The organism is Maritimimonas sp. 2405UD52-3 (assembly GCF_056591715.1).
On the sequence record NZ_JBWQOL010000001.1, the window covers coordinates 576,715 to 634,385 of the forward strand.

A 57,671-nucleotide genomic window follows, 5' to 3' on the forward strand; every position below is an offset into this window, starting at 1 on the left:
CTGTAACCGGGTTACTTTTTCACGAATCTTTTTCGTGATAGTCAAATCAGGATGTTCAGTTTCAAATTTAGTAACCAGCGAGTCAAAATTTGCCAATTGATGCGCACCTTTCCAGCGAATTGAGGTAGCATATAAACCCAACGTTGAGTTTATATTTTTTTGAATATAAGCTACCAACTCATCTAAATGTTTGTCATAATTAGTAAGTTCTAATGTGCTTAATTCGGTAATCTTTTTGTGATCAGGATTTTCAACTTTCTTCAGTGCTTTGATTTCTCTGCGCACTGATTTTACCAACCGATCTAATGATTCAGCTCTAAAAGCTTCATACCCCAATAATTCTTCAGTGTCTTTTGAGCCTAATCCTGTTGCTTTAAAATCATCCGTGTCATAACCGGTAATATTTAACTGCACATGCTGATCTTTATTTAGGGCAATGTCAATTTTCTTTTTATTCGGGAAGTTTAGTGAATACAAATAAGGTTCATCGGTAAAAGAAAATTCAAAATTACCTTGTTGATCTATAGTCAAAGTATCGATGGTTTCTGCAATCTTACGTTCTATATCAGTTTCTTTTTTTAGAATAATGTACTCAATCGTAGAAGGACTTAATGTCCCAGAAATACTAAATGAAGGGTTTTCCTTTTTTGCACAAGCAATAATTAAGATAGAGACAAGAGATAGAAAAGCTATTTTTTTAAACATAGGTTATGGTGTATAGGCTGACTAGTCGCTAAAAGTAAAACTTAATTACATATAAGTTGTTAAAAGTCTTTTAAAGCTTAACTACATTTTTTAATAAACCATTGCAGTTCAAAAAGGCATTCTTCATAATTTTCTATATGACTCATATGTCCATCAGTAAATTCAACAAGGTCAACTTCTGTACCTTTTACCTGATCGAGTAGTGAATCATAGTCTAGTACAGGGTCTTTTTTGCCAAGAATCAATAACTTTTTGTAAGGAGAAAAATGTAATAGCATATCTCTATGATCTCTGATCTTCATACCTTCTAAGGCTGCAACTATACCTTGTGCAGGTGTCTTTAGAGCCTCTTTTTTTAGCTCCTTGATTTCATTAGAAAAAAGGGCGCGATTTTTAGGTCTAAATAGATTAGGAATGGACATTCGTACAAAAGCCTTATGATTTTGTTTTACCACTTTAATCGCGCGATCTCTATTCTTTTTCTTTTCTAAGCTGTCAGCTTTGGCTGTAGAATTTAACAAACAGAGACCTTTTAAAGCATCAGGATGTTGCTCCGCGTAAGCAAGTGTTACATAGCCACCCATAGAATGGCCAATCATTACAGAACGTCTGATTTTTAAATAATCTAGAACAGCTTCAACAGCTTCTGCCATTTGTTCCATGGTATGTATATAACCTAAACATCCTGTTTGACCATGACCTAACAGGTCAATACAGATCACACGGTTTTTCATACTTAGCTGGGTAGCTATCGCCCTCCACATAGATGAATTTTCTAAAAATCCATGTAATAAAACAACTGTTTGTCCTTTACCTTGATCAGTATAAAATATATTAATGCCTTTATGTACTATGGTCATTTTGTCTATATTGGTGCAAACAAAAATAATGAACAAAACTAAAGAAATTTGGATGACTGGATTTGCCTTATTCTCCTTGTTTTTTGGAGCGGGCAATCTTATTTTACCACCTTTTTTAGGCTTTAAAGCCAGTAGTGACTGGCTATGGGTAGCTTTGGGTTTTGCCATCACGGCGGTGGTAATTCCTATATTGGGTATTTTGGCGCATGCGCGGTTACAAGGCACTATGTATGATTTTGGTAAAAAGGTATCTCCTGTATTTAGCCTTGTTTATTGTTTGATAGTTTATGCTATTTCAGTAGCCTTACCTGCTCCCAGAACGGCTTCGGTAACACACGAAATGGCAATTGCTCCTTTTTTTGGTACTAGTGGGCTATTGACCAGCAGTATTTACTTTGTATTGGTATTTTTATTTGTGATGAATCGCTCTAAAGTGTTGAGCATTATCGGAAAGTACCTGACGCCACTCATTGGTATTATCCTGCTAAGTATTATTGCGATTGCCTTGGGTTCTACCACACCATTACAAAACCCTTCTGTGTTTGAAGCACCACTGGTAGATGGTTTGCTAGAAGGCTATCAGACATTTGATGCCATTGGTGCTGTGGTTGTGGGTGGAGTAATTATTATTTCATTACGCTTACGTGGTCATGACTCATTTGAAGTAAAAAAAGAGCTGATCACTAAATCTGGTTTTATTGCAGGAGCCGGATTGTTTATTATTTATAGTGGTATGATTTTAAGTGGTTCGTTGTTCAATCTATCTTTTGAGACGGAAACCACACGTACGGAAGTATTGGCAGGCTTAAGCACTATTACTTTAGGTAATTTTGGAACAGCTTTTTTAAGTGTGTTGGTTGCCTTGGCATGTTTTACTACTGCAGTGGGGATTATTACTGGAACGTCAGATTATTTTAAAGGTTTGTTTAAAGAATCTCAATTGGCTTATACCATTACGGCGGTGTTGGCCTGTATTATAGGTGTTGTGGTTGGACAATTTGATGTGCATTATATTATTGATATAGCCTTACCGGTATTAATGTTTATTTACCCAATTACCATAGTGCTGATCTTGCTGAATGTTGTACCCTCAACCTATACTTCACCATTAGTATTTAAGATAGTAGTTGCCGTAACGTTTTTGTTTAGCATACCTGACTTTTTAAAGTTTTTGATACCGCCTGAAAACTTAAACAGTGTGCAAAGTTTAATACCGTTTTCTCAATATAGTTTAGGGTGGGTGTTGCCAGCTTTAATAGCCTTTGTTTTGGTGAACGTATTAGAAAAAAATAACCATTAATTTTGTATTGCGCTTATCGGTCTCGCATAACCTTCAGTTACGGGTTAAATTAGTGATTATTTTCGGTTTTGCACTGACCTTAGCAATTCCGAGTGCATTCGTGAGCCTGTCCTGAGCGAAGTCGAAGGGTAGTCAAATCCGCCGTTATTGTGGTTATACATTGTTGGCAAACGTTTTTTATTTTAATGACCTGTAACTGTTATTAACCTACGTCGTTATTAGGTCAAAATATAATAATGTCATGCTAATTGTATTCACAAAACCATGAGTGAAAATATTTAGCCATAAGTTTCTTTTATTAACCACGAATATAATTCCTAACATTAGTCCGATAAGCCCTGTAAGTATTTGTCCAGTAGGCCCTTGATACGTATGCAAATATCCAAATATAACGGAAGAAATAACAATCCCAACTATTGCTCCTTTTTTAGCAGTTAGATGATCAATAAACTTAGAAATAATAAAGCCGCGGAATATGGTTTCCTCAATTAAGCCTCCAACAACCCAGCCTAATACTAAGCTTAAAATTAAAAGATTAATATTGTTCTTTAATTGTTTAAACATTCCTAAATCAAGTTCATGACCAGTGATTAATTGTATTTGTGGTAAAAGAACAAAATAGCTCAGTAGTACAATTCCAATTGCTAATAAAAAGGAAAAACCAATCGTTTTGATTAAATTTTTAGGTTTTGAAAATCCTAATTCAACATTAATGCCTTTTTTCTTGTGTGAGTATACTAATATTAGAAAAAATGGTAATAAAAAATTCAAATAAGGAATTTTTATAAACAATAGTATAGCTAAGATTAGTATAAGTGCTAGGAAATCGTAAATAGTTGTTCGTTTCATAAAATAATTTTTTCAAATTTATTTGTTATGAACAACTGTAAACTACTTAAAAATAACAAAATTACTGAATGGTATATTTTTTTTGCCTGAGTTGCAACTTAGTCAAACCATTTTCTAAAATAGGGTGCTCTATGTCGGCTTACAGTGACAGGGATTTCCGATTTCTGATTTTTGAGTTGTACCTCAATAGTATTATTTTTTACGCTTTTTACTACATCAATTGCTTCTTTATTGAGTATAAATTGACGATTAATTCTAAAAAAATCATTTGAAAGTATTTCTTCAAGTTCTTTCAAATTAAAATTTGTGATAATACCTTCCCCTGATTTAAGATGAGCCGTAACTATTTTATTTTTAGAGCTAAAATGAGATAAGTCATTTAGATTGACTTTATAAATTTTGGTGCCTGATTTAATATTAATAGAGTTCTGTTCAACTAACTTTGTCCATATGAGAAATAAGGATTTACCGTATATTAAGGTTACCCAAAGTGTTAAATTTACTAATGTTAGCAAAAAACCTATTACGATATAGTATAAACTGCCATTTTCTTTAGCTAAGACAACATATAATGCCACACAACTTATAAGAGTAGTTGTTAAAAATTTCTTAACTCTCTCTTTTGGGTTAGATTTGTTTTTCTTAAATAAGTATTGATAATACCATTCTACAAAAATTACAACTAGCGTACTAGGTAAGTAAGCTATTATAATCTTACTTAAAGGAAATTGATAATTAATTGAAAGAGGAAAATTATTATAATCGACCAGATGATAAATAACTATAGTATATAGTAGTAATAATAGTAAAAGTGTTAAATATCTTTTCAATTTGTACTAATATGTTTGCCAACAATTAAGCTAAGTGAAGTTTTAATTCCGTTTAGCGACCGATAAGCGAAGTTCTATGATTTTTTTTTAAGAAGCAAACTAAATTATGAAGTAAAAGCATTACGAATCCTTTTTTCTAGAATGTAGTCTCATAAAAACAAAAGAAGCAACCAACCCTACAAAAGAAAAAATGACCAGCGTAATAAATACATGTTGATGACCGGTTCTTCCTGGTGAATTATCTAGCATATATCCCATTAATGGCCCGGCAAAGATATCGGGAGCATACCCCACTACTGAGATGACACCCACAGCTGTACCTGTTAAGGCTAAGGGTATATTCCCCTCTTCTAACACAGCAAAATACAATACACGTGCTGCATATACACCTAAGGCTACTAAAAATACGGAGAGTAAGAAAAAGACATCCATAGAAGGGTCAATTAAATCTGTAGCAAATAATAAAGCTCCGACAATTGCCACTCCAAAACCTGCTACTAAATAAATAGATGCTTTTGAACGGTCAGCTAAAAAGCCTACCAAAACGCCAACTATTGGTCGTATAAACAATAAATAAGTACCTGTTTTGGCAGCATCTACTTCATTATAAAGCATTACTTCTTTTGCATATAATGAAAACACATCGGTAAATTTATAACCCACATAAGCACAAAGAATAATGACCATTAAGAGCCAGACGGCTGGCAATTTTAAAACAGCCTTTACATTAGCTATTGAGATAGTTTTTACCTGGTATTGCGTAGCGTCCTTTTGAGGAAGTTTTAAAAAGAAAAAGGTCAACACGCCCACAACAGCAACTAAAATTGAAGAAATAAAAATAACGCGAATAAAAGCTTCATTGCTTTGCGCTCCAGTTGCCACAGCATCAGCTGAAGGAATAAAAACGGAAAAGATAACAACACCTAAAGTGCCAAAAAGTGCTCCTACAAGTCCACGACCCCCATCTAAAAATCCAAAAGCTTTTCCTTGTGAACTGACGCCTCCCCAAATACGTGTGGCTTTGATCATAGCTGCCCAAAACAAAAAGATGGTGGTAAAACCCCAATAACCATAGAGTACTTTAAGCATAAAGAGATCAGGAATAGTAGTCATATAGAACCCTCCTAGAGCCGTTAACCAGAGCGCCACCGCCATCAAACTATTGGGTTTGAATTTATCAGCTATAATACCTCCAAAAAAATAGGAGATAAACGCCACAATTCCATATACTGAAAAGCAAAGGCCCAACTCGAAGTTGGTAACCTCAAAAGTTGTTAAAAAAGTAGGTCTAAAGATACGCGCCAAGACAAATGGCAACACAAAAACAGCCTCTCCTGCCAAGATGAGCAGAAGGATAAATGTATATCTTGAAAATGTAGTTTGCTTGATGATTTTTATGAATTGAAAATGCAATTTAAAAGATTACTTTTATACTTGCTGTTAAATCTTAAAACTTTTACGACTAAAGCTCCAAAATTAAACTCACATGGCGGTTCAAGATGTACAAACGTATTCTTATAAAGACATTTTCTCATTGAGCGTAGTTGATTTTGAAGAAGCTTGTGTGGTAAATCAACCGGAGCAAGTGAACTCGTATAGAATTTTTTGGATCAAAGAAGGAAGAGGTTCCTATAGTATTGATTTCAATTCATATGAGTTTGATGGTGAAGTATTGTTTTTTTTATCACCTGGTCAGGTATTTTCAGTAAGTTCAGAAAAAATAAAAGAAGCGTATCAGATTTCTTTTGTGAGGGATTTTTATTGCATACAAACCCATGACAAAGAAGTATCCTGTAATGGAGTACTATTTAATAATATTTACGAATCTCCTTTTGTAAAACCCAATAGAGGGGAAAGTAAAAAGTTAAATAGCATACTTACAAATCTAATTGAAGAATTTCAATTAGAGGATACTGCACAGTATGATATGTTACAAGCTTATCTAAAACAATTTATTGTGCATGCCGTACGTATTAAAAAAGAGCGAGATGTATTAAAAGATGCTACCGAAACAAAGCTTTTTAAAGATTTTAGTGTGTTGGTAGACCTTAACTTTAAAGCAGAGCATTCCGTAACATATTATGCAGAACGTTTAGGACTTTCTCCTAAATCATTGACGAAGCATTTTCAAAAAATAGGAGCACAGACACCAAGTGACTTTATTAAGAATAGGGTTATTCTTGAAACCAAACGTAAATTGCTCTATTCAGATGATTCTGTAAAGCAGATTGCCTATGATTTAGGGTTTAATGACCCGGCTTATTTCACACGATTCTTCACAAAAGCGGTTAATAAATCACCGCTACAGTTCAAAAAAGAGTTGAAAAACTAAGGATGTCCAACCCTTAGGAACTTTTGTCCATTTTCTTGCCTTAGTATCCATCGCATCTTTGTATCAGAATTAAAAAACAATAGTTCTTGATGTAAATCAAGATTTCATATTAACTGTCATTCCTGCGAAAGTAGGAATCTAAAACAAAGAATTATGGATATACAATTAGATCAAAAAGACTTTCAAACAACAATTGAAAATAATAAGAATGTCCTTATCGATTTTTATGCAGATTGGTGTGGACCATGTCAAACCTTACTACCAACAGTTCACAAGTTGGCAGAAGAGTTTGAAGGAGATGTAATCATTAAGAAGGTAAATGTGGATCAGAATCAGGAATTAGCGACGGCTTTAGGAGTTAGAAGCATTCCCACCTTAGTACAAATAACTGATAGTAAAGAAGTAGGTCGCATAGTAGGCTTAGTTTCAGAAAATGATCTAAGAAATAAGATTAATGAACAAAAATCGGCTTAAGTATGAAGAATTATAAACAATGCCCGAACTGCTGGGGATATCAAGAATATGAGAATAGCAGTTGTCAACAACAAGTAAATAATAAATAATAGTAATAATCATTTTAAAAATTTAGAAATAATGAGCACAAGAATTGAAACATTAAACCCAGAAACAACTACAGGTGAATCAAAAGAATTGTTTAACGCAGTTAATAAAAAATTAGGTTTTATACCTAATCTTATTAAAGTATTTGGTAATTCACCTGCAACGTTGAAAGCCTATTTATCATTAGGAGAAATAACTGGAAGTGGTAATTTTAATGCAAAATTTAGAGAGCAGTTAGCTTTAGCTATAGCAGAAGAGAATAGTTGTAATTATTGTTTATCTGCACATACTGCAATTGGTAAAATGAGTGGCTTAACAGATGAACAAACTGAGCAAAACCGGCAGGGCATCTCTGATGACGCTAAGACACAGGCGGGATTAAAATTTGCGCAGCTGGTTACTAAAAATAAAGGTGTAGTGAGTAATGAAGAATTACAAGCCGTTAAAAACGCAGGCTATACAGATGGTGATGTATTAGAAATTGTATTAAACGTAGTTTCGAATACACTAACGAACTATGTAAATCACATTGCAGAAACAGAAGTTGATTTTCCTAAAGTAGAAGCTGGAAGATTTGCTGTTACGCAATAAACTATAAATCATGAGTGCCATTAATTTGGCACTCAATTAAAAAATTTAGAAATCATGGAAAATCAAATCAAAGAAGGACTTAAAGATTTAAAACAACTATTAGGAAAAGGGCAGTTTTTGGAAGCTATGCATAAATACTTAGCTGATGATGTTGTATTACAAGAGGCAAATAATGAACCTAAAGTAGGTAAAGACGTTTGTATTAGAGCTGAAGAAGAGTTACTGGCTGATGTAACAGAGTTTATAAGATATGATGTTAAAAATGAATCTGTATCAGGAGATGTTTCTTATTACGAAGCAAGTATGGAGTTTAAAACAAAAGATGGCCAACATCATAAATTTGAACAAGTAAATAGAACGCAATGGAAAGATGGTAAGATTATTAATGAGCGTTACTATCATGCTTAAATAATTTGAGATTGTATATTGAGGTTAAAAGTGAGCTTTGGCTCACTTTTTTAGTTTACCATTTTCTTAACAAAGGCGGGTTGCAAAATTGTGTAACTTTGACTAAAATCAATAAAATGAAAACACTAACAATCCTTTTTACATTACTATTTACGCTTCAATTAATTGCTCAAGATAAAGAGCAAGAAATGAAAGATGTTACTCAAGCAGCTTATAACTATATAGATACTTTTTATAAAGCCGATACCACATTAGCGTATAAAAGCGTACACAAGGATGTGCGAAAAGTAGGTTGGTGGTTTGATAAGAAAAAGAATACATATAGCGATAATCTAGAAATGCCTTTTGATAAACTTGTTGCCTTGGCAAAAAAATGGAATGTAAAAGGCGATAGAGTGAAATCGGATAGCCCTAAAAAGGTTAAAGTACTAGAAATATCAGATAAAATTGCAGTTGTAAAAGTAACTGCTGAGTGGGGTATAGATTACTTGAACATGGTAAAAACAGATGATGGCTGGAAAAGTATTAATATCGTTTGGCAATCAAAACCAAAGTTTTCTTTGAATGATTAATTGACTCCTGCCAATTCTCTCGCCCAGTTTACAATAATCATACTAATATCATCTTCCCATTTGCCGGATTTTCCTTCAAAAGAATTTTTAGGTGATTCATGTATGGTATTCCAATGGTCCAATCCAGGATATTCATGTAAAATATGATCTGTATGTCCATTTTTTTTGAGAACATCTAGTATCATTTTATTGTCAAATGATGACATGATCCAATCATTTTCACCTCGCATAATTCGCACAGGAACTTTTATTTTTTCCCATTCTCCAACAAGGTTATAATCCTGTAATTGCTGGTAGTATTTCATAGGTCGCCCATACATGTGCTGTCCACTATGATAATTGAACTCTGATAAAGCGGGATATTCATTTACAATCTCTTGATACGATTTTTTTTGAATGAGCATGCCGTAATATAAAGGAATATAATATTTGTTCATTTTCTCAACAATTTCAGATTCAGTATTTCCACTCATTTCACGAATTCTACGTTCAATCTCCAGCATATGTTCAAACCAAGTCTTAAAAAAAGTACCATCTGAGATTATTCCGGCAAGATTAAATTCATTAGCAAGCATAGGTGCTAAAGCACTACCCATACTGGATCCATAAACAATAATTTTTGAAGTATCAACATAGGGTTTTGATTTCAGATACTTGATGGCAGCCTTAAATCCGGAAATATCAGTATGAAAATCACTTTTGGAACAATCGCCGTCACTGTCTCCTACACCAGGTTTTTCTATACGCATGACGACCATGTCTGTTTTTTGTACTAAATCCCTAATGACTCTTGCCCAGTTGCTTTTGGCGTTTGGGGTGAGCTCAATACTAGAACAACTTAAACCACCAATCAAAATAACGGCAGGCTGTTTACCTTTCTTTTTTGGTTTTGTTATAATAACCCGTTGTGTGATGCCATAAGAACTGGTTACTTCTTCATAATAAGTTTCTAAATCTTTATGATTTTCTTTAGGTATAGCTTTTAATTGTACATTTTTTTGAATTAAATCAGAACCTCTCAATGCTTCAATTTGAATTGGATTCGCAGCTCTGAGTCCATAAGTGATTTCAGTCCAGATTTCATCATCTTTTACTAGAATGCCGTCTACTTTTATGATAATGTCATTAACAGATAACCCTGATTTTTCCAAGGGACTCCCTTTTTCAATTGAAATAATTTTTGCACCAGGTGTATTATTTTTAGGACTGCTGATTCTGGCTTCCCATGAGGCTCTCCTTTCTAATTTTTGGGAAAATCCAACATTAAATAAAAAATAAAACAGAAGAAATAAAAAGATTGTTTTTAAAGAGATGTGTAGCATAATTCTTAGTTCTTTTTTAAGATTTCTTTAAAATTAGAATCATTATTTTTACCTAAATCATAAATTATACAAAGGGCCTTGATTATTATACAAAAGAGCGTATTCAAATGATTTGATTTAAATAAAATTGTGCATGTTTTCAGATCGGTTTTACATCTTCAATTCAAGAATAGCCATCCATATACTTTTTTGGGTAATTTATTATCTTTTTTTTAGTTTTATTTGGGCTACAAATCAAGGAGGTTTAAAAGCATCTTTTTTTCTTGAGTTCATTTTACTTCCTATTCGTATAACGGCGGTATATGTAACAATTTATTATTTGCTCCCTAAATTTTTAATTGAAAAGAAGTATTTAAAATTTCTCCTTGGTTATGCTATTTTGATTTTAATTGCTGCAGTTTTACAGCGTATTTTTATTCATTTCTTTTATGAAGATTTGTTGCAAAAAGTTACTACTCAAGAACTGTTTAGTTTCAAGATGTTATTGAGGGCTACGGTTCTAATAAATACAACCGTATTTTTAGTATTAAGCCTTAAAATATTTCAGTTGTTTCTTGTTGAAAAGGAGAAAAACGAAACGAAATTATCAAATTACTTAGAAATTAAGGCCGATAGAAGAATGCACCGTGTAAAAATGAATGAAATATTATATGTTGAAGGTCAAGGTAATTATACTACCTATCACTTAAAAGATAGTTCAAAGATAACAGCCTACGGATCTATTAAAAAGGCGTTACAGAGTTTACCAGAAAATTTTATAAGGATACATAAGTCATATATAGTTAATAAGAATCAAATCAGATCATTTGATGCAAATACTGTTGAGGTAATGAATCAATTAATACCTAGAGGTAAAAGTATTCAGGATGATATTTTACTAAAGAATTAAAACCTTCTATGACCGATTCATCAATTCTTCAATCTCTTCAGCTTCAATTGGAATATTTTGCATCAAGTTAAAAGGTTCACCTTTTGGCTGAATAATAACATCATCTTCTAAGCGAATACCAAAACCTTCATCTGGAATATAGATACCCGGTTCTACTGTAAAGACCATATTAGCTTTCATAGGCTCTGTAAGAATACCATAATCATGTGTGTCTAAACCAATATGATGTGAAGTACCATGCATAAAATATTTTTTATAAGCTGGCCAGTCTTTATTTTCGTTTTTCACGTCCGCTTTATCTAATAAACCTATTCCTAATAATTCAGAAGTCATAATCTTCCCAACTTCTACATGATAATCTGCCCAATCTGTGCCTGGTATAAGCATTTTTGTGGCCTCGTTCTTTACTCTTAGCACGGCATTATAAACTTCACGTTGGCGCTTGGTGAATTTGCCTGAAGCGGGAATGGTACGCGTCATATCACTACTGTAGTTGGCATATTCTGCTCCAACATCCATTAAGATGAGGTCACCGGGTTTGCATTCTTGATTGTTTTCAATATAGTGTAATACATTGGCATTATTTCCTGATGCTACGATTGGTGTATAGGCAAACCCTTTAGAGCGATTTCTCAAGAATTCATGCATATACTCAGCTTCAATTTCATATTCCATGACGCCTGGTTTGGTAAAATTGAGCACACGTCTGAATCCTTTTTCAGTAATATTACAGGCTTTTTGCATGAGATCAATTTCTATCTGATCTTTGACAGAACGCAAGCGTTGTAAAATAGGATTGCTCTTTGCAACCGAATGTGCGGGGTACTTTTCTTTTAACCATTTAGTATAACGATCTTCACGAGTCTCAGTTACTACAGAAGCTCTATAATGTTCATTGGTGTTAATATAAACCGTATTACACTGGGTCATTAATTCAAACATGATCTTTTCCATGTCTTGCAACCAATACACGGTTTTAATGCCACTAGTTTCAAATGCTTTTTCTTTGGTCAGCTTTTCACCCTCCCAAACAGCAATATGTTCATTGGTTTCTCGTAAGAATAAAACTTCGCGGTGTTTTTCTTTTGGACAATCAGGGAATAAAACCAGAATACTTTCCTCTTGATCAACACCGCTCAAATAAAAGATATCACGATGTTGCTGAAAAGGCATGGTACTGTCAGCACTTATAGGGTAGATATCATTAGAATTGAATACAGCTAAGCTATTGGGCTTCATTTGTGCCATAAAGTTCTTTCGATTTTTTATAAAGAGTTTGCTGTCTATTGGAAGGTATTTCATACTATATAAAATTTGAATCATTCAAAAATAATGAAAGAAAAACGGAATGATTCAGCCAAATGGCACTATTTTATTTCATGGCGAATTCTACTCATATGTCTATTTGATATCCCTAAAAAAGATGACAAATAATGAAGTGGAACTTCTTGTAATAGTTTAGGTTCGTTTACCAATATTTTTTTATACCGTTCTTCGGGACTCAAAGTCAATAAATCAATGCGGTAATCATCAATCAAAAAAATCTGATTTTCAATAAGGTTATAATAAAATGTATAGAATACCCCATTATGCTTTAAAAGATGGTTAAAAGTACTTAAATCTACTACTAGTAAGTGGCAATGACTTAATGCTTTAATATGTTTTCGTGAAGGAATTTGATGTAAAAAACTTTTTAAAGCAGAAGTACATGAATTTTTTAAAGCTAAGTAAGTAGTTTTTTCCTCACCTGAAATGGTAATAGCGTGCTGTAAAATACCTTGTTGTAAATAACAGAAATATTTGCAAATAGAGCCTTCCTGAACAAGTAAGTCATCCTTTTTAAGTTCTAAGACTTGAAAAGAATCAATGATTTGTGAAATTTCAGACTGTAATGATTTGTCCTTTATAATTTTGGAAAGATAGGTTTCAAAATTATCTTTCATAGTAGTTTTTCTTAAGTGAATAATCTAATATATGAAATAAAAAAAGCACTCGTTTACGAGTGCTTTGATAATTTTTGGAATTAGCTAGATTATTTGTTCATAGCATTTTTAATCATACCTACTATGGCCATGATAACACCACCACCAACACCACCACCAGCAATACTTCCAATGATTCCTCCTAAATCCATTTCGCCACCACCTACATCTAGACCTAACATTCCTAAGAGTTGCCCTCCAAGTCCACCTCCAAGAATTCCTAAAACAGAATTCCATAAAGTACCCATAGAGAATTTTTTCATGAGAGATCCAGCCAGGTTACCACCTGCGGCACCACTGACTAATTGTACGATTAATGGGAGTAAATTTTCCATAAAGAATAAAATTTTTCGGTTAACTTGTTATAAATTAACGAAATAAATATGGATATAACAATTATACTTCCTTTTAATTAATAAAAATTTATTCTAAAGAATGATTCAATAAAGTTCATTAATTTCGTTAAATGAGCCTTAAAGTAATCCTCCTTTTGATTGTCATAACTATAATGACAGGCTGTTCATCAGCGCTAAAGACTTCATATAAAAAACTATCAAGACCAGAAAAAAAATGGGTAATTTTTCATGTATTTAAGGCAAAACGGGCTTATCAAATTTCTAAGGAGGCCGAAAGCGTTAAAGATTCTATTGGTAAAATTGGAATTGTTGGAAATGACAATAACGCAGGACAACTAGATGCTTTTAAGCATAGTTACTGGATGGCAAGACTCACACAAGGTATTGGAAAACGAGCTGCATTGAGCCTCGGAAAAGCGCATGAAAAAGGAAACTATCAAAGCTTTAAAAAACGACAATTAGAAGATGGATTTTTACCAGATAAACCATCCACTGAAATGGATTTATATAACAATCGCATTGGAATTTCCATAGGCAAAAGATTCAATAACCTTTTAAAAAGTGAGCTAATAGAAATGGTTATTGACTCTGTAAAAGAAGGTAAAATGAGAATCTTATTAAAAGATGAAAATGATCATTTTTTAGATTGTACTCAAAAAAGGATACCACCTGACTCCTTAAAAATTAAGTGGAATACAAAGAAGTGTTTAGTGCCATCCAATCGAATGTCATTGTGAAGCAAGTTTTAATTTTCTGTAGCAATCTCTTTATTAAGAACAGATTACTTTGTCGTTTTTCCTCCTCGCAATGACCTTATTCTTCCTTCAACTCCTTATAATTTTTGAACAAGGTTAAGTTTAAATCTTCAATCTGTTTTCTATACTTTGACCAATCATTTTTATAAAATTCATTAATTGGTTTCATAGCTGCATCTACTTTTTCATTAGCATTTTTCATCGCATCTTTTTCTGTTTTTCCGGGCATTTTTAAAAGCGACCACACGTAGCGTCTTGCTGTTCGAATAAATAGCATAGGTGTGGGTTCCGGATTGCGAGTAATACCTTGTCGTTTATCTTCTTTACCAATCATACCGTCTATTAACTTACCAATAGATTTTGTGATGGAATCTGTTGCTTTGATTGCATCCTTGTATTGATCTCCTTTCTGTTTTTTTAATTGTATTTTATAGGAGCTTGCAATCTTTTTTGATTCTTTTAACTGTTCTACTGCTTTTCCTGCTAAGGCTGTTTTTTTCTCAAGGTCTTTTAACAAATCATATTTAGCTTTTAAAGTAATTATTGGCATATCAACTCTAGGGTCATAGGTAACAGAAATAGCCGTAGAATCTTTGGCTTTCCCAAAGTGAACCACTACTTTATAGGTGCCTGGTAATACGGTTACACCACGTGGTTCAGGAGCATTCTTTTTGACTACTTTTCGCGATGGACCTTGTACACCTTTCTCACTCAAACCCCAATACATACGGTGAATTCCATCCTCTTTTGGCGCTTTTTGTTTTAAAGTACGAATGAGTTCATTATTAACATCATAGATTTTTACAATTAGTGAATCACCTTTCTGTGCTGTTGATTTTTTTTCATCTTTTTCGTCCATATCCTTTTGTTCAGACTTAGTTTTTTTGATAGCATAACTAATCATCGCTCCGCGTTTACGGTTTTCACCATTGAACATAGCATTACCACCAAATCGTGTTCCTAGAGGTTGTTGAATCTGATTGATATAAGCTTTAGGTGCATCAAAAACTTTTAGGGTTTTGCTGAGCTCACTAGTGCCATTTTTGGCTAATGTTCTTAAAGGACGAATATCATCAAGCACATAAAATGAACGACCAAAAGTACCGATAACCAAATCGTGTTCACGAGGATGTATGCCTAAATCCATGGTAGGTACTGACGGATAACCTTCTGTCCATTTCGTCCAATTCTCACCTTCATCAATTGAGAAATATAATCCGTTTTCTGTTCCTAAAAACAATAGATTTTTTTCAACGGGATCTTGAATTAATGAAAGCGAATACCCAAATGTCTCGTCTTTTTTATCCAAGAGGCTTTCCCAAGATTTTCCATAATCTCTGGTTCTAAATAAGTAAGGTTTGAAATCAAAATTTCTATAGTTGTTTACTACGGCATAGGCTTCACCTGCATTAAAAGGTGATGCTTTAATTTGTGCTATCCAACTTCCTTTTGGAAATGTTTTATTTTTTGGTGTTACATTGACCCAAGTATTTCCACCGTCACGAGTCAGTTGAATCAAACCATCATCTGTGCCTACCCATAATAGTCCTTTTTCAAGCTCTGTTGGTGTAATGGCCAAAATAGTTGTATGGTTTTCGGCACCTGTTGCATCCATAGTCATACCACCACTTTCATGTTGTTTTTGTTTTGATTTGTCATTAGTTGTCAGATCAGGTGAAATGATTTCCCATTCATGTCCTTTATTTGATGATTTGTGCACAAACTGACTCCCAAAATAAATGGTTTCATTATCGTGAGGATCTAAGGCAATGGCTGAATTCCAGTTGAAACGCAATTTCACTTCTGGATCTGGATGCGTAGGGCGCACAATTTTTCCATTACCTGTTTCACGATCATAACGTACCACAAATCCTTGTTGTGACATGCTATAACCATAACGTGAATCTTTAGGGTCTGGTACTACATCAAAACCATCACCAAAGGAGATCTCTTGCCAATAAGCATTTCTAATTCCTTGTGCTTTTAGAACATACGCAGGGCCCGCCCAAGAACCATTGTCTTGCATGCCTCCGTAAAGATTGTATGGGTATTCCATATCATAGGCAATATGATAGAACTGCCCTACGGGTAAGTTTTCAATAAAACGCCATGTTTTTCCTCGGTCTTTGGTAATGTTTAGTCCACCATCATTACCATCAATCATGAAATTCGGATTCTGAGGGTGAATCCACCAAGCATGATGGTCAGGATGCACGCCCACATTTGTATTATATGCAGGCATTAATCTTTTGAATGATTTGCCACCATCTTCACTTACATTAACATAAGTAAATACACTGTATAGCCTGTTTTCATTTATTGGGTCTACAAAAATATCTGAGTAATAAAATGGCCTATTGCCAATGCCCGGTTTATCATTGACTTTTTTCCAAGTATTACCGCCATCCTCTGATTTATAAAGCGCATTTTTTTTAGCCTCAATTAAAGCATATATAATATTTGGGCTACTTGGTGCGATACCTATACCAATTCTCCCTAAATTCCCTTTTGGTAATCCGTCTTCATTAGTTTTTTTAGTCCAGTTTTCACCACCATCGTAGGTAATATATAATCCAGAACCTTCTCCACCAGAATTGAATGTCCATGGTTTACGTCTGTGCTCCCACATAGCAGCTATTAGTTTGTTGGGATTGCTTGGATCTACTACCAGGTCGGCAGCACCAGTTTTGTTATTTATGAATAGTATTTTATTCCATGTCTTTCCACCATCAGTAGTTTTAAACACTCCACGTTCAGGGTGTTCTCCCCATGGCGAACCTATAACTCCAACATATACCGTATTAGGATTATCACGATCTATAATAATCCTATGGATATTCCGTGTTTTTTTAAGCCCCATCGACTTCCAAGTCTGACCACCATCCAAGCTTTTATAAATTCCGTAACCACCATTTAATGAATTACGTGGATTTCCTTCACCGGTACCAACCCAAATAACATCAGGATTACTCTGCTGAATAGCAATGGATCCAATTCCCTGTAAAGGCTGTTCATCAAAAATAGGTTTCCAGTCAATACCACCACTTTCAGATTTCCACACACCACCAGACGCAGCACCAACATAGATAATATCAGGGTTGTCATGAACCACATCTACTGAGGTAATACGACCACTCATACCGGCCGGACCAATGGCACGTGGCTTCATACCTTTTAATTTTTTAATATCTATTTGTTGTGCAAATAAGGTGGAACCGATAAGCGCGAAAAGGAAAAATATTTTTTTCATTGTTGAAGGTTGGTTAAAAGAGCAACCAAGGTAATTTGATTTTTATTGAAAACCAATTTTTTAACAAGAGCGTAACATGAGTTACACTTCTTAGACTCATAGATCAGAGATACATTTTTAGTATATTGCAGTTTCTTTAATGAACCTTTTGGTTTACAAATTCATGTATAAAATCTTAGCCAAATATTTTCTTGCCCTTTTTTTTCTTTTTGTATCTTTTTTAAGTTTTAGCCAGGCTGAAATTCCACCAAAACCATCTAAAGCAACAAGTGTTTATGATGGTGCTAAACTATTGAATGGCTACGAGGCGCAAGCGCTGGAAAAAAAATTGATTAGTTATGCAGATTCTACCTCTACGCAAATAGTTGTTGTTACTATTTATTCTCTTAACGGTGAGAATATAGCATTATATGCTACGAAATGGGCGCATGATTGGGGTATTGGTCAGGCTGATAAAGACAATGGTATTCTGGTATTAGTAGCAAAAGATGATAGAAAATTATGGATTACAACAGGCTACGGTGTAGAACATTTACTGACTGATAATCTGTCTAAACGAATTGTCACCAATATCATTACACCTGAATTCAAAAAAGGGAATTTTTATGGAGGACTAGATCGTGGCACATCTGCTATTATGCAGATTATGAATGGAGAGTACCAAGAAGCCAGAGACTTTAGCAATGAGAGCGGAGGAATCCCCATATTTTTTATTATTCTTTTCTTTATTATTCTATTGATTATTTTGTCAAATAGAAATCGTAGAGGTAGAGGAGGTGGACGTAGGTATTATAATGATGATAGAGCAACCAGATCAATATTAGAAGCTATTATTTTGAGTAAATCAGGCCGAGGTGGATTTGGCGGCGGCGGCGGTTTCGGTGGAAGTTCTGGAGGTGGCTTTGGTGGAGGCTTCGGGGGGGGAGGATTTGGAGGCGGTGGAGCCGGTGGCAGCTGGTAATGCTAAAGAAGAGTTTGATTGTTTTCTAAAAAAAAATATTAAGTATTACTACAGTCAAGAATCCTGTAAGGGCCAGAATACCAGTCATTGCTGTCCATGTTTTAAAAGTCTGTTTTTCCGTGATCCCCAAATATTGACTTACTAACCAGAAACCACTGTCATTAACATGAGATAAAGCCGTGGCTCCGGCGGCTATGCAAATAACAATAGATGCCAAATCAAAATTAGTATAGGTTCCTTCAGATAAAATTGGAGCTATTAAACCTGCAGCTGTTATCATAGCTACAGTAGCTGACCCTTGAATAACACGAATTAATAGTGCTACTATAAAAGCAAAGAGCAATACCGGAAAACCAATATCAGCTAATGATTCGGCAATCATTTTCCCGGCGCCAGTGTTTACTAAAAATTGTTTAAAAACACCTCCTGCACCTGTAATAAGAATAATCATACCCGCTGGGCCCATAGATTTGGCAGTAATTTTTAAGAGTTGTTCCTTTGAGAACCCTTGACGTATACCAAGCACATACCAAGCAATCATATTCGCAATGATCAATGCAGAAAAAGGATGGCCTAATAATGCAATTGTATTTCTTACCGATAGGTTTGCGATCGGTAAAAGGCCACTAGTCATAAATGTATTTACCAATATTAAAAATATGGGTATGGCAATTATAGATAGAATGACTCCAATTTTAGGGGGATTGGTGTTATTGATTTCTTCCTTTACCATGGTATCTAAAAAAGGAACATCTACGTAAATTTTCTTGCTAATAAATCTTCCATAAAAAATACCACCAACAAGTGCTGTTGGAAAACCTACAATGGCCCCTATTAAAATAACCCACCCTAGATCAGCGCCAATAATATCAGCAACGGCTATAGGTCCCGGAGTAGGAGGAATAAAAGCATGTGTAACCGCCAGACCAGCTAATAAAGGTAAGGCATAAAGAAGTAGTGATTTTTTAGTGCTCTTTTGCAGTGCATAAATAATGGGAACTAATAAAATAAAGGCCACTTCAAAAAATACAGGAATTGCTATTATGAACCCGGCAAAAACCATGGCATAAGGTGCTTTTTTAATACCGAACTTTTCTACTAAAAAATTAGCAATGATTTTAGCACCACCCGACTGTTCTAATATAGCCCCAAACATAGCACCTAACCCAATAACCGTAGCTACAAAACCTAAGGTACTCGCCATTCCTTCTTTAACAGTATCCATAATACTGGTTGGATTCATTCCGGCAATTAGACCAACTAAGATGCTTGAAATGAGCAGAGAAATAAAAGCATGTAGTTTAAATCTAAGTATTAAAAAAAGAAGTACGGCTATACCTATTATGACCGCTAAGATTAGCTTATATTCAATCATTTAGTTGATTTTTTCCAGTTGGTATGATACCATTTTTCTATTGAGTCATCTGTTCTTTGATAAGTATGTGCACCAAAATAATCGCGCTGTGCCTGAATTAAATTGGCGGGTGAATTGGCAGTTTTAAAAGCGTTAAAATAATTTAAAGCGTCGCTTAAACATGGAATTGCAATATCATGCTTTAAACATTCAATAACTAATTGTTTTGTATCTGAAAAATAGTTTTTTAATTGCTTCTTTATTGAAGAGTTTAGTGTTAAATTATCGCTACTTTCAAGGTACTTCACAAAATTTTCCATTAGGCATGATCGTATAATACAACCATTGGTCCAAATACGCGCAATTTCACTTAAGTTTAAATTCCAGTTATAAGTTTTTGAAGCTTGATCAATTAGTTGAAATCCTTGAATATGGTTGATCAAACTTGCAAATTGATAGGCTGAAAATAGAACTTCCTCTTCAACAGAAAAAGAGTCGGAAATTGTAGTTTTATAACTGTTGTTGATTTCTTGACGCAGCTCTTTAAATGATGAAATATATCGCGCAAAAAGAGCTGAAGCAATGAGCGTATTTGGTATTCCCAATTTCGTAGCTGAGATAGTACTCCAATTCCCGGTTCCTTTATTGCCTGACTTATCTACTATTTTATTTAACAACCAATCATCACCTTCTTTTGTTTTGAGAATGTCAATTGTGATTTCTAACAAATAACTATTTGCATTTTCTCGCCAGGTTGAAAGGACTTCGGCAATTTCATCAGGATTCTTACCTGTATTTTTTAGTATTGCATATACTTCAGCAAGTAACTGCATTTCAACATACTCGATGCCGTTATGAACCATTTTTATAAAATGTCCACTTCCATCAGGACCAATAAAAGTACAGCATGGGTTTCCCAAAGTATCTTTAGCAGAAATACTCTCTAAGTAAGGTCTCACTAATTTATAAGCCTCTTTAGTTCCTGATGGCATAATGGAAGGACCTGTTAAAGCACCTTCTTCGCCACCTGAAATACCTGTACCAATGAAATGAATGCCTTGACCTTTAAGAAATTCAATTCTTTTATTAGAATCTTCATAATGAGAGTTTCCTCCGTCAATTAATACATCATTATTAGATAAATATGGAAGTAATTGTTCTAATAGAACATCAACCGTTTTTCCTGCTGGAACCATCAATAAGATCTTTCGTGGTAATTGAAGTGAATCTATAAATTCTTCAAGGTTATCAAAAGGTAACGCTTCTGAAAGTTCATCATATTCCTTGGTTGTATTTTCAGCTATCTTTTCTTCAATTCCTTTTACATGTCTATTGTAAATTGAAATAGTAAAACCATTAGATGCTAAATTTCTGGCTAAGCTTTTCCCCATGATTCCTAGACCTAAAACGCCAATTTCAGATTTATTTGAAAGTTGATCTTTAATAAAGTCAATAATTTTTTGAGGAGATTCTGAAATATCAGCACTTATGGTGTCAATAGGTTGTTCCAAAGTATCAAATTGTGACTGTAATAATGAAGGAGGCATAAAATGATGACGTTCATTTAATCGTTGGTTAATAAGATCAAAATTTCCTTTAAGGTGAATCCATTTCACCTTTGACTCAATATCTTTTTCCAAAAGAGTTCGATAGCTTTTTTTTAAAGCAGAGCAAGCAATGATACAAGAGTTATTTTTAAGGTGTTCTTTTGTCAAAGCATTAAGTGTGGTGAGCCAGGGTAGTCTATCAGCATCATTTAAAGCTTCGCCACTTTCCATTTTCATAATATTCTCCATAGGATGGTAATCATCACCATCAAAAAATGGGATTCTCAATTCTTCGGCTAGGAGTTTACCTATAGTTGACTTTCCTACTCCGGAAACGCCCATGATGAAAATGGCAAGAGGTCTTTTAAAGTTCATTTTGTAAATGAAAGCCTTAAAGATAAAAATTTAAAAATGTTTAGAATTCACACAAAGTATTATTTTTTTCTGAAATAGATGACGATGGGTACACCATTGAAATTAAAGTGTTCACGTAGTTTATTTTCAATAAATCGTTTGTATGAATCTTTTACATATTGGGGTAGGTTTGCAAAAAATGCAAATTGTGGTGTGGGGGTTGGTAATTGCGTGCAGAATTTTATTTTGATGTATTTACCTTTAGAAGAAGGTGGAGGATTTTGTTTGATGATCTCTAACATAGTATCATTTAATTTACTTGTAGAGATTCTGTTCGTTCTATTTTTATGAACTTCAACAGCAGTTTCAATGGCTTTAAAAATGCGCTGTTTTGTTAATGCAGAGATAAATAGGATGGGTACATCAGTAAAGGGTGCTATTTCTTTTCTGATCTTTGCTTCAAAGTCTTTGGCAGTGTGATTGTCTTTCTCTACTAAATCCCATTTATTAACCAGAATAACAACACCCTTCTTATTTTTTTCGGCTAACCAAAAGATATTTTGATCTTGCCCTTCAAACCCACGAGTAGCATCTAATACCAAAATAGCCACATCGCAATATTCTATGGCACGTACTGAGCGCATTACAGAATAGAACTCTAAATCTTCTTTTACTTTAGATTTGCGCCGGATTCCAGCAGTATCTACCAAATTAAATTCAAATCCAAAACGGTTGTATTTGGTGTCAATTGCATCACGGGTAGTACCAGCGATGTCAGTTACTATGTAACGATCCTCACCAATTAAGGCATTGATGAATGAAGACTTTCCTGCATTGGGTCTACCTACAACTGCAAATCGAGGAAGGTCATCTTGAATTTCATCTTCTTTTTCAGGCAAAGCTTCAACTAAGGCATCTAGCAATTCACCTGTACCACTTCCGTTGATACTGGCAATAGTATAATATTCACCTAACCCCAAAGAATAGAATTCCACCGCATCATCATTGCGCTTGCTATTATCTACTTTATTGATTGCTAAAAAAACGGGTTTGTCTACTTTTCTGAGGAGGTTTGCCACATCTTCATCCATTCCAGTAACTCCTGCTTCTACATCCACCATAAAAATAATAGCATCGGCTTCATCTATAGCGAGCTCCACTTGTTTGTCAATTTCGGCTTCAAAAATATCTTCTGAACCTCGTACATAACCACCAGTGTCAATAAGTGTAAACTCTTTGCCATTCCATTCAGATTTACCATAATGACGATCACGCGTAACACCACTTACGGCGTCAACAATTGCTTCACGACGCTGAATCAATCGGTTAAAAAAGGTGGACTTACCTACATTAGGTCTTCCTACTATGGCAACGATGTTTCCCATGAAAATTTATTACAGGCTGCAAAGATAACGCATTAACAAGATTATTTATACATTTAATCTGCCGAATAAGATTGAGTATTATGGATTCTTCATTTGAAAGTAAACTAAATAGAATTGTGCTAAAACCACGATTTTCATTTTCTCATAATGAAGAAAAAGAAGATGTGCTAAATAGATTTAAGCAGGCATTTGATAAAGGTGAAAGTGATTTAAGAGGAAAGGTGGTTGGAGATCATATAGTTATTGATGTATCTAAAACTGATGAACATTTATGGTCACCACAATTACAGTTAGAAGTGGAAGAACAGAAAGATAAAACCTCTACCATAAAAGGTTTGTTTGGCCCTAAGCCACAATTGTGGACACTCTTTATGTTTATTCATTTTGGTGTTGCACTGGCCTTTGCAATTTTTATTACTATGCTCTATACAGATTGGAGCTTAGAGAAAGACTATTCTTTATCACTAACACTTACAATTGCCATGCCTATATTATGGATACTATTTTATCTTTTTGGAAGATGGGGTAAAAAGAAAGGGCATGTCCAAATGGTAGAATTAGATGATTTTATGAGGGAGATATTGAGTAATTAAGCTTTATTTTCTTACTAGTTCAAATTCTGCGGGCTGATATGGAATTACGATTTTTGTAGTAACTCCAAATTCTGAGTTATAAATGTCAAATTTAAAATCATCTTTATATAAAGTTTTTAAACGCTCAATGGTGTTTAATATTCCCATACCATTTTTTTTAACTGAACTAGAAGGTTTTACTAATTTTTTACCGTTATTTTCTACAATAAATATTATTTTCTTTTTTTTCTTTAAAACTTTTATTGAAACCTCAAGTTTTATATTTTCTTTTGAGTATCCATGCTTAATGGAATTTTCCACAATTGGCTGTAAAAGCATACTAGGCACCAAAACATTTTCTAGGTTTGACTGAACACTAATATCAATTTTTAAATCATCGGAAAACCGAGTTTTCTTAATTCTTAGATATTTTTTGAGGAATGCTACTTCATCTTGCAATTCAATTAAATTCTCATCCTTAAGGTCAATAATTTCTCTTAAAAGGTCACTTAAATCAACTAACATTTCTTGAGATTTATTTTTATCAATATTAATTAAAGCATGGATTCCATTAAGAGTATTAAATAAAAAATGTGGTTGCAATTGAGATTTTAATGCACTCATCTTAACATTACTCAGCTGATTTTCTAGCTGTAATTTTTGAGTTTCAAATTGCATTTTTTCATTAAAGTAATAATAGGCATAAATGACACTTACTAAAGATAAATAGACTAAAAAATTTAAATCAAGTACGGAGAAATATCTTGTTAAATTAAAATCAAAGCTAATTGAATTTAATTTAACAGTCCCAATTAAAATGCCAGTTATTGTCGATAACGCAAAAACAAAAATTCCAATAAAGAAAGATAGAAAGAAATGAATCAGCATGATATAAGACCATCGAATCTTTTTAGAAATCATAAGTTTAGTTGAGATTGCAATTAATGTTATAAATGCCATCACATAAATCCAGTCATATACATGTGCATTAATAATTAGTTTATCCCAATTCCAGTTTTGAAATCTATATCCATTTATTTTTAAGTAACAATTTTTACAGAAGGAGATTAAAGATATTAAAGCATAAACAAGACCAAGAATTTTCAACAATTTGAAATCTAAATACTTTTTCATTTTAGATACCCATTTTATTTAGAAAGTCTTTTTTATAACTTTTACTTATTCTAAATTGCTCATTATCATTCATTTTCACATCTAATTCACCATAATTTGAGCTAATCACTTCATTTACTTCTTTGATATTTATAATAGTTGACCTATGAATTCTAATAAAATTATTTGGATTTAACCCTTCGATAAGATTGCGTAGGGGTTCACGCAGCAAATGTTTTTTACTATTAGTATAAATTTCAGCATAGTAGCCTGAAGCTAGTATATATTTAATATGTTTAGTATCAATAAATGAAACTTTATTACCTAGTTTAATTGGTAATCTTTCACTATTTGGTTCATTTCTTTCTTTAGGATTTCTAATAAAATCCATTAGTTCTTTCAATTTATTTTCAAAACTATAAGAATGTTTCTTTTTTATTATTTCAATAGCCTTATTAGTTGATGAATAGAAACGATCATCTTTATATGGTTTTAATAAGTAATCAAAAGCAAAAAAATCAAAAGCTTTTAGTGCATACTCATCAAAGGCTGTAACAAATATTATAACTGGTTTTTCCTTTACAGAAATTTTTTCTAAAACATTAAACCCAGTCATATCTTTCATTTGAATATCGAGAAATATTAATTGTGGATTAACAGAATTAATTGTTGATACAGCTTGTTTCCCATTTTGGCATTCATCGATAACATCAATTTCATGCACTTCTTGCAACAAATTTTTTATCCGCTGTCTTGCTAAAGATTCATCATCAATTATTAGTGTTGAAATTTTCATAACATTCTAAAGCAGTTTATTAAAGATTTGAAATATCGTTATTTTCAAATGAAACTTATTTTGAGTGTTAAATATTTAAATCAAAATTTTAACATTTTAATTCAATATAAATATATTTCAATTCAAAAAAATACATTTTTAGTTCTTTATATTCTAATTCTTTAAAACTTTTTGTTTTTAAAAGAGTAGGATAGTTAATGATATGTCTAAAATGAATTTTTAATATCAAAAATTAATGTTTTTACATCATGAAAAAAGCAAGTCGCTTCACACTTAAATAATTGACCTTAAAAGCTTGATACTTTAGCTCCATACTATAAACTAATTTAAATATTTATTTATGAAGCGAATAAGTGCAACTATAACGATTCTAATGGTTTTCATGTCATTTTTTGAATCGTTTGCGCAGGAAAAAGCTATCAGGGGTATTGTTACAGATAATTCCGGTCCTTTACCTGGGGTCAGTATTGTGATTAAAGGAACTACTTCTGGAACTGAAACAAATTTTGACGGTAAGTATTCTATTATTGCTAACGAAGGTGATATACTGGTGTTTAGTTTTGTCGGAATGACTACTCAGGAACAGGTCGTAGGGTCATCTAATACAATTAATGTTGTTTTAGAATCTGGCAATGTACTTGATGAAGTGGTTGTAACGGCCCAGGGTATTAAAAGAGCGAAAAAATCTTTAGGATATGCCGTGACCGAAGTGAAATCAGATCAACTTGAGCAAAGAGCAGAGGGGGATGTCGCTCGGGTGTTAAATGGTAAATCAGCTGGTGTACAGATAATACAGCAAAGTGGGCTTTCAGGTTCAGGTACGAATATTGTAATTAGAGGGCAAAATTCTTTTAGCTCTAGTAATCAGGCATTATTTATTGTTGATGGTGTGCCATTTAGTACAGATACTAACTCTGCTGGTAGAGGTGGTGACAGACAAGATTTCATTAATGGTAATAATGGCTCAAGTAGATTTTTAGACCTTGACCCAAATTCAATTGAAAGCGTTAGTGTATTGAAGGGGTTAGCCGCTGCAACATTATATGGGTCTGCAGGTAGAAATGGGGTCATTTTAATTACTACCAAAGCTGGGGCATCTGGTAATGTGAAGAAGAAGACCGAAATTACCATAACTTCTTCTTTTTTCTTTAATGAAATAGCATCTTTACCAGATTATCAAGACGAATATGGTAATGGGTTTGATCAGAATTTCGGATGGTTTTTTAGCAACTGGGGGCCGGCATTTCGAGAAGAGGGTGCTGCAGGTTGGGGTAATCAAGATGCTATTAACGGTGTTGATTCAGGTACTCCTGGGTTTCTTCAGCATCCTTTTTCTACAGCAAATGCCTCAACAGGTATTCCTGCAGCTTTTCCTGAATTTGCGAATGAATTGTATGAGTGGCGGCCCTATAATAGTGTTGAAGATTTTTTTAATACGGGTACAGCTGCAAACGTTTCCTTCAATATTCGTGGTGCTTCGAATGATGGTAATGTATCTTATAATGTAAATTATGGTTATCTAGACGATCAAGGTTTTACACCTAATAATAAGTTAAGAAGAAATACATTGGGCATTGGTGGGCGTGCTAAATTATCAAATAAGTTCACTGTTAGTGGTACTTTAAATTTTGCACTCACCGATTTTGTGTCACCTCCCGTAGCCCTAAGTCAAGGGGATGGTTCAACAGGAACAGGGTCTTCAATTTTTGGACATCTTTGGTTTACTCCGCGTAGCGTAGATGTTTTAGGTTTACCTTTTCAAAACCCATTAACTGGTCAAAGTGTTTACTATCGTCAAAATAATAGTATTCAACATCCATTGTGGACATTAAATAATGCAGAGTCAAGCCAAGAAACAAATCGTGTATTTGGCAATGTTGCATTACAGTATGAGTTAAGTGATAAACTGAATTTATTATATAGGGCTGGAGTTGATGTATATAATGAGAATAATACAAACTTCCAGAATAGAGGGGGTATTACAGGTTTTGTGAGGTCAGATTCTGGATTTTATGAGACTTGGAATAATAAGAATACCATTTGGGATCACAACTTGACTCTTACAGGAAATTATGAGATAATTGATAATATCGGTGTAACTTTCAATTTAGGAGCAACAACTAGAAGAGAAGTGTTTGATCAGAATGGTGTTGCTAGCGATGGTCAACAAGTGTTTGGAGTATTACGCCACTTCAATTTTGCAAATCAAAACGAAATTCAATCTTTCTTTGAAAGAAATATTGTGGGTTTATATGCACAGGCTGAATTGGACCTCAAAAATTATTTATTCTTAACATTATCGGGAAGAAATGATTGGGTGTCTAATTTTTCAAAAGATAATCGATCTATCTTCTATCCAAGTGCAAGTATTTCATTTATACCTACGCAAGCTCTAGAAGGACTTAGAAGTGAAAATGTAAACTATATCAAATTAAGAGCAGGTTATGGCACCTCAGCAAATTTTGGTGATCTCGGATTCCCAATAGCAAATACATTATTCTTAGATACTCAAGATAGCCAAGATAGCTCTACCTCAAATGTGGTATCTAATACAACAGGTTCAATTTTGGGTAATCCGGATTTAAAACCAGAATTACTCACTGAAATTGAAGCGGGTATTGAGGCGAGATTATGGAAAAATAAAATAACCTTAGATCTTTCAGCTTATTTAAGATCTACAGAAGATTTAATAATTAATAGACCTTTAGACCCGGCTACAGGATTCTCTTCAATTAGAACTAATATTGGAGAAACAGAGACTAAAGGCTTAGAAATTGATTTAGGTATTAATTGGATTAAAAGCAATAATAATAGTCTAAATTGGAATACTAATATAAACTTTACAACTTACAAATCTGAAGTAATAGATCTTGGTTTAGATACAGATTTGGTAGTATATTCTGGTTTCAGTAATCTTGGTAATGCAGCTATTGAAGGTGAACCGTTAGGTGTAATCTTTGGAGGTCAAATTCAAAGAGATACCAACGGAAATCCTGTGATTGGATCAGATGGATTTTATGTTCAGGACCCTAATGATGGTATTATTGGTGATCCCAATCCGGATTGGGTAATGAATGTTAGGAACACTATTTCTTACAAAAATTTCACACTAGGTTTTCAATGGAATTATACACAAGGCGGTGACATATACTCTTCAACAATTGCTACACTCTTAGGTAGAGGATTAGCACAAGAAACTGTTGATAGAGAAAACACTTACATCATTCCCGGGGTAGATGTAAATGGCAACCCTAATACGGTACAAATAAACAACTCAGACTTTTATTTTAGTAATGTTTTGAACGGCCCAAGTGAATTACAAGTTTATGATGCTACTGTAATACGCTTACAAGAAGCTTCACTTTCTTATAAGATGCCTAATAAGTTTTTAGATAGAACTCCTTTTGGTTCTTTAACGTTTACAATTTCGGGAAACAATTTATGGTTTGACGCAATCAATACTCCAAAAAGCCCAAATTTTGACCCTAATACTTCAGGCACCGGAGTAGGTAATGGTTTTGGCTTTGATTTTATAAATGGACCTAGTTCCAGAAGATATGGTATGAGCGTAAAGGCAACATTTTAACGAAAAAATAAAAGAACAATGAAAAATATAAATAAATATATTACATCAATTGTATTTGGGTTTGCTTTGGTATTTTCATCTTGTGAGACTACTGAGTTAGATCTTACTGAGAACCCAAACTTTTTAACTCCAAATCAGGCCAACGTTGACTTCTTTTTAAATTCTATTCAAGAAGATTTTGTAAGACAATTAGAGGGTGATGCAGATTTTGATAATAGTGATAATTGGGAAAGTGGTGGTAGAACAAATGGTGATGGCTTATCCTTATTTGGTATGCAACTAACAAGGTTAGTTACATTAAGAGCAAGTAAGCAATATAGTACTAATTATCAAGGTAGTGATAGTGACGACGAATGGACTAATGTATATTTAGGTGTACTCAGTGATATTAGATCTATGATTCCCCTAGCTGAAGCTGCTGATCAAACACACCATATTGGAATTGCACAATTTATCGAGGCTTATTTGATTACAGCAATGGTAGATTTTTACGGAGATATTCCATATACAGAAGCTACTTTTGGAGGGGAGAACCTAAATCCTAAATTAGATGATGGAGCATCAATTTATGATGCAGCTTTGACTTTATTAGATGTAGCTATAGCAAATTTTGAAACTACACCTGTTACAGAACCGGCAGTCGATTTTTTCTATGGTAACGATTATGATAAATGGATAAATGCAGCCAATACGTTAAAGATGCGTTTATACAATCAAAGAAGGTTGGTAGATCCAATGGCAATAACAAGTATTCAAGTAATTTTAGATTCGGGCAATTATATTCAAGACTCAGCAGATGATTTTGAATACAAATGGCCTGCAAGTAGTCCATCAGCACCAGATACAAGACACCCTCGTTATGGTATTAATTATCTAACTACTGGTGCTACTGATTATATGGCTAATTGGTTAATGAATTTGATGGATACAACTGACGATCCTAGAATTCGATATTATTTCTACAGGCAAAATGCTGCAACCCCAGGAGCTGAGGCGGCCCCTGATGAAGAAACACTACAATGTTCTTTACAGACACCACCTCAACACTATATAGATGGAGGGTTTACATTTTGTTGGTTGTCAAACGGATATTGGGGAAGAGACCATCATGATGATGATGGTACTCCACCTGACGGGCTATTAAGGACAACATTCGGTGTGTATCCCGCCGGTGGTAAATTTGATGATGATTCCTTTGCAGGTATAACTGTAGGAGCCGGCGGCGCTGGCGCTGGTATCACGCCTATCTTAACTGCTGCTTGGGTAGATTTTATGCAAGCTGAATTAGCAATGGTGGCTGGAAATACAGCCGACGCTAAAGATTTTATGATTGCAGGTATTACCAAACAAATTGCAAAGGTACAAACGTTTGCAGCTGTAGATTCTGGTGCTGATCTTTCATTTGAACCATCGACGGATGATGTTACTACCTATTTAAATGGAGTTGATGCTGCCTTTGACGCTGCTAATGATACTGGTAAATGGGATATCTTAGGAGAGCAACTATTCATTACCGCATACGCCAATGGTGTTGAGTCTTATAATTTCTATAGAAGAACTGGGTTTCCAACAACATTACAGCCTAGTTTAGACCCAAATCCTGGCGTTTTTATCCGTTCTCTTTTTTATCCTTCGAACGCGGTAAATACTAATTCCAATATTACACAAAAACCTGATCAAACTGTTCCTGTGTTTTGGGATACGAACCCCAGTGCTCCGGTAGCTAATTAATAAATCAAATTAAGAATCATGAAAAAAATTAAATTTTTATTTTTACTTGTTATCAGCTGCTTGACGATCTCTTCATGTAGTGAAGATGATAAAACTATTTCGCTCCTTCTTGACAACGTTGATAGAGGTGTTATTTTAAGAACTGTATTGACTGAAAATACAAATACGAGCTTTAATTTATTTGATACTTCATCATTGTGGTTTGTGACTGTTGAAGCTCAAGGCCCTCAAAATGAAAACCTTGTTTCTGAAGTTCGAATTTTCGCCCAATTTAATGATCTGACTGTTGAAGATGATGCCGTTGATTATTCAACGAATGAAGTAGGACCCGTAAAGACAGTGCCTGCTAGTGGTTTTTCAGAGATTGGGCCAAATGGTTTTCCTAGTGCTAATCTAACTATGAGTTTTGCTGATGCCTTAAGTTTTACTGAAGTAGACATAGATAATTTAGATGGGGGAGATACGTTTACGTTTAGGATAGAATTAGTGTTAACCGATGGTCGAATCTTTACAAATGATGCTTCAGGTACTGTAACCGGAGGTTCTTTTTTTAGTTCACCATTTAGTTACACATCGAGTGTACTTTGTTTTCCACCGCCACCAACAGGAGATTGGGTAATAGACTTGAGGGATAGTTTTGGCGATGGTTGGAATGGAGGATTCATTACGGTGACGATTGACGGAGTAAGTACTGATTATACCTTAGATGGTGGGTCTAGTGGCTCGCAGATAGTAAATGTGCCAGATGGCACAGAATCTTTGGAATTCACTTATACAGCAGGTGGATTTAATGAAGAAGTGTCATTTACAATTACCGCCCCAAGTGGTAACCTAGTTGGAGAAGAATCAGCACCAGCTAATGGTGTGATCGGTCTGAATCTTTGCAACGAGTAAAATTGAAGTAATTTTCATGTTTACTAGAAGCCAGAATAATAATTCTGGCTTTTTTTATATATAAAGAAATTGCTTGATTCTATTTATTGAATAGGTTAATGCATTTTTTAATTCATTCAAATCATACTATATGTTCTTCAAATCATTTAAGAAAATCTTAAGGCATTATCACTGGTTATAAAATATTTTTAACCAAACGCAAAAATTTTACTTATGAGAACTGCAAAATATATGATGGCATTTTTTTTTCTAACAGCTCTTTTCTTGAATTTTAGCTCAGATAAAAGCATCTATGAAATTGATAAAGGACATACTTTTATTCAATTTGGGGTAGAACGCTTTATGGTTGGTGAAGTAATAGGTCAGTTTAAAGAATTCGAAGGAGATATTATCATGAATAGAAACGATATCTCTTCTTTAAAAGTGGACATGATCATCAAAGCGAAAAGCCTGGATACAGGTCATAGATTAAGAGATAGTCATTTAAATGATAAAATTTGGTTAGATACAGAGGCATACCCCGATATCAAATTTAAATCTACCAAGGTGTCGAAGAATCGTGAGAAATTTATCATGGAAGGAGAGCTCACCATTCGTGGAATAACGAATGAGGTATCATTTCCAATAATTGTTATGGGGCCTTTTCAAGATCCAACAAAAAATACTACTATCGGTATTAAAGCTGACTTTACAATAGATAGAACCGATTATGGAATAAAATTTAATAAGATCATGGATAACGGATCGCTCTTTATAGGAAAGGATGTCAATATTAAAATAAGAGCATTAGCCGGTATTCAAAAATAACTTTCATGAGAAATTCTATTATTCTATTTCTTTTATTGCCAGTATTTACCGTTGCACAATCAACTTCGGATGCTATAATAGCGTCGTATGTCAATAAAATTGGCGGTAGAGACAATTGGACCAAGATTCGTTCATTTATGCTAGATATGACGGGTACATCAGGTTCAAGAAGTGCGAAGGTGCAGCACTATATGTTGAAACCAGATAAGTATAGAATTGTATTCAACTTTCCAAATATGAAAAGAAGTTTAATCTACAATGGTAATAGTGGCAGTATTTTAGAGAATGAAATTGTAAGGTCAATGCCTAAGGATATGCAGGTTGAAATGAGAGAAGAACCAGATTTTTACGACGAACTTATTTTTTATAAGGAAAAAAATTATCAATTAGAGCAACTAAATGATACCCTAATAAGCGAAAAACCATATTGGAAATTCGCCTTAAAAAAATCACAAAAAGATGTGCAATGGTATTATATAAACAAGGCAAGCAACCTGCTTGAAATTATTGAGGAGTATTCTAAGGAGAAGAAACATGAAGGAACATTATTCAAGAGTATTCTAGGGTCATACCAAAAGGTAAATAATGTGCTATTTCCAATGAAACTTGACCTTTACAAAAACAATGCTTTATGGATCCAATATACTATAGAGAAAGTACATCTAAATCCTGAGCTTTCGAATAAAGATTTTATTGTTGATACTCTAGCAATTAATCAAAAACGAAAAGTTATAAAAAAAATACTTGGCGTCTGGAAAGGAACCGGAACCCTAATGAAAAATAAAGCCCAGTTTTCAATGCAGTGGGAAAAAGTCTTAGATGGTAAATTCTTGAAAATGAACTTTCAAAATAGATTTAAAGATAGAAATGGGAAAGAACAGCTAATGAATGCTCATGGATACTATGATCTAAGAATAAGTAAAGGCTATTGGTTTGATTCTCGTGGTATCATGTTACCCCTAAAATTGGTATTAGAAGAAAATACCATGACCGTCTTTTGGGGTAATGAAAAATTAGAACAGGGTAAGACAGTCTATACGCTAAATAATGAAAATTTTACTGTAGAAGATTTTGTATTAAGAAATGGACAATATTCCAAATTCGGAGATGCAAATTATATTAAAGCAGAATAATGTGAGAATTGAAAATAGAGAATTATGCAATATAATGTTAATAGTTCATCTGAGTATTTTGATACATTAAAAAAGGATTGGCGTAAGATAAAACTTACTGAAGTTAGAGAGATTATAAAAAAAATAGCCCCTTACTTAAAGGAAGGAATTGAATATAAGATGCTCTCTTATTCAGATGGAGATAAAAGTGTTTTTCATCTTAATGCGCAGCAAGATTATGTGAGTCTATATGTTGGAAACATAAACAAAGTCCAAAACGCCAGAGAATTACTCCATAATTTCAATTTAGGTAAAGGATGTATTAGAATTAAAAAGACGGCAAATATATCAGAGAGTGGCTTAGAAGAATTTATTAAACGTACAGTTGAGTTATGGGAAAATGGGGGAAACACGGAATGTTAAGAAAATGTATAGATTTAAGTTTCTAATTGCATTTATTGGTCTGTTTACTAGTTGTTTACATTATGCTCAAAATGAGAACAATGTTCAATTAATAACGAACAATACGTTTGAAGATAGATATGCTAGCTATTCACAAAACAATGATCAAATTATTTTTGAGTCGAAAAGAGAAAATGGTTGGCAAGTATATACTATGAATCAAGATGGCAGCAATGTAAAGCAAATCACCAATAACGAATATGAAAATAGAAGACCTACATGTCACCCTAGTGGCAATAAGATTATTTATGAGTCCAATAGAAAAAAAAGAATAGAATTATTTGAGTTCAACTTATTAACAAATAAAGAAAAGAAAGTGGTAATGCCTTTTAAAAATGGAGATTTAATTTTTGCTAAATATGCTCCTAATGGAGAATATCTTGTTTTTAATAGAAGGCTGTCTGGTGAAAATGCTGACTTGTATATTTACTCATTCTTAAATAAAAAACTCACGAGACTCACAGATTTTAATAAAAGAACTTTTTACCCTAATTGGTCTAGGGATAACCGAAATATTGTTTTTCATTCTCGGTTCGAAACGCAGAATAAAACAGATGAAATTTACAAAATTGATACTAAAACTTCTGAAATCGTAAGGTTAACCAATGGGTCTAAGCATAGTTTTTGCCCTTCATTTTCAAATGATGGCACTCACATTGCTTATGTAAGATCGATGAGTAAAACGAGACCTGAGCTGTATATAATGAATGCTGATGGAAGTAAAAATTGGCGCGTTACAAAGAACGAATTTGGTGATACGTTACCAAGTTGGTCATATGATGATAACACTTTGATATTTACCTGTTTTCGAAATGGAAACTATGAGATCTGTAAAATTGAAAACATCAACAAAAAAGAATAAAATTAAAAAATGTATTGGCCAATTATTATTGAAAAATGGACTGTCTAAGATTATGGGAGTCATCCTAGTCTTTTTCTTGGCATTTATAATTATTAGGATTTTTACTTCATAAAATTACATGTGCTGTTAATTTTCACCAAAACTTTGTTTTCAGAGTGAGGTTATTTGAATTAATTAACCTTATCGTGGCTTTTTTATTTTTAGGACAAAATATTGAAGATAAGAACCACTAAAAAAGAATTTAAACCAATGGAAAGAAGGAATTTTTTAAAATTAACCTCTTTAACGACCGGAAGTTTAGTAATTGGGTTGAATATTTCTTGTAATAGTAGTAAAACTAAAAAAATTGGTATCCAAATAAAATTTAACAGGTACTTAAGTATAGATACCAATAGCTTTGTTGAAATATTAAATCCAGTACCTGAAATAGAGCAAGGAGTTCTAACATCTCTACCGATGTTAGTTGCAGAAGAATTAGAAGTTGATTGGAAAAAAATTAGAGTAAAACAAGCCAAAGGTGGAGTAAACTATGAAGGGAGAAATCAACGTGCTGCCGGCAGTAATAGCGTAAAACGATTCTGGATTCCAATGAGAACAGCAAAGGCCTATGAGAGAGGTGTTGTTCAAGAGATATCTTAGTTATACCAAGAGATTAGCCGATAAAGATGTGCTATTATTTGTTTCTACCGATACTGGTCTTGAGACCATGGATCCAGGAGAAGCCATACACCGAGAGATGCAATTGCTTAGTGAAGCTGGCTTCAATAATTTAAAAATTATGCAATGTGTTACGATTAATCCCATCAAATATTTTGAAAATAAGAAAAGAGAGGATCCTTATGCCATTGGAAGAAAAGCAAATCTAATAGTTTTAAATAGTAATCCCTTAGAAAAAATTGGCAACACCGAAGATATAAATGGTGTGATTAATAATGGAATATTTCGACCTCAATAAATTGATATTAACATAATTTTCATTCGCCAATAATATAATACATCTCAATTCAAATTATTGGCCATCTACTTCTAAATAAGTGCCGTTGCTTTTAAACCTCAATACTTTAGCGCGATAACTAATTTAAATATTCTATAAATGAAATGTAAAAGTTACTTTTTATGTTTCTTTCTTTTCATGTTGACAATTTTTACGTTACATGCTCAAGAAAGGACAATTACGGGTACGGTTTCAGATGAAACAGGACCATTGCCAGGCGTTAGTATTCTTATTAAAGGAACAAATACTGGTACGGAAACCGATTTTGACGGCAAATATTCTATTAAAACTAACACTGGAGATGTTTTGGTGTTTAGCTTTGTTGGTATGGCGACTCAGGAAAAAGTCATCGGTTCAGCTAATGTAATAAATGTTGTATTACAAGCTAACAATTTACTTGAAGAAGTTGTAGTTGTGGCTTATGGTACTCAGAAAAAGGAAGAAATAACAGGTTCTGTTACAACTCTAAAAACAGAACAACTTTCTGAGATTCCTTCGGCCTCTGTTGTTCAAGGGCTTGTTGGTCAGGTGTCTGGAGTTCAAATAATAAATCAATCAGGTGCACCTGGAGCAGATCCTTCGGTTAGGTTTAGAGGAATTGGTTCTATAAACTCATCTAACGCACCTTTATATGTTGTTGATGGTGTAGTTTTTAATGGTAATTTAAACTCGATTAACCCCCAAGATATTGAGTCTTTAACTTTTTTAAAAGATGCCTCTGCCAATGCACTTTATGGTAGTAGAGGTGCGAATGGTGTTATAATAATTACTACAAAAAAGGGTGCTACCGATAAATTGGAGGTAACTATAGATTCCAAATTTGGTTTCAATACTAGGGCTGTGCCAGAATACAATATTATAACAGGTGCAGCAGAATATTATGAAGCCGTGTTTGAAAGAGTGAGAATTGGCCTAATAGATACAGGTTCAACTCCTGCCGACGCAGCCCAACAGGCCGCAACGGGCTTAATTACTGGTGGACCGTTGGCAATAGGATATAATAGTTACGATATTCCGGATGCTCAGTTGATAGATCCAAATACTGGACTAATTAACTCTAACGCAAATTTGTTATACCAAGATAGTTGGATTGACGAGTCGTATAGAACTGGTTTTAGAAGAGAGAATTATGTAAGTCTTAGATACCAGAATGATCTTTTGAGTACGTTTTTCTCTTTAGGAAACTTAAGTGATGAGAGTATAATAATTAATTCGGGGTTTGAAAGAACAACAGCAAGACTTACTTCAGATTTTAGACCAACTAAATGGCTAAAGATAGGAGGGAGTATAAATTATGCTCATACCCTATCAGATGACCCTTTAAATAGATTTGGTTCTAATAGTGTCAGTAATATTGCAGGTTGGGCGAGAGGTACGGCTCCAGTTTATCCAGTTTTTAGCAGGGATGCTCAAGGCAATATTATAAGAGATAACAATGGCAATGCAATTTTTGATTTTGGAACGGGTGCATTCGGCGCAATTGGTGTCAGACCAGCATTCACATCCAATTCAAATCCGGTTGCCACAAGTCTTTTAGATATTGATGATAATATATCAGATAACCTAAGTGGTAGGTTGAATGCCTCAATTAAATTCTTAAAAGATTTTGAGTTTACCTATAATTTATCCGTAGATGTCACTAATGCGAATATAACCCAGTTTGCAACACCTATTGGTGGTGATGCAGCTCAATTTAATGGTAGAATTACAACGCGTTCTAATAGAGGTATAACCATAGCGCATCAGCAATTATTAAATTGGAATAAAGATTTTGGAAAGCATAGTATTTCTGTTTTGCTTGGTCATGAAAGTAATGATTACCATTTTAGATTATTAGCGGGTCAGGTTACTGAAACTGTTATTGATGGTTTGGCCGTTCTAGATAATGGTGTGAATAATCAGTTTTTAACAGGCTATGAAAAAGATTACACAGTTGAAGGGTACTTATCTAGGTTGACATACAATTATGATGATAAATACTTTTTTAATGCCAGTTTTAGAAGAGATGGCTCCTCAGTGTTTCATCCAGATAATAGATGGGGTAATTTTTATGGCTTAGGTGCCGCCTGGTCATTAAATAAAGAAAATTTCTTCAATGTTCCTTGGATAAACAACTTAAGACTGAAGGCAAGTATTGGGCAACAGGGTAATGATGCTATTTTATATGAGGACAATAGGATTATAGTAGGAGATCTTGATAATAGGAATTACTATGCATATACCGATCAGTTTGATATTGTAAACGCTGGAAATAATGTGCCTGGTATTACATTCTTTCAATTGGGTAATCAAGACCTTGTCTGGGAAACTTCAACTAATATTAATGCTGGTTTTGAAATTAGTCTATTCAATAATAGAGTTTCTTTAAATGCTGAATATTTTAAAAGAGAGGTTGAAGACTTACTATTTTTTAATCCCTTGGCACAATCTGATGGTGTAGGAACAAAACCAGAAAATGTTGGAGATATGGAAAATAGAGGTTTTGAGATAGAATTAGGAGGAGATATTATTAGAAGTAATGATTTTGTTTGGTCAATGAATATAAATGCAACACATTATAAGAATGAAATTACTAAACTACCTGAACCATTTATTGATGATGGGCGCTTTAGATTGCAAGAGGGTAAGTCAAGATTCGATTACTTTTTAAGAGAATTTGCTGGTATAGACGAAACAAATGGTGACGGTTTGTGGTATATAGACGTGTTGGATGCTAATGGTAATCCAACCGGAGAAAGACAGACAACAAATAATCGAGTAAATGCAACGGAATATTTTATTGGAAAATCAGCAATACCAGATTTATATGGTGGTGTTACAACTAATTTTTCCTATAAGAATATCTCCTTAGGAGTTAATTTAGCTTATCAAATAGGAGGTTATGGATACGACGGTATTTATCAAAACTTATTGGGGACTACTTCGGCTGGAAATAATTTTCATAGAGATGTTTTTAATTCTTGGACTCCTGAAAACACAACTGCATCAATACCAAGACTTGATGCAACAGACGTTAATCAGGCAGGCACATCTTCTTTCTTTTTAGTAGATGCGACTTATTTGAATTTACAGAATGTTACTCTATCATATTCATTCAGTAAAAAAGTGACAGATAAATTTGGTTTGGCTTCTGCAAGAATTTATGCCACAGGTAGTAATCTTTATTTATGGAGCAAAGCTAGACAAGGATATGATCCTCGTTTAAGTGTAACGGGTAATGCCTTGAATGAATTTGGTTTATCTCGAACTACATCACTTGGTTTAACAATTAATTTTTAAAGTTATGACAAAATATAAATGTTTTATTTTATCTGCCCTTATAGGAGTTTTCGCCTTATCCAGTTGTGAGCAAGATTTTCTTGATACTGAACCGGCAAGATCTATTTCGGCTGAGCAAGTTGCTGCAACGCCTGCAGCTACATTGGCCATTGTAAATGGTATTTATGCAAATTTAAGATCTACAGGAATTGGTAACCCCGCTCGCGTAGATATTGATTATGGTCAAAAAGGTATTATGGCTATTGTAGATATGCTAGGTCAAGATGTTATTTTAAACAATTTTAATTGGTACATTTTTATTTATAATTATAACGGAAGACAGCAAACAAGTAGTAGAACTAATATCATATGGAATACTTATTATTCAGCTATAGCAGATGCTAATAGTGTTATAAATGCTCTAGAACCAATAGAAACTAGAACTGCTGAGCAAGATGCGCTTTTGGGGCAAGCATTAGCTATTAAGAGCTTTTCATTATTTAATTTGGTGAGGGTATATTCTCATACGTATATTGGTAATGAAAGTGACCCTGGTGTACCTATTCCAGACAGGATAGATTTAGAGGGAAAACCTAGAGGCACAATACAAGATGTATATGATCAAATAATCCCGGATTTAGAGGAAGCAGCAGTTCTATTAGATGGATTTACAAGAGATAGCAAACAACAAATAGATAAAAGTGTTGTAAATGGATTTTTAGCGAAAGTGTATCTGGAAACTGGTAATTGGCAACTTGCTGCCAATAATGCTGCTGAAGCTCGAGCTTCATATGGTCTTATGTCTGGTGATTCTTGGGCTACTGATGGTTTTGATAACATAAATAACACTGAATGGATGTGGGGAGCGGATATAGATAATCAATCATCGTCAGTATTTATCTCATTTTTTTCTCATTTTGATAGCACCGCAGGGGGATATGGGGGACTGTTTGGAGGTTATAAACTTATAGATGCAAGATTATATGCTCAAATTCCCGATAGTGATTTAAGAAAAGCTGCATGGGTAGATCCTAGTAATAATACAACAAATTTTCCGAGCTATACGAATTTAAAGTTTATCGATGAAAGTGGAGCTTTTGAAGGAGATTATTCATATATGAGGTCCGCTGAAATGTATCTTATTGAAGCTGAGGCGAAGGCTAGATTAGGTGATGGTACAGCTGCTGATGTACTTTTCGAATTAGTTAGTAATAGAGATCCAGGTTATGTTAGATCTTCAAATACAGGTAATGATTTGGTTGAAGAAATATATTTGCAAAGAAGAATTGAATTATGGGGTGAAGGTGTTTCATGGTTCGATCTTAAACGATTGAAAAAGCCGCTAGATAGAACAGGTGCTGGAAGTAATCATATGAGTTTTGGGCTTGTAGATATTGCAGTTGAAGGTGACTTCTTTAGGATGCAAATACCAGAAGGCGAACTAAATTCCAACCCAAACATAAACGTCACTGATCAAAACCCTTAAAACATGAGATTTGTTCTTTTAAATCAAAAAAAGACCAGTTTGAATCTTTGTCTAATTTGTGTAGGGTTTATTAATATACTTTAGCACTGTAATTACACTGACTTTGTTTTCAGGGTATGATTATTTGAATTAAAATTACCTTAAAGTGTATGTAATTATTTTGAATTAATTAGAAAAGCCAGAGTGTCCACTACTCTGGCTTTTTATTTTAAGTAGGTTTTCATCTCCTGCTGCAATTCCAATGCTTTTTCTTGAGCCTTTTCGGCAAAATCTTTCTGGTTAGAAGCATAAATGATTCCTCTAGAAGAATTGACCAACAATCCTATATCTTCATTTAGACCATATTTGCAAACATCCTCCAGCTTACCCCCTTGAGCACCAACACCAGGCACTAATAAAAAATGATCAGGAATAATTTTGCGGATTTCAGCAAAATACTCGGGTCGTGTGGCACCAACTACATACATCAATTGATGAGCATTTTTCCATTCAAGCGATTTTTTTAACACCTTTTTATACAACTCTTCATTTTCTATATTGAGAGTTTGAAAATCGAGCCCTCCAACATTTGAAGTAAGTCCTAACATAATGGTAAACTTATCTTTAAATTCTAAGAAAGGCTCAACGGAATCACTTCCCATATATGGAGCAACAGTAATCGAATCAAAATTTAAATCTTCAAAAAAAGCTTTTGCATACCTTGTAGATGTATTGCCAATATCGCCTCGCTTGGCATCGGCTATAGTAAAAATTTCAGGATACTTTTCATTCAAATGATCAATCGTTTTTTGCAGTGCTTGCCATCCCTTAATTCCATAAGCTTCATAAAACGCAGTATTAGGTTTGTAAGCAACAGCTAAATGATGAGTAGCATCTATGATTTGCTTATTGAATTCAAAGATTGGGTCTTCTAAATCAAGTAAGTGAGAAGGAATTTTTTCTAGATCAACATCCAATCCTATGCATAAAAATGATTGTTTTTTTCTGATCTGGTCTACAAGTTCTCGCTTGGTCATTGCATGAAATAAGGTTGCCCAAAGGTAAGTAATTTGTCACATTGAGCGCAGTCGAAATGTCTTAAAAACGCTTTTTTTGAATCCAAATGATTCGAGTATATTTGATCTTCAAAGACTTGCCGTTGTTCAACTATTTTTTAAACAAATCATTTTATGGAATTCTTACTCTTCTGGGGTCTGTTACGGTAATTTTTTTTCTACTGAATAAGACTCCTGGTGATTCAGCGCAAATGATGTTAGATCAAAGAGAGAATAAAGAAACTTTAGAAAATATTAAAAAGAAATATGGCTTTGACCAACCAATATTTACGCAGTATTTATACTATCTGAATGATCTTTCACCTATGTCTTTGCATTCAAATAATCAGGAAGATTATACCTTTTTAAATCCAACTAAATATAGTTTTATAAAGCTATTCTCAATGGCCGATAAAACTGTAGCGCTTAAATGGCCCTACTTGCGCGAATCGTTTCAGAAAAATGGAAAAAGCGTAGCTTCAGTTATCGGTGAAACACTTCCTAATACATTTGTGTTGGCAGTTTCTGCTATTACGATTGCCATCCTCATTGGAGTTATTTTTGGGGTGTTATCAGCTATTTTTAAAGACACTTTTTTTGATCGATTTATATCGGTTATTAGCACTCTTGGTATGAGTGTACCATCCTTTTTTTCTGCCATTATTTTTGCTTGGCTTTTCGGATTCGTTCTGCATAAGTATACCAATTTAAACATGACGGGAAGCTTGTATGAAGTTGATGATTTTGGTGAAGGGAAATACATTGTTTGGAAAAATTTACTATTACCTGCCATCGTTTTAGGTATTCGACCATTAGCTGTTGTTATTCAGCTGATGCGAAACTCACTGTTAGAAGTAATGAGTCAAGATTATATTCGTACCGCAAAGGCCAAAGGATTGAATATGTATAAAATTATTAGAAAACATGCCTTAAAAAATGCATTGAACCCTGTGATTACTGCTATTTCCGGATGGTTTGCTTCTATGTTGGCAGGAGCCGTATTCGTTGAATATATTTTTAATTGGAATGGATTGGGTAAGGAAATAATTGATGCTTTAAATTTTAAAGATTATCCTGTTGTGCTGGGAGCATCAATTGTTATAGCCGCTATGTTTATTATTATCAATATTTTTGTGGATATCATTTACGGATGGTTAGACCCTAGAGTGAAACTTAAATAACAACAAACCAAAACTTTATAACATGAGACAAAAAATTGTTGCAGGTAACTGGAAAATGAATTTAACTAAAGATGCATCATTAACTTTAGTAAACGGAATAAGTAATAACTTAACTAATCTTCCACGAGATACTCGAGTGATTGTCGCTCCTCCATTTGTAAATATTCCATATGTGCAAGATGCGCCGACTAGAAATGTAAAGGTTGAGGTGGCAGCACAAAACATGCATTTTGCTGAAAATGGTGCTTATACCGGTGAGGTAGCAGCAGATATGCTGCAGAGTATTGGATTGAATGTAGTTATTTTAGGACACTCTGAACGCCGTGAATACTTTGATGAAGATGCACACTTATTGACCAAAAAAGTAGAACAAGCCTTAGAGCATAAAATGGAAGTCATTTTTTGTTTTGGCGAAAAGTTAGAAGATCGTCAGTCTAATAATCACTTTGATGTAGTAAAAGGCCAATTAAAAGATTCGTTATTTCATTTAAACGCTGTTGATTGGGATAAGATCATACTTGCTTATGAGCCCGTTTGGGCTATTGGTACAGGTGAAACAGCCACCCCAGAGCAAGCACAGGAAATGCACGCCTTTATAAGAAATTTAATTGAAGAGCAGTATGATGATGAAGTAGCCGATAGGGTTTCAATTTTATACGGAGGAAGTGTAAAGCCAGCAAACGCTAAAGAGATTTTCTCTAAACCGGATGTTGATGGTGGTTTGATTGGTGGTGCTTCATTAAAAGCTGAAGATTTCTTGGCGATTATTAATTCAATATAGTTTTAAAAAAATGTGAGGATTCATAATGTAAATTCTCACAATTCAATCAATACTAAAACGTCTAAGGGTATTCCCTGAATTTTAAAGTTCAGTGAATGCCCTTATTTTTTTTAGATAACCGAGTGTAGCTTGCAACTATAAACTTTAAAATCTAATAAAATGAAAAAGTTAAGTAAGTGTTTAAGTGTATTAATGGTTGTTCTTTTTATGTCAGGCTGTAGCAGTGATGATAACAACAGGCTAGATGACGCACCGCCAAGTTTAACAAGACAGCAGCTTAATGGATATTGGAAAGTGACCTATTTTAAAAATCAAGTTGAAAAAACTTCCGATTACAACGGTTATATATTTTATTTTGATCAAGAAGATGATATAAAAGTTGATGCAGATGAAATTAGATCTAGTGCTAGTGGTCAATGGAACCTTTTTCAAGATCAAATTGGTAATAAAGAATATACAATTGTAGATACGGACTTTGATCTAGACAATATTCCTAATTATGAAGTTATGGATAGATTAAAAGATTTAGTAGAACAATGGATTGTAAAAAAGGTATTAAATAATGCTACAAAAATTGAACTAGAAGAGAGAATTAGTAATAATCCACCAGAAATTTTGTACTTAGAGAAGCTCGAACTTTAAGGCTAGAATGATTATATTTACTTAAAAGTCAATTGCTTTGATAAAGGCATTATTAAATATAATCTGTTTACTCAGTTTTATTTATAGTTTTTCGCAAGACTCACTTCTTGTTAAAAAATTGCTTGACAAAGCTTATAGGTTAGAATCCGAAAATCCCAAAAAAGCACTTGAAGTATATAGAAAAGCTTACAAGGTAAGTACGGATATCAATTATTCTGTGGGAGCATTTAAATCAACAATGTATAGCGGAATTGTTAAAAGCGATTTAGCTGAATATGATTCTGCTTTATTTTATTATAAAAAAGCACTTCCATTAAGTGAAAAAACAAATAATCCCAGAGATAGAGCTATTACAAATGTTAATATTGGTAATGCATTTCAATTTAAGGGAGAACTAGACAGTGTACCTTATTATTACTTAAGCGCCATCAAGAGCTTTGAGCTAAATAAGGATAATCTCAGTATTTCAAATACTTATATAAATTTGGCTACATTATTTGAAACACTCAACCAAAATGATAAACAGATAAAATATTTAAAAACGGCCATTTCTATTTTACCAAAAGAAAATTCTGAACTTTTAGGTATTAGTTATGGAAATTTAGGTAGCGCATATTTAGATCAACAAAATAAGAAATTAGCATATAAGTACTTTAACCTTTCTGATAGTATTTCAAAAATTGGAACCTATCCAAGATTAAATTTTTTTAATGAAAGAAATTTAGGGGAATATTATTTTTATAAAAAATCCTACAAGGAGGCGATTGCATACTATGAAAAAGCTATAGAAGCTGGTAAGAATATTAATGATGAATATTATAAAAATGACTTATTATTAAATTTAGGGCTTTCTTATAATGAACTAAATAACTTTTTAAAGGCAAAGTATTATTTGAGTCAAGCATTAGATATGGGAGTGAAATCAGATGTGCTTGACATGCAGCAAAAAGCATCTTTAAATTTATATAAAATCCATCAATCTAAAGGTGATTACAAAAATGCCCTTAATTATTATAAAACGTATTCCAAATTAACGGATTCTTTATTTGATGCAGATAAAGTTAAAGTTATTAATGAGTTAGAAAGTAAATATCAATCAGAAAAGAAAGATAAAGAATTAGCAGAACAAAAATTAACATTAGAAAAACAAGGATCAGAACTTCAAAAAAAGAAAACACAATATAGTTATATGACTGGAGCTGTGCTAGTGTTATTTATAAGTTCGATTTTACTTTGGTTTTTATACCAACAGCGTCAAAAACGCAAAAATCAAGAAATAGTAACCTTAAAAAGAGAACAGCAAGTAAAGACACTTGAATCACTAATGGAAGGAGAAGAGAAAGAGCGCTTGCGCATTGCGAAAGAATTACATGATGGCGTAAATGTAGACTTGTCAGCTATAAAATATAAACTCACTTCGTTACTAGAGAAAAATAATAAAGTCATTAATGAAGTGGTCACTATGATCGATAAATCTTGTGAGCAAGTACGTGCCATTTCACATAATTTAGTTCCTCCGGCATTAAAAAATTTTAGTTTGGTTGAGGCATTAAAAGATTACTGTAGTACAGCAAACACAATTCATCCTTTAGAAGTATCTTTTCAACATGTGGGCGACTCAATTTCAATTTCTAAAAAAGCCGAGGCTACTATTTTTAGAATTATACAAGAATTAGTGAATAATAGCCTAAAGCACGCTGAAGCATCTGAAATAGATGTTCAAATAAGTAATAGAGCTGGTATAATTCAAATTACGGTTGAAGACAATGGTAAAGGGTTTAAAAAAGATGAGGTCATTAGTAATGGGATAGGGTTAAAAAATATTCAATCTAGAATAGAATATTTAAATGGTAATCTGGATTTTAACTCTGATAAAGGTGGTACATCATATATCATAGACATCAATACAGAAAGCTTGGTATGATCATAAAAATTGCCATAACAGATGATCACCCTATGGTGCTGCAAGGTATTCAATCTATGTTGGCTGATACCAAAGAAATAGCGGTTGTAGGCACCTATGAAAACGCAGCAATAACTGTTGAAAACATTAAAAAAGATGATCCTGATATCTTATTATTAGATATTAATCTACCAGATATTAATGGTATTGATTTATGCAAGCAATTAAAAAAGGAAAATGGAGACCTTAAAGTTATTGCGATTTCAAATTATGATGAGGTTTCATTTGTAAAAAGAATGTTACAAGGTGGGGCAGATGGATATTTACTAAAAAATACTGATCGTCTGGAACTTTTAGAAGCCTTTAAATCAGTATTAAATAATGGACAGTATTTGCAAAGAGCTATTGAGAAAAAATTAGTAAATCAATCTATAGGTAAAAAAAGCAACAATTCTATTCTGGTAAAGTTAACGCGAAGAGAAAAAGAAGTTTTACAAGCAGTTTCGGAACAGTTAACCACACAGGAAATTTCTGAGAAACTCTTTATAAGTCCTAAAACGGTAGAAACACACAGAATGAATATTATGAGTAAACTCGGAGCTAAAAATAGTGTAGGTATTATAAAAGCTGCTCTAGAGCAAGGATTACTAGATTAATACATTTACTTTTGTAGACAATTACAAATTAAATGTCTACTTATTTAGCTTATAAATTTACCGTTTCACCAAAAGAATCAGCCACCGAAATCCTAATTGCTGAATTAGGCTATGCCGGATTTGAAAGCTTTGTCGAAAATGACAACGGAGTTACTGCTTATATTCAAAAAACAGAAGATCATAAAGCTATATTAGACGATATTTTTGTACTTAAAAATCCAGAATTTTCATTTTCGTATACTAAAGAAGAAATCGCTCAAACCAATTGGAATAATGAATGGGAAAAAAACTTTCAACCTATTCAAGTTGATAACCTGGTATCTATCCGTGCACCATTTCATGAAAATCCAAATCTGAAGTATGACATTGTCATAGAACCCAAAATGAGCTTTGGTACTGGGCATCATGAAACTACACATATGATGGTGCAACACCTCATAGATTTAGATTTGCATAGTAAAAAAGTACTTGATATGGGTTGTGGTACTGGGATTTTAGCCATTTTCGCGGAAATGAAAGGAGCACAGCTTATTGATGCTATAGATATTGATGAGTGGTGCTATGAAAATTCATTGGAAAATTGCCAAAGAAATAAGTGCTCAAATATTGAAGTATTTCAAGGTGATGCATCATTGTTGATCAATAAAAAATATGATCTTATTATCGCCAATATCAATAGAAACATTTTGCTTTCAGATATAAAAGTATATACCAATTGTTTAAATAACGATGGAACCCTTTTGTTGAGTGGCTTTTATCAAGAAGATATTCCTATTATAGATGCAGAAGCTACAAAATACAATTTGCAGCTTGATAAAATTATAGAGCGTAATAATTGGGTTGCTATTAAATATTGCTTGCAATAACCTTCTCACTGTTTTCAGGTATTTTTAAAAATACCCATTTCCGCTATTGACACGAACTTAGTACAAGTTTTAATTTTATTTTTTAAGATTAAACAATTCTGGTTTCCCTACGGTATCGTTAGTTTTAATATTATTTCCTGTGGACAGCAGGAGCTCTAGAGTCGCTAAATATTAACCTTAATACATATATAATGAGAAAAATTTTAACCAAAAGTTTAGCCTTAATTGCAGTTTTAATTTTTGTTTCTTGTCAAAATGAAGATGAAGTTATTGTGCAAGAACAATCTGTACAAGAGCAATATCCTAACATAGTTAAAGCGTTAGAGAAAAATTATTTTAATCCAATTGACCTTGAACTTGTTGATTTTGTACTACCAGATGGTAGCTTTCAGAAAATGTTTAAAGTCGAGGATGACATGATGTTTTCAGAAGAACAAATTTTAAATATGAATAGTGGAGAAGGTATTACCACCAAACAATATCGCACTAATAATCTTGTAAGTATTTCTACTATTGATATAATAGGTTATACTGGTGGAGGTGGATTTGGTCTTTCTTCTAAGGAGCGCACAGCACTTAGATGGGCGGTAAATAATTATAATAGATTGGGTTTGAACATCCGTTTCAATTTAACATTTGGTACCAATTATCAACCACAAGATATGGTAGTGTATCACAACCCAAATCAATCTGGTTCGGGAGGATCTGCAGGTTTCCCTAGTGGTGGTTTTCCTCATAAATTTGTTCAGATATATGGATTGAATAGCTTTGACACCAATGTAGTTGAACATGTCATTACGCATGAGATAGGGCATTCGGTGGGTTTACGTCATACAGACTGGTTTAGTCGCCAAAGTTGTGGTCAGAATGTAAACGAAGGATCAGCGGGTGTGGGGGCAATTCATATTCCTGGTACACCAACAGGGTATGATTCTACTTCAATTATGTTAGCATGTTTTAGTACTAACGAAGATGGAGAATTCAATAGCAATGATATTACAGCCTTACAGTTTTTATACTAAGATTTTTTGAATTAGTTGCATTTGTTCGAAGTGGGGTCGTAAAGGGGTGCGTGTAAGCGTACCTCTTTTTTTATTAAATTTGTACAAAACGTTTTTGGTGAGTACAAAGGAGAAAATTCAAGAGGAAGTTGATGTGCTTGAGCAAGAAGTGCCAAAGCATGAGATTATTTTATTCAATGATGATGTACATACATTTGATTTCGTCATTGATTCTTTAATAGATGTTTGTGATCATACCCCTGAGCAAGCAGAGCAATGTACATACTTGGTGCATTATAAAGGTAAATGTGCAGTCAAAACTGGTGAATATGATGAGCTAAAGCCTAGGTGTACACGCCTTTTGAACTTAGGGTTGTCTGCCGAAATCGTTTGAAATAAGGTTTTTTCATAATTTTTATGTTTTCAGGTTAGCAAAATTTACTGATCTGAAATATGCTTTTCGTAATAATTTAGTATAAGTTTTAACTACTTCTCATTAATCGTGTTAAATACACATTTTATTTTGAGCATTTTTAAAAAAGTTTTCAAAAAAGAGTAACTTTGCTTTCATTCATTTAACCAATAAATTTTAAGTATGGCATTCGATATTGATATGATAAAAAGCGCCTATAAAAGGATGGGCGAACGTATTGAAAAGGCAAGAGAATTAACGGGCAAACCTTTAACGCTTTCAGAGAAGATTTTATACTCTCATTTAACAGAAGGAATGCCATCACAGGTGTATGAAAGAGGAAAATCATATGTAGATTTTGCTCCAGATAGAATAGCCTTACAGGATGCCACTGCACAAATGGCTTTGCTGCAATTTATGCAGGCCGGTAAGAAGAAAGTAGCAGTACCAACAACAACACATTGTGATCATTTAATACAAGCCAAAATTGGTGCGGAAAAGGATCTTCAAAATGCTTTAAATACCAGTAATGAGGTATTTAATTTTCTTGAGTCAGTTTCTAAAAAGTACGGTCTTGGTTTTTGGAAACCAGGAGCTGGTATTATTCACCAGGTGGTACTAGAAAATTATGCGTTCCCTGGAGGAATGATGATAGGTACTGATTCGCATACGGTTAATGCAGGTGGATTAGGAATGGTAGCTATTGGTGTTGGTGGAGCTGATGCTGTTGATGTAATGGCAGGAATGCCTTGGGAGTTGAAATTTCCAAAGCTTATTGGCGTAAAACTTACAGGAAAATTAAGTGGATGGACAGCTCCAAAAGATGTGATCTTAAAAGTAGCTGGTATTTTGACCGTAAAAGGTGGTACGGGCGCCATTGTTGAGTATTTTGGTGAAGGTGCAAAGAGTATGTCATGTACTGGTAAAGGAACTATTTGTAATATGGGTGCTGAAATTGGTGCAACTACTTCTACTTTTGGTTATGATGAATCTATGGAGCGTTACTTAAGAGCTACTGATAGAAGTGATGTTGCAGATGCCGCAAATGAAGTGAAAGAGCACCTTACTGGTGATGCTGAAGTATATGCCAATCCAGAGCAGTATTTTGATCAAGTAATTGAAATTAATCTGTCTGAATTAAAACCACATTTAAATGGACCTTTTACGCCAGATTTGGCAACACATGCTGGTAAGGAAATGACAGAGAAAGCGCAGGCGAATGATTGGCCATTAGAAGTTGAATGGGGTTTGATAGGTTCTTGTACAAACTCTTCGTATGAAGATCTTTCAAGAGCAGCTTCTATTGCGCAACAGGCTATTGATAAAGGGCTAGAAACCAAAGCTAAATTTGGTATTAACCCAGGTTCTGAGCAGGTACGTTTTACTGCAGAAAGAGATGGCTTATTGCAAAAATTTGAAGATTTAGATGCTACTATATTTACGAATGCTTGTGGACCTTGTATAGGGCAGTGGGCGCGTTATAGTGATCCTAAAAATGCACCAAAAAATAGCATTGTACATTCGTTTAATAGAAATTTTGCGAAGAGGGCAGATGGTAACCCAAATACCCATGCCTTTGTAACGTCGCCTGAATTGGTGGCTGCAATTGCTATTTCAGGAAGGTTAGATTTTAATCCTGTTACCGATACACTCGTTAATAAAAAAGGAGAAGAGGTAAAATTAGATGAACCTACAGGTTGGGAATTACCACCAAAAGGTTTTGACGTAGAGGATGCTGGTTTTGTATCACCTCCTGAAGATGGTTCTGGTATTGATGTGGTTGTAAACCCTGATTCCAAACGCCTGCAGCTATTGACACCTTTCGTGCCTATAGGTGATAGTATTACAGGTGCTAAATTGTTGATAAAAGCCAAAGGTAAATGTACTACAGATCATATTTCTATGGCAGGCCCTTGGTTACGTTTTAGAGGGCATTTAGATAATATATCTGATAATACCTTAACAGGCGCTGTTAATGCGTTCAATGATAAAACAGATAATGTTAAGAACCAGTTAACTGGTGAATATGGTACTGTGCCTGCTACACAAAGGGCATATAAGGCAGCTGGTGTTCCAACCATAGTTGTTGGAGATCATAATTACGGTGAAGGTTCTTCACGTGAACATGCGGCTATGCAGCCGCGTCATTTAGGTGTTGTGGCTGTATTAGTAAAGTCATTTGCCAGAATTCATGAAACGAATCTTAAAAAGCAAGGAATGCTAGGCTTGACTTTTGTGAATGAGTCGGATTACGATAAGATTCTTGAAGATGATACGTTTAATTTTGTAGACCTACATGAATTCGCGCCAGGAAAACCATTGACAATAGTTGCTAAACATACTGATGGTTCGGAAGATACTATTTTGGCAAATCATACGTACAATGCAGGGCAAATAGAATGGTTTAAGCATGGTTCTGCGTTGAACCAGATCAAAAAGGAAAATGCAGCCTAATTTTATAAAATAGATGTAAATAAAAAACCTCTTGAAGTATTTCAAGAGGTTTTTTATGATATTTCTATGAGAAAATTGTTATGCTAATCTTGTATCTCGTTTAGATACAATCTTACCATCTAATATTCTTAATTTTTTACCCGCAGGTAACTTTACCGTTTTTCCTTTATAGGTAAAGCTTACTTCACCCTCAAAACATTCTATTTCAAAAAAATTAGCACGCTGTTTCACGCTAAAATCAGTACCCAAAACGGTCACCTTTCCTTGCCACGTTTCAACGTCAAAAGATGAACCTTTAGCAACTTTAAAGCGAGCTGCACCAACAAGTTTTACTTGTCTATCTTGTTCCCAATTTCTTTTCTGAAATCTTAAGGCAGATGATTTTTCTAGTGAAACCGTTGAAGCATCTGGTAACTCGATAACAGTTTGTTGATCAGCCAAGGTTTTTACTGTTGCCATATTATCATATATAGGTAAATAATGAACAGTAATACCTAAAACTATGGCAGCAGCAACTTTTAAAAAAGGGTTTAAGAATCTTTTAAATGTAGTATCTTGTTTTGTTGATCTATCAGCTTGTTGCATTCCTTTAAGCTTTAAAGACAACTTCTGATATTCAGCATCAGCATCATAAGAATCATCTTTAAACAAAGGTGCTTGCTCACCGATCTTAATATAAGAATCATATTCAGGCAACTTTTTGAACTCTTCCATTTCAGAGTCAGAAAGTGCTGAATCAAGCCATTTATGTATTAATTCTTCTTTTTTCATGCGAAGCGATTTGTAAATATAACAACTTCAGTACAACTTTTCCTACCATTGCTGTTACTTCAACGTTTTAAGCTTAGTATTATTTTGCCAATTAAATGCCTTCTATTTCTTTACGAAGTTTTTCTAAAGCTCCATATATCCTCTTTTCAACCGCCTTTCTTGAAATCCCCAACAATTCGGCTATTTCTTTGTGTCTTTTTCCTTCTGCTTTATTCATTAGAAAAGCAACGCGCTGCGCTTCCGTAAGCTTTGCCAGTGCTTTTTGGTATTTTTCCATGAATTGAGTCTCTTCCATAAGAAACTCAGGATTTTCATTAGTATAATTCTTAGGTGCTACCTGTTTATGCTTTAAGACTACTGCTTGATGTTTAATGTCATTAAGCATTAAATTATTAGCAGTAGTAAACAAAAATGACTTTGCTTTTTCTGGTGATACCTTCTTACAATTGTTCCACAATGTAACAAAAGCTTCTTGAACTTTATCTCTGGGGTCTAATCTATCACCATACTTATAACGCAAAAAATTAAATAAGTCATTAGAATTTGTCCGAAATATTTTTGAGAATAATTGCTCTTCGCAAATATGATTAGTAAGGCTAGTTACCATAAATTTTTTGGTTAAGGTGGGAATTTTTTGGTTTGGGTTGTTTATATGTCAGAAAGCATTAGTTTCTAGAGTACATTTAGATATACAAACTTATAATGTCTAAAACTTTGATTAATAACTATTAACAGTAAATTACTGTAAATATTGTATAAATAAGTTAAGACAATTCAGCAAATGTACTAATTTTTTAAAGAGGTGTTTTTATGCTGATTTAGAGAGTTTAAAGAAAAAGAAAAGAATAGAAGATTAAAATAGTTTCAGTTAGTTTCATTTTGATATTGGAAAATTGCTATGTTTTTCAATTTTAAAAAAGCTGCTTCAATACCATTTGAAGCAGTTTTTTTGTTTTTATGGAAAACTGAAGTATAGAAAGTGACTTTTTTGAAATGGATGTGTCAAAAAAAGTAAGAAAGAAAAAGAATGCTATGAAAAAGACACACTACTCTGCAATTATTACTATCCTATTATTTACCTTTTTATTTACTACAGAGAGTAATTCACAGGGTAACATTCCTTTAGATGATATTCCTCATGATATTGCGTATTATAGAAAAACTAAATTAACGTCACCACTTGTAAAAATAGTGTATGGAAGACCACATAAGAATGGCGCACAAGTTTTCGGCAATACTGTTGCATTTAACAAGGTTTGGAGAACAGGAGCTAATGAAGCTACAGAAATTAAATTCTATCAAGATGTAGACTTCGGAGGCAAGAAAATAAAAGCGGGTACGTATGTTTTGTATACAATACCCGGAGAAAAAGAATGGGAAGTATTATTGAGTTCTAATTTAGATGTTTTAGGAGCATTTCAATATGATCCAACATTTGATATTGCAAAAATTAAAGTACCCGCAAAACAAGCAGAGGAGTTAAAGGTATTTTCAATTTATTTTAAAGAAATGAAGAGTGATATTGTAATGGTATTGGGCTGGGACACGGTTAGAGTTCACATTTCTATCTCTGTTAGAGAGAAGCAAGAATATGCACATATTTAATAAACAAGTAGCTGTTTTGGCAGGAATTTTTTGAGTTTAGTTGTTTTATTATAGAATGGTAGAATAAAAATGCTCTTTAGAATTGAACGAACAGTATAGAGTATTTTGGGTAAACGATTAGATATTAAGCAATTTTCTTAGGTGTTAAGATGATTGTTTACTTGCTAAAAGAGTAATAGTAAAGTGGAGTCAGCCAACTAAAACTAACCTTTATAATCGTAAAAACCATGAAAGTAAGATGTAATAAGTTAATAGTTTCGATCGGAATCCTGTCTTTTATAGCAATGCTATTCTTATCTTCTTGTAAAACCAGTTCACCTGTATTGTTTGATATACAAGCTGATGCTTCTAGAATTAAAAAGAGTAAAGAATTGCTTGCCGAAACTGAAAGTAAAAACAACCTTACCAATTCAAAACAAACTCCTTTACGAGTAGCTAAATCTCGGTAGTTTCAATAGTCTGATTTTTTATTTAATTCTTAATGGAATTCAATGTTTGATAATAAAAAAATCAACTAAAACCCCATTTCTTCTATAAGCTATAAATACTAGCTATGTTAAATAGAATTTATGTATAGATTATGTTAAGGAAAAGCAGTCAAGATTTTGACTGCTTTTTTTGTTTGAAACGTTTGAATGAAATCAACAAATACATAAATCTTAATAAATGCAAAAACTTGGTAAAAAATAGAATGAATTATCTGTTTTTCGTGCAAAACTGGAAAGAAAATGGACCTTTATTTAATGCTGTAGTTAATTTAATATATTGATTATCAATTTTTTATAAAAAAAAAGATTTTTATGGGGGAATTTTTAAAGTACAGTTGTTTTATATATGAAAAGCGACAAGATAGTCACTTAAAGAAAAAGAAAAAGTTCTTTTACATACCAAAAATTAAAGCTCATTTTTTATAAATGAAACATAAAGTAAACCACCTGAATTGGTCCCTAAAAAGAAACATTTATAATTGAGATAAAAACCAACAATTAACCAAAAAAAATTAAAGAGATACTATTGCTCTTAAAGGTTTTGCCTTAGTGATTGGAAAATTGCTGTGATTAAGAAGACAAGCTGCCTTAAGCACTACAAGCCATGGGGCAGTTTGTTTGGCAACCGAATTAATTCCTTTCTCCCCTAAAGTTAGCGAATTAAGTTTTTTCATGATAAATTTAAAAGCACCTACTTATTTGTAGGTGCTTTTTTTGTTTATACAATTTTAGCTGAACAATTTCAGATTTAATTATTCAATTTGGATTACTCACTTTGTTCATGATCCTTTTTAGCTCCATTTTGAGAGTCAAAAAAATAAATGTTTCACATTTAAAAACCTTCATTCACAAAAATAAAAAAGCGAGCTTTTTATTTTGCTCGCTTAGATTTTTGAATCTTTTTTCGATTCATTCGTGACCGCGATAGGATTCAAACCTATAACCTTCTGAGCCGTAATCAGATGCGCTATTCAGTTGCGCCACGCGGCCGATTTAATATATATTCTACCTTTACCTGTTTTGAGAAATTTTTCTCTTTTGATAGCAGCCTCCTTCGAGTCAAATTCTTCAAAGAATAGAAGCTTCCACGGTAAGTAGGGTTTTGTAGACACAGTTTTTCCAGTATTATGTTGACGTAACCGTCTTTTCACATTTCTGGAGAATCCAACATAATGTCTATTAAAGTTAATACTTTTAAGAACGTAAACATAATATTTCATATGCTTTATAAGATGCGCCCCGACTAAGTCGGGCTCGTATTCAGCGTGTCCGCCTTTGGCGGATTGCGCCACGCGGTCATAATTGGGGTGCAAATATATTTTAATTTAGAGTAATGGCAAAATTAAGCACAAAAATTAGTTGTTTCTAATCTCAATAGTTATTGAGAGGTATACATAAAGGATTGACTGAGTAATACTATTGCTAGTCTAAAGCACGCATGGTAACAAAGGCACGCCATCCCACAATAGCCAACTGAACTTTTGATGCTTTGCCAATATCTAATTCACGTTTTGTAAAACTAGGTAAAACCGCCTTATTTAATTTGGCCAAAAATTTAAAGAGTTGTTTTTTCACCATGTAAAAATACAAATTATAACCCTTGCAATTGCAAGGGTTATAATGTTCGTAGTAAATATATTTCTATTTATTTTTAGCCACCATTTTTTTTGCTATTTCAGCACCTATTAGAGATTCCAATAAGTTACCAATGTTAGCAGATTTGTTACCACTTTCTATATATGTTGCAGGTAATTTCAATGATTTTAACTCGGCGGCAACTCCTACTGCAGTTTTAAAATTCCATTCAGCACGCTCTTGTGGAGTTAAACCAGCAGTAACAAGTTTAGTATTCTCATAAGCTTGAGCATCTGCTAAGGTTTTTCGAGTCTTTGCTTTAAAAATAGCCACTTCATACAACTTCTTTTCTTCAGTTAGATTGAATTCAGCTACTTTAGCTTGTGTTTCTGCGGCAATAGTTTGCTGTATCTGTTCTTTTTCTAAGCGAGCTCTTTCAGTCGCTTTTTCAGCTTCTCCCTTGGCTTTTTCTTTCTGAGCTCTATAAAATTCTCGTTCTGCTTGCTGTTTTTCAAGTTGTGTTTGTGCTACCTCTTCCTTTTGCAATTGTAAACGAGTGTCAAAGGTAGGTTCCCAATCAATTTCATTAACAACAGCCTGAACGACAGTTAACCCATATGATTTTAAAGAATTGCCCTTTACCCGAACAGGCTCACCATTTTTATATTTGATTCTAAAACGCTTTTGGCGTGTTTCTTTATTTACTATAGTTCTTACAACTGTGCTATCACCAATTACATCCGGTGTTTCATATGCCGCATATTCTTCAAGCACATACATGCCATTTTCCAGTTGATCTTGAAAATATCTATCAAAATCTGCAGCTTGTCCTGAAATATAATCTTGTGCAGCCATTAGTTTGCAAGTATTTTTTATAGATTGATCTATGTTAGGTATGATACGTGAGCGAATTAAATTTTTTTCAGTTTTATTTCTATCGGCAACCGATAGAAATTGCTTATCATCACCAGTATTGATACTTATTACGACGGATGTAGCAATTTTACCTTTAACGGCATCATTAAATTCCCAATGTCTTGCTGCGTCGGCGTATGCATATTTACTTTGGTCGCCCAGACCACCTTCTTGATTCGGAATAACATATTTAATAGGCATTTCAAATTGAATTGGTATTAACCTTCCCCACATTTTTGTATGTATTCCCTGGCGGAAAACTGCTTTTTGTCCACCCCAAGGATACTGAACGGCATAGGCTGTTCCTGGCTCTGCGTAGAAGAATATTCCATTAAAAATGCTTAGAATAATTCCCAGAGTAATAAATTGAGTACTTTTTCTTCTGGTAAACCAGTCTAGTACTTTGTTTGGTTTTAAAATAGGTTTTAATACCAACGATAAGATTCCGGTAATAAGCAATAGTGCTCCAATAAAAGTTAGCATGATTTTTGGCTTTAAGGGTTAATAAATCGGTTAAAATAGGTTAATTAAGGTTGCAATAATTGTAATGA

Annotated in this window: 53 protein-coding genes and 1 tRNA gene (1 of these 54 running past the window's edge); 32 read left to right on the forward strand and 22 right to left on the reverse strand. The window is 33.6% G+C overall.

Going from position 1 to position 57,671, the window contains the following annotated elements; genetic code table 11:
- Both AC1EU5_RS02655 and AC1EU5_RS02660 read right to left on the reverse strand, forming a co-directional pair.
- A protein-coding gene (locus AC1EU5_RS02655; protein ID WP_480190798.1) for a TlpA family protein disulfide reductase crosses the window boundary here: on the reverse strand, positions 1-705 show its 5' portion. Its footprint begins 429 nt before the window's first position; the window shows 705 of its 1,134 coding nt (coding positions 1-705); it begins with the start codon at positions 703-705; its stop codon lies beyond the left edge, outside the window.
- Positions 706-782: 77 nt separating this feature from the next.
- Positions 783-1,565 (reverse strand): alpha/beta fold hydrolase, encoded by a 783-nt coding sequence (locus AC1EU5_RS02660; RefSeq protein ID WP_480190799.1) that lies wholly within the window; start codon positions 1,563-1,565, stop codon positions 783-785.
- A 28-nt stretch (positions 1,566-1,593) separates the two neighbouring features.
- Between AC1EU5_RS02660 and brnQ the strand changes: the two genes are divergently transcribed.
- Positions 1,594-2,865: a branched-chain amino acid transport system II carrier protein gene (gene brnQ, locus AC1EU5_RS02665; protein WP_480190800.1), complete on the forward strand. Its 1,272-nt coding sequence runs from the start codon at positions 1,594-1,596 to the stop codon at positions 2,863-2,865.
- Positions 2,866-3,072: 207 nt separating this feature from the next.
- Here the strand turns inward: brnQ and AC1EU5_RS02670 are convergent, their stop codons facing one another.
- The 3 genes from AC1EU5_RS02670 to AC1EU5_RS02680 all read right to left on the reverse strand — a co-directional run bounded on the left by AC1EU5_RS02670 (position 3,073) and on the right by AC1EU5_RS02680 (position 5,957).
- On the reverse strand, positions 3,073-3,714 hold the full coding sequence (locus AC1EU5_RS02670) for a CPBP family intramembrane glutamic endopeptidase (RefSeq protein WP_480190801.1): 642 nt from the start codon (positions 3,712-3,714) through the stop codon (positions 3,073-3,075).
- A 98-nt stretch (positions 3,715-3,812) separates the two neighbouring features.
- Positions 3,813-4,544, reverse strand: a complete 732-nt coding sequence (locus AC1EU5_RS02675) for a LytR/AlgR family response regulator transcription factor (protein WP_480190802.1) — start codon at positions 4,542-4,544, stop codon at positions 3,813-3,815.
- A gap of 120 nt (positions 4,545-4,664) precedes the next feature.
- Positions 4,665-5,957, reverse strand: coding sequence for an MFS transporter (locus AC1EU5_RS02680; protein WP_480190803.1), 1,293 nt, complete (start codon positions 5,955-5,957; stop codon positions 4,665-4,667).
- Positions 5,958-6,030: 73 nt separating this feature from the next.
- Between AC1EU5_RS02680 and AC1EU5_RS02685 the strand changes: the two genes are divergently transcribed.
- The 5 genes from AC1EU5_RS02685 (at position 6,031) to AC1EU5_RS02705 (ending at position 9,008) form a co-directional block, all read left to right on the forward strand.
- Entirely contained in the window at positions 6,031-6,876 is an 846-nt protein-coding gene (locus AC1EU5_RS02685; RefSeq protein WP_480190804.1) for a helix-turn-helix domain-containing protein, read from the forward strand.
- A 153-nt stretch (positions 6,877-7,029) separates the two neighbouring features.
- Complete coding sequence (trxA, locus tag AC1EU5_RS02690; RefSeq protein WP_480190805.1) at positions 7,030-7,350, forward strand: thioredoxin; 321 nt, start codon at positions 7,030-7,032, stop codon at positions 7,348-7,350.
- 120 nt (positions 7,351-7,470) lie between these two features.
- The gene (locus AC1EU5_RS02695) at positions 7,471-8,028 is read left to right on the forward strand and encodes a carboxymuconolactone decarboxylase family protein (protein WP_480190806.1); all 558 of its coding nucleotides are present in this window, start codon (positions 7,471-7,473) and stop codon (positions 8,026-8,028) included.
- A 54-nt stretch (positions 8,029-8,082) separates the two neighbouring features.
- Positions 8,083-8,436 carry a hypothetical protein gene (locus AC1EU5_RS02700; protein WP_480190807.1) on the forward strand — a complete coding sequence of 118 codons (354 nt, stop codon included), beginning with the start codon at positions 8,083-8,085 and terminating at the stop codon, positions 8,434-8,436.
- A 116-nt stretch (positions 8,437-8,552) separates the two neighbouring features.
- Positions 8,553-9,008 carry a nuclear transport factor 2 family protein gene (locus AC1EU5_RS02705; protein ID WP_480190808.1) on the forward strand — a complete coding sequence of 152 codons (456 nt, stop codon included), beginning with the start codon at positions 8,553-8,555 and terminating at the stop codon, positions 9,006-9,008.
- On the opposite strand, the gene AC1EU5_RS02710 is transcribed toward AC1EU5_RS02705, so the two are convergent.
- Positions 9,005-10,330, reverse strand: coding sequence for a PDZ domain-containing protein (locus AC1EU5_RS02710; protein ID WP_480190809.1), 1,326 nt, complete (start codon positions 10,328-10,330; stop codon positions 9,005-9,007). The two genes, AC1EU5_RS02705 and AC1EU5_RS02710, sit on opposite strands and share 4 nt — an antisense overlap.
- Positions 10,331-10,463: 133 nt before the next feature.
- On the opposite strand from AC1EU5_RS02710, the gene AC1EU5_RS02715 reads away from it, so the two are divergent.
- Complete coding sequence (locus tag AC1EU5_RS02715; RefSeq protein WP_480190810.1) at positions 10,464-11,219, forward strand: LytR/AlgR family response regulator transcription factor; 756 nt, start codon at positions 10,464-10,466, stop codon at positions 11,217-11,219.
- Between the two features lie 6 nt (positions 11,220-11,225).
- Here AC1EU5_RS02715 and AC1EU5_RS02720 read toward each other — a convergent pair whose 3' ends face one another.
- From AC1EU5_RS02720 to AC1EU5_RS02730, 3 genes are all read right to left on the reverse strand, one after another.
- Positions 11,226-12,521, reverse strand: a complete 1,296-nt coding sequence (locus AC1EU5_RS02720) for an aminopeptidase P family protein (RefSeq protein ID WP_480190811.1) — start codon at positions 12,519-12,521, stop codon at positions 11,226-11,228.
- Between the two features lie 65 nt (positions 12,522-12,586).
- Positions 12,587-13,162: a Crp/Fnr family transcriptional regulator gene (locus AC1EU5_RS02725; RefSeq protein WP_480190812.1), complete on the reverse strand. Its 576-nt coding sequence runs from the start codon at positions 13,160-13,162 to the stop codon at positions 12,587-12,589.
- A gap of 89 nt (positions 13,163-13,251) precedes the next feature.
- Positions 13,252-13,536 carry a hypothetical protein gene (locus tag AC1EU5_RS02730; RefSeq protein ID WP_480190813.1) on the reverse strand — a complete coding sequence of 95 codons (285 nt, stop codon included), beginning with the start codon at positions 13,534-13,536 and terminating at the stop codon, positions 13,252-13,254.
- Positions 13,537-13,667: 131 nt separating this feature from the next.
- Here AC1EU5_RS02730 and AC1EU5_RS02735 point away from each other — a divergent pair, with 131 nt between their 5' ends.
- Positions 13,668-14,294, forward strand: coding sequence for a DUF6973 domain-containing protein (locus tag AC1EU5_RS02735; RefSeq protein ID WP_480190814.1), 627 nt, complete (start codon positions 13,668-13,670; stop codon positions 14,292-14,294).
- Positions 14,295-14,370: 76 nt separating this feature from the next.
- On the opposite strand, the gene AC1EU5_RS02740 is transcribed toward AC1EU5_RS02735, so the two are convergent.
- Positions 14,371-17,562, reverse strand: a complete 3,192-nt coding sequence (locus AC1EU5_RS02740) for a WD40/YVTN/BNR-like repeat-containing protein (protein ID WP_480190815.1) — start codon at positions 17,560-17,562, stop codon at positions 14,371-14,373.
- Positions 17,563-17,725: 163 nt separating this feature from the next.
- Here AC1EU5_RS02740 and AC1EU5_RS02745 point away from each other — a divergent pair, with 163 nt between their 5' ends.
- Positions 17,726-18,523 carry a TPM domain-containing protein gene (locus tag AC1EU5_RS02745; protein ID WP_480190816.1) on the forward strand — a complete coding sequence of 266 codons (798 nt, stop codon included), beginning with the start codon at positions 17,726-17,728 and terminating at the stop codon, positions 18,521-18,523.
- Positions 18,524-18,548: 25 nt separating this feature from the next.
- Here AC1EU5_RS02745 and AC1EU5_RS02750 read toward each other — a convergent pair whose 3' ends face one another.
- The 3 genes from AC1EU5_RS02750 to der are packed head-to-tail and all read right to left on the reverse strand — an operon-like array spanning position 18,549 to position 23,163.
- The gene (locus AC1EU5_RS02750; protein ID WP_480190817.1) at positions 18,549-19,898 is read right to left on the reverse strand and encodes a GntP family permease; all 1,350 of its coding nucleotides are present in this window, start codon (positions 19,896-19,898) and stop codon (positions 18,549-18,551) included.
- A complete protein-coding gene (gene gndA / locus AC1EU5_RS02755) occupies positions 19,895-21,799 on the reverse strand; it encodes an NADP-dependent phosphogluconate dehydrogenase (RefSeq protein WP_480190818.1) in 1,905 nt (634 codons plus the stop codon). The genes AC1EU5_RS02750 and gndA overlap by 4 nt, the downstream gene beginning before the upstream one ends.
- A 59-nt stretch (positions 21,800-21,858) precedes the next feature.
- Positions 21,859-23,163, reverse strand: a complete 1,305-nt coding sequence (der, locus tag AC1EU5_RS02760; protein ID WP_480190819.1) for a ribosome biogenesis GTPase Der — start codon at positions 23,161-23,163, stop codon at positions 21,859-21,861.
- 80 nt (positions 23,164-23,243) lie between these two features.
- Here der and AC1EU5_RS02765 point away from each other — a divergent pair, with 80 nt between their 5' ends.
- Complete coding sequence (locus tag AC1EU5_RS02765; protein WP_480190820.1) at positions 23,244-23,756, forward strand: GTP-binding protein; 513 nt, start codon at positions 23,244-23,246, stop codon at positions 23,754-23,756.
- 3 nt (positions 23,757-23,759) lie between these two features.
- Here AC1EU5_RS02765 and AC1EU5_RS02770 read toward each other — a convergent pair whose 3' ends face one another.
- On the reverse strand, positions 23,760-24,869 hold the full coding sequence (locus AC1EU5_RS02770; protein WP_480190821.1) for a sensor histidine kinase: 1,110 nt from the start codon (positions 24,867-24,869) through the stop codon (positions 23,760-23,762).
- Between the two features lies 1 nt (position 24,870).
- Positions 24,871-25,644, reverse strand: a complete 774-nt coding sequence (locus AC1EU5_RS02775; RefSeq protein ID WP_480190822.1) for a LytR/AlgR family response regulator transcription factor — start codon at positions 25,642-25,644, stop codon at positions 24,871-24,873.
- Positions 25,645-25,984: 340 nt separating this feature from the next.
- On the opposite strand from AC1EU5_RS02775, the gene AC1EU5_RS02780 reads away from it, so the two are divergent.
- From AC1EU5_RS02780 to AC1EU5_RS02830, 11 genes are all read left to right on the forward strand, one after another.
- Entirely contained in the window at positions 25,985-29,230 is a 3,246-nt protein-coding gene (locus tag AC1EU5_RS02780; protein WP_480190823.1) for a SusC/RagA family TonB-linked outer membrane protein, read from the forward strand.
- Between the two features lie 18 nt (positions 29,231-29,248).
- Positions 29,249-30,961 carry a SusD/RagB family nutrient-binding outer membrane lipoprotein gene (locus tag AC1EU5_RS02785; protein WP_480190824.1) on the forward strand — a complete coding sequence of 571 codons (1,713 nt, stop codon included), beginning with the start codon at positions 29,249-29,251 and terminating at the stop codon, positions 30,959-30,961.
- A gap of 18 nt (positions 30,962-30,979) precedes the next feature.
- Positions 30,980-31,855 (forward strand): hypothetical protein, encoded by an 876-nt coding sequence (locus AC1EU5_RS02790; protein ID WP_480190825.1) that lies wholly within the window; start codon positions 30,980-30,982, stop codon positions 31,853-31,855.
- A 213-nt stretch (positions 31,856-32,068) separates the two neighbouring features.
- Entirely contained in the window at positions 32,069-32,662 is a 594-nt protein-coding gene (locus tag AC1EU5_RS02795) for a YceI family protein (protein WP_480190826.1), read from the forward strand.
- 5 nt (positions 32,663-32,667) lie between these two features.
- Positions 32,668-33,795 carry a hypothetical protein gene (locus AC1EU5_RS02800; RefSeq protein WP_480190827.1) on the forward strand — a complete coding sequence of 376 codons (1,128 nt, stop codon included), beginning with the start codon at positions 32,668-32,670 and terminating at the stop codon, positions 33,793-33,795.
- A gap of 24 nt (positions 33,796-33,819) precedes the next feature.
- The gene (locus AC1EU5_RS02805) at positions 33,820-34,197 is read left to right on the forward strand and encodes an iron chaperone (RefSeq protein ID WP_480190828.1); all 378 of its coding nucleotides are present in this window, start codon (positions 33,820-33,822) and stop codon (positions 34,195-34,197) included.
- A 4-nt stretch (positions 34,198-34,201) separates the two neighbouring features.
- Positions 34,202-35,098, forward strand: coding sequence for a TolB family protein (locus AC1EU5_RS02810; protein ID WP_480190829.1), 897 nt, complete (start codon positions 34,202-34,204; stop codon positions 35,096-35,098).
- A gap of 249 nt (positions 35,099-35,347) precedes the next feature.
- Positions 35,348-35,737 (forward strand): twin-arginine translocation signal domain-containing protein, encoded by a 390-nt coding sequence (locus AC1EU5_RS02815; RefSeq protein WP_480190830.1) that lies wholly within the window; start codon positions 35,348-35,350, stop codon positions 35,735-35,737.
- Positions 35,706-36,053: a hypothetical protein gene (locus tag AC1EU5_RS02820; protein ID WP_480190831.1), complete on the forward strand. Its 348-nt coding sequence runs from the start codon at positions 35,706-35,708 to the stop codon at positions 36,051-36,053. Before AC1EU5_RS02815 ends, AC1EU5_RS02820 begins: the two co-directional genes overlap by 32 nt.
- Positions 36,054-36,191: 138 nt before the next feature.
- Positions 36,192-39,371 carry a SusC/RagA family TonB-linked outer membrane protein gene (locus AC1EU5_RS02825; RefSeq protein WP_480190832.1) on the forward strand — a complete coding sequence of 1,060 codons (3,180 nt, stop codon included), beginning with the start codon at positions 36,192-36,194 and terminating at the stop codon, positions 39,369-39,371.
- Positions 39,372-39,375: 4 nt separating this feature from the next.
- A complete protein-coding gene (locus AC1EU5_RS02830; protein ID WP_480190833.1) occupies positions 39,376-40,836 on the forward strand; it encodes a RagB/SusD family nutrient uptake outer membrane protein in 1,461 nt (486 codons plus the stop codon).
- 203 nt (positions 40,837-41,039) lie between these two features.
- Here the strand turns inward: AC1EU5_RS02830 and pyrF are convergent, their stop codons facing one another.
- Positions 41,040-41,852, reverse strand: coding sequence for an orotidine-5'-phosphate decarboxylase (gene pyrF / locus AC1EU5_RS02835; protein WP_480190834.1), 813 nt, complete (start codon positions 41,850-41,852; stop codon positions 41,040-41,042).
- An 86-nt stretch (positions 41,853-41,938) separates the two neighbouring features.
- Between pyrF and AC1EU5_RS02840 the strand changes: the two genes are divergently transcribed.
- The 9 genes from AC1EU5_RS02840 to AC1EU5_RS02880 all read left to right on the forward strand — a co-directional run bounded on the left by AC1EU5_RS02840 (position 41,939) and on the right by AC1EU5_RS02880 (position 51,766).
- On the forward strand, positions 41,939-43,051 hold the full coding sequence (locus AC1EU5_RS02840; RefSeq protein ID WP_480190835.1) for an ABC transporter permease: 1,113 nt from the start codon (positions 41,939-41,941) through the stop codon (positions 43,049-43,051).
- Between the two features lie 22 nt (positions 43,052-43,073).
- Positions 43,074-43,832: a triose-phosphate isomerase gene (gene tpiA / locus AC1EU5_RS02845; protein WP_480190836.1), complete on the forward strand. Its 759-nt coding sequence runs from the start codon at positions 43,074-43,076 to the stop codon at positions 43,830-43,832.
- 159 nt (positions 43,833-43,991) lie between these two features.
- Positions 43,992-44,474 carry a hypothetical protein gene (locus tag AC1EU5_RS02850; RefSeq protein ID WP_480190837.1) on the forward strand — a complete coding sequence of 161 codons (483 nt, stop codon included), beginning with the start codon at positions 43,992-43,994 and terminating at the stop codon, positions 44,472-44,474.
- 118 nt (positions 44,475-44,592) lie between these two features.
- Complete coding sequence (locus tag AC1EU5_RS02855) at positions 44,593-46,398, forward strand: tetratricopeptide repeat-containing sensor histidine kinase (protein ID WP_480190838.1); 1,806 nt, start codon at positions 44,593-44,595, stop codon at positions 46,396-46,398.
- The gene (locus AC1EU5_RS02860) at positions 46,395-47,033 is read left to right on the forward strand and encodes a response regulator (protein ID WP_480190839.1); all 639 of its coding nucleotides are present in this window, start codon (positions 46,395-46,397) and stop codon (positions 47,031-47,033) included. Before AC1EU5_RS02855 ends, AC1EU5_RS02860 begins: the two co-directional genes overlap by 4 nt.
- 32 nt (positions 47,034-47,065) lie before the next feature.
- Positions 47,066-47,899, forward strand: a complete 834-nt coding sequence (prmA, locus tag AC1EU5_RS02865; RefSeq protein WP_480190840.1) for a 50S ribosomal protein L11 methyltransferase — start codon at positions 47,066-47,068, stop codon at positions 47,897-47,899.
- A gap of 191 nt (positions 47,900-48,090) precedes the next feature.
- Complete coding sequence (locus AC1EU5_RS02870) at positions 48,091-48,921, forward strand: zinc-dependent metalloprotease (protein ID WP_480190841.1); 831 nt, start codon at positions 48,091-48,093, stop codon at positions 48,919-48,921.
- Positions 48,922-49,018: 97 nt separating this feature from the next.
- The gene (locus AC1EU5_RS02875) at positions 49,019-49,294 is read left to right on the forward strand and encodes an ATP-dependent Clp protease adaptor ClpS (RefSeq protein ID WP_480190842.1); all 276 of its coding nucleotides are present in this window, start codon (positions 49,019-49,021) and stop codon (positions 49,292-49,294) included.
- Positions 49,295-49,495: 201 nt separating this feature from the next.
- On the forward strand, positions 49,496-51,766 hold the full coding sequence (locus AC1EU5_RS02880; protein ID WP_480190843.1) for an aconitate hydratase: 2,271 nt from the start codon (positions 49,496-49,498) through the stop codon (positions 51,764-51,766).
- A 78-nt stretch (positions 51,767-51,844) separates the two neighbouring features.
- On the opposite strand, the gene AC1EU5_RS02885 is transcribed toward AC1EU5_RS02880, so the two are convergent.
- Together AC1EU5_RS02885 and AC1EU5_RS02890 are read right to left on the reverse strand one after the other, a co-directional pair.
- Positions 51,845-52,537: a FecR family protein gene (locus tag AC1EU5_RS02885; protein ID WP_480190844.1), complete on the reverse strand. Its 693-nt coding sequence runs from the start codon at positions 52,535-52,537 to the stop codon at positions 51,845-51,847.
- Between the two features lie 91 nt (positions 52,538-52,628).
- Positions 52,629-53,144, reverse strand: a complete 516-nt coding sequence (locus tag AC1EU5_RS02890) for an RNA polymerase sigma factor (protein ID WP_480190845.1) — start codon at positions 53,142-53,144, stop codon at positions 52,629-52,631.
- 425 nt (positions 53,145-53,569) lie between these two features.
- On the opposite strand from AC1EU5_RS02890, the gene AC1EU5_RS02895 reads away from it, so the two are divergent.
- Together AC1EU5_RS02895 and AC1EU5_RS02900 are read left to right on the forward strand one after the other, a co-directional pair.
- Positions 53,570-54,142 carry a DUF2911 domain-containing protein gene (locus AC1EU5_RS02895; protein WP_480190846.1) on the forward strand — a complete coding sequence of 191 codons (573 nt, stop codon included), beginning with the start codon at positions 53,570-53,572 and terminating at the stop codon, positions 54,140-54,142.
- Between the two features lie 227 nt (positions 54,143-54,369).
- Positions 54,370-54,591, forward strand: a complete 222-nt coding sequence (locus AC1EU5_RS02900; protein ID WP_480190847.1) for a hypothetical protein — start codon at positions 54,370-54,372, stop codon at positions 54,589-54,591.
- 955 nt (positions 54,592-55,546) lie between these two features.
- On the opposite strand, the gene AC1EU5_RS02905 is transcribed toward AC1EU5_RS02900, so the two are convergent.
- The 4 genes from AC1EU5_RS02905 to AC1EU5_RS02920 all read right to left on the reverse strand — a co-directional run bounded on the left by AC1EU5_RS02905 (position 55,547) and on the right by AC1EU5_RS02920 (position 57,603).
- Positions 55,547-55,620, reverse strand: a tRNA-Arg gene (locus AC1EU5_RS02905).
- Positions 55,602-55,850: a GIY-YIG nuclease family protein gene (locus AC1EU5_RS02910; protein ID WP_480191087.1), complete on the reverse strand. Its 249-nt coding sequence runs from the start codon at positions 55,848-55,850 to the stop codon at positions 55,602-55,604. Before AC1EU5_RS02910 ends, AC1EU5_RS02905 begins: the two co-directional genes overlap by 19 nt.
- Positions 55,851-56,052: 202 nt before the next feature.
- On the reverse strand, positions 56,053-56,208 hold the full coding sequence (locus AC1EU5_RS02915; protein WP_480190848.1) for an SsrA-binding protein: 156 nt from the start codon (positions 56,206-56,208) through the stop codon (positions 56,053-56,055).
- A gap of 63 nt (positions 56,209-56,271) precedes the next feature.
- Positions 56,272-57,603 (reverse strand): hypothetical protein, encoded by a 1,332-nt coding sequence (locus tag AC1EU5_RS02920; protein WP_480190849.1) that lies wholly within the window; start codon positions 57,601-57,603, stop codon positions 56,272-56,274.
- Positions 57,604-57,671 lie beyond the last annotated feature (68 nt).

Coding starts and splice junctions, on each gene's coding strand:
- AC1EU5_RS02660 (WP_480190799.1), bottom strand. CDS start 1,565: ATGACCATAGTACATAAAGGCATTAATATATTTTATACTGATCAAGGT.
- brnQ (WP_480190800.1), top strand. CDS start 1,594: ATGAACAAAACTAAAGAAATTTGGATGACTGGATTTGCCTTATTCTCC.
- AC1EU5_RS02670 (WP_480190801.1), bottom strand. CDS start 3,714: ATGAAACGAACAACTATTTACGATTTCCTAGCACTTATACTAATCTTA.
- AC1EU5_RS02685 (WP_480190804.1), top strand. CDS start 6,031: ATGGCGGTTCAAGATGTACAAACGTATTCTTATAAAGACATTTTCTCA.
- trxA (WP_480190805.1), top strand. CDS start 7,030: ATGGATATACAATTAGATCAAAAAGACTTTCAAACAACAATTGAAAAT.
- AC1EU5_RS02695 (WP_480190806.1), top strand. CDS start 7,471: ATGAGCACAAGAATTGAAACATTAAACCCAGAAACAACTACAGGTGAA.
- AC1EU5_RS02700 (WP_480190807.1), top strand. CDS start 8,083: ATGGAAAATCAAATCAAAGAAGGACTTAAAGATTTAAAACAACTATTA.
- AC1EU5_RS02705 (WP_480190808.1), top strand. CDS start 8,553: ATGAAAACACTAACAATCCTTTTTACATTACTATTTACGCTTCAATTA.
- AC1EU5_RS02710 (WP_480190809.1), bottom strand. CDS start 10,330: ATGCTACACATCTCTTTAAAAACAATCTTTTTATTTCTTCTGTTTTAT.
- AC1EU5_RS02715 (WP_480190810.1), top strand. CDS start 10,464: ATGTTTTCAGATCGGTTTTACATCTTCAATTCAAGAATAGCCATCCAT.
- AC1EU5_RS02720 (WP_480190811.1), bottom strand. CDS start 12,521: ATGAAATACCTTCCAATAGACAGCAAACTCTTTATAAAAAATCGAAAG.
- AC1EU5_RS02725 (WP_480190812.1), bottom strand. CDS start 13,162: ATGAAAGATAATTTTGAAACCTATCTTTCCAAAATTATAAAGGACAAA.
- AC1EU5_RS02730 (WP_480190813.1), bottom strand. CDS start 13,536: ATGGAAAATTTACTCCCATTAATCGTACAATTAGTCAGTGGTGCCGCA.
- AC1EU5_RS02735 (WP_480190814.1), top strand. CDS start 13,668: ATGAGCCTTAAAGTAATCCTCCTTTTGATTGTCATAACTATAATGACA.
- AC1EU5_RS02740 (WP_480190815.1), bottom strand. CDS start 17,562: ATGAAAAAAATATTTTTCCTTTTCGCGCTTATCGGTTCCACCTTATTT.
- AC1EU5_RS02745 (WP_480190816.1), top strand. CDS start 17,726: ATGTATAAAATCTTAGCCAAATATTTTCTTGCCCTTTTTTTTCTTTTT.
- AC1EU5_RS02750 (WP_480190817.1), bottom strand. CDS start 19,898: ATGATTGAATATAAGCTAATCTTAGCGGTCATAATAGGTATAGCCGTA.
- gndA (WP_480190818.1), bottom strand. CDS start 21,799: ATGAACTTTAAAAGACCTCTTGCCATTTTCATCATGGGCGTTTCCGGA.
- der (WP_480190819.1), bottom strand. CDS start 23,163: ATGGGAAACATCGTTGCCATAGTAGGAAGACCTAATGTAGGTAAGTCC.
- AC1EU5_RS02765 (WP_480190820.1), top strand. CDS start 23,244: ATGGATTCTTCATTTGAAAGTAAACTAAATAGAATTGTGCTAAAACCA.
- AC1EU5_RS02770 (WP_480190821.1), bottom strand. CDS start 24,869: ATGAAAAAGTATTTAGATTTCAAATTGTTGAAAATTCTTGGTCTTGTT.
- AC1EU5_RS02775 (WP_480190822.1), bottom strand. CDS start 25,644: ATGAAAATTTCAACACTAATAATTGATGATGAATCTTTAGCAAGACAG.
- AC1EU5_RS02780 (WP_480190823.1), top strand. CDS start 25,985: ATGAAGCGAATAAGTGCAACTATAACGATTCTAATGGTTTTCATGTCA.
- AC1EU5_RS02785 (WP_480190824.1), top strand. CDS start 29,249: ATGAAAAATATAAATAAATATATTACATCAATTGTATTTGGGTTTGCT.
- AC1EU5_RS02790 (WP_480190825.1), top strand. CDS start 30,980: ATGAAAAAAATTAAATTTTTATTTTTACTTGTTATCAGCTGCTTGACG.
- AC1EU5_RS02795 (WP_480190826.1), top strand. CDS start 32,069: ATGAGAACTGCAAAATATATGATGGCATTTTTTTTTCTAACAGCTCTT.
- AC1EU5_RS02800 (WP_480190827.1), top strand. CDS start 32,668: ATGAGAAATTCTATTATTCTATTTCTTTTATTGCCAGTATTTACCGTT.
- AC1EU5_RS02805 (WP_480190828.1), top strand. CDS start 33,820: ATGCAATATAATGTTAATAGTTCATCTGAGTATTTTGATACATTAAAA.
- AC1EU5_RS02810 (WP_480190829.1), top strand. CDS start 34,202: ATGTATAGATTTAAGTTTCTAATTGCATTTATTGGTCTGTTTACTAGT.
- AC1EU5_RS02815 (WP_480190830.1), top strand. CDS start 35,348: ATGGAAAGAAGGAATTTTTTAAAATTAACCTCTTTAACGACCGGAAGT.
- AC1EU5_RS02820 (WP_480190831.1), top strand. CDS start 35,706: ATGAGAGAGGTGTTGTTCAAGAGATATCTTAGTTATACCAAGAGATTA.
- AC1EU5_RS02825 (WP_480190832.1), top strand. CDS start 36,192: ATGAAATGTAAAAGTTACTTTTTATGTTTCTTTCTTTTCATGTTGACA.
- AC1EU5_RS02830 (WP_480190833.1), top strand. CDS start 39,376: ATGACAAAATATAAATGTTTTATTTTATCTGCCCTTATAGGAGTTTTC.
- pyrF (WP_480190834.1), bottom strand. CDS start 41,852: ATGACCAAGCGAGAACTTGTAGACCAGATCAGAAAAAAACAATCATTT.
- AC1EU5_RS02840 (WP_480190835.1), top strand. CDS start 41,939: ATGATTCGAGTATATTTGATCTTCAAAGACTTGCCGTTGTTCAACTAT.
- tpiA (WP_480190836.1), top strand. CDS start 43,074: ATGAGACAAAAAATTGTTGCAGGTAACTGGAAAATGAATTTAACTAAA.
- AC1EU5_RS02850 (WP_480190837.1), top strand. CDS start 43,992: ATGAAAAAGTTAAGTAAGTGTTTAAGTGTATTAATGGTTGTTCTTTTT.
- AC1EU5_RS02860 (WP_480190839.1), top strand. CDS start 46,395: ATGATCATAAAAATTGCCATAACAGATGATCACCCTATGGTGCTGCAA.
- prmA (WP_480190840.1), top strand. CDS start 47,066: ATGTCTACTTATTTAGCTTATAAATTTACCGTTTCACCAAAAGAATCA.
- AC1EU5_RS02870 (WP_480190841.1), top strand. CDS start 48,091: ATGAGAAAAATTTTAACCAAAAGTTTAGCCTTAATTGCAGTTTTAATT.
- AC1EU5_RS02880 (WP_480190843.1), top strand. CDS start 49,496: ATGGCATTCGATATTGATATGATAAAAAGCGCCTATAAAAGGATGGGC.
- AC1EU5_RS02885 (WP_480190844.1), bottom strand. CDS start 52,537: ATGAAAAAAGAAGAATTAATACATAAATGGCTTGATTCAGCACTTTCT.
- AC1EU5_RS02890 (WP_480190845.1), bottom strand. CDS start 53,144: ATGGTAACTAGCCTTACTAATCATATTTGCGAAGAGCAATTATTCTCA.
- AC1EU5_RS02895 (WP_480190846.1), top strand. CDS start 53,570: ATGAAAAAGACACACTACTCTGCAATTATTACTATCCTATTATTTACC.
- AC1EU5_RS02900 (WP_480190847.1), top strand. CDS start 54,370: ATGAAAGTAAGATGTAATAAGTTAATAGTTTCGATCGGAATCCTGTCT.
- AC1EU5_RS02910 (WP_480191087.1), bottom strand. CDS start 55,850: ATGAAATATTATGTTTACGTTCTTAAAAGTATTAACTTTAATAGACAT.
- AC1EU5_RS02915 (WP_480190848.1), bottom strand. CDS start 56,208: ATGGTGAAAAAACAACTCTTTAAATTTTTGGCCAAATTAAATAAGGCG.
- AC1EU5_RS02920 (WP_480190849.1), bottom strand. CDS start 57,603: ATGCTAACTTTTATTGGAGCACTATTGCTTATTACCGGAATCTTATCG.